This is a genomic window from Butyrivibrio hungatei DSM 14810, assembly GCF_900143205.1.
Taxonomy (GTDB): domain Bacteria; phylum Bacillota; class Clostridia; order Lachnospirales; family Lachnospiraceae; genus Butyrivibrio; species Butyrivibrio hungatei.
Window position 1 is genome coordinate 1 of sequence record NZ_FRDH01000012.1, and the last position, 57,671, is coordinate 57,671.

At 39.1% G+C, this 57,671-nt stretch carries 58 protein-coding genes (1 of these 58 running past the window's edge); all 58 read left to right on the top strand.

Translation table 11 applies throughout. The features are described from left to right. Positions 1 to 200 (top strand): hypothetical protein (locus BUA02_RS16025; protein WP_207647721.1); only part of this gene is annotated, 200 nt, incomplete at its 5' end. 174 nt (positions 201 to 374) lie between these two features. Next, positions 375 to 899, top strand: a complete 525-nt coding sequence (locus tag BUA02_RS12980; protein ID WP_072704893.1) for an adenine phosphoribosyltransferase — start codon at positions 375 to 377, stop codon at positions 897 to 899. A 6-nt stretch (positions 900 to 905) separates the two neighbouring features. Next, entirely contained in the window at positions 906 to 3,185 is a 2,280-nt protein-coding gene (locus BUA02_RS12985) for a RelA/SpoT family protein (protein ID WP_072704896.1), read from the top strand. Further along, a complete protein-coding gene (locus tag BUA02_RS12990) occupies positions 3,185 to 3,847 on the top strand; it encodes an MBL fold metallo-hydrolase (RefSeq protein WP_072704899.1) in 663 nt (220 codons plus the stop codon). The genes BUA02_RS12985 and BUA02_RS12990 overlap by 1 nt, the downstream gene beginning before the upstream one ends. Before the next feature lie 19 nt (positions 3,848 to 3,866). Further along, positions 3,867 to 5,282 carry a coproporphyrinogen dehydrogenase HemZ gene (gene hemZ, locus BUA02_RS12995; RefSeq protein WP_072704902.1) on the top strand — a complete coding sequence of 472 codons (1,416 nt, stop codon included), beginning with the start codon at positions 3,867 to 3,869 and terminating at the stop codon, positions 5,280 to 5,282. A gap of 173 nt (positions 5,283 to 5,455) precedes the next feature. Further along, positions 5,456 to 6,577 (top strand): DUF5692 family protein, encoded by a 1,122-nt coding sequence (locus BUA02_RS13000; RefSeq protein ID WP_072704905.1) that lies wholly within the window; start codon positions 5,456 to 5,458, stop codon positions 6,575 to 6,577. Continuing rightward, positions 6,577 to 7,245 carry a hydrogenase nickel incorporation protein HypB gene (gene hypB / locus BUA02_RS13005; RefSeq protein WP_071176170.1) on the top strand — a complete coding sequence of 223 codons (669 nt, stop codon included), beginning with the start codon at positions 6,577 to 6,579 and terminating at the stop codon, positions 7,243 to 7,245. Before BUA02_RS13000 ends, hypB begins: the two co-directional genes overlap by 1 nt. 119 nt (positions 7,246 to 7,364) lie before the next feature. After that, complete coding sequence (locus BUA02_RS13010; RefSeq protein ID WP_071176169.1) at positions 7,365 to 7,709, top strand: hydrogenase maturation nickel metallochaperone HypA; 345 nt, start codon at positions 7,365 to 7,367, stop codon at positions 7,707 to 7,709. Positions 7,710 to 7,845: 136 nt separating this feature from the next. Next, entirely contained in the window at positions 7,846 to 10,605 is a 2,760-nt protein-coding gene (locus tag BUA02_RS13015) for an FAD-dependent oxidoreductase (protein WP_072705147.1), read from the top strand. 132 nt (positions 10,606 to 10,737) lie between these two features. Continuing rightward, on the top strand, positions 10,738 to 12,852 hold the full coding sequence (topA, locus tag BUA02_RS13020; RefSeq protein WP_072704908.1) for a type I DNA topoisomerase: 2,115 nt from the start codon (positions 10,738 to 10,740) through the stop codon (positions 12,850 to 12,852). 135 nt (positions 12,853 to 12,987) lie between these two features. Further along, complete coding sequence (gene codY, locus BUA02_RS13025) at positions 12,988 to 13,767, top strand: GTP-sensing pleiotropic transcriptional regulator CodY (RefSeq protein WP_071176167.1); 780 nt, start codon at positions 12,988 to 12,990, stop codon at positions 13,765 to 13,767. 207 nt (positions 13,768 to 13,974) lie between these two features. Beyond that, positions 13,975 to 14,367, top strand: a complete 393-nt coding sequence (gene flgB, locus BUA02_RS13030) for a flagellar basal body rod protein FlgB (protein WP_071176166.1) — start codon at positions 13,975 to 13,977, stop codon at positions 14,365 to 14,367. A 15-nt stretch (positions 14,368 to 14,382) separates the two neighbouring features. Continuing rightward, on the top strand, positions 14,383 to 14,832 hold the full coding sequence (gene flgC, locus BUA02_RS13035; protein WP_071176165.1) for a flagellar basal body rod protein FlgC: 450 nt from the start codon (positions 14,383 to 14,385) through the stop codon (positions 14,830 to 14,832). A gap of 23 nt (positions 14,833 to 14,855) precedes the next feature. After that, complete coding sequence (locus BUA02_RS13040; protein ID WP_071176164.1) at positions 14,856 to 15,200, top strand: flagellar hook-basal body complex protein FliE; 345 nt, start codon at positions 14,856 to 14,858, stop codon at positions 15,198 to 15,200. Positions 15,201 to 15,231: 31 nt separating this feature from the next. Next, positions 15,232 to 16,851, top strand: coding sequence for a flagellar basal-body MS-ring/collar protein FliF (gene fliF, locus BUA02_RS13045; protein WP_072704911.1), 1,620 nt, complete (start codon positions 15,232 to 15,234; stop codon positions 16,849 to 16,851). 24 nt (positions 16,852 to 16,875) lie between these two features. Next, complete coding sequence (gene fliG / locus BUA02_RS13050) at positions 16,876 to 17,913, top strand: flagellar motor switch protein FliG (protein WP_071176162.1); 1,038 nt, start codon at positions 16,876 to 16,878, stop codon at positions 17,911 to 17,913. After that, a complete protein-coding gene (locus tag BUA02_RS13055; RefSeq protein ID WP_072704914.1) occupies positions 17,906 to 18,787 on the top strand; it encodes a FliH/SctL family protein in 882 nt (293 codons plus the stop codon). Before fliG ends, BUA02_RS13055 begins: the two co-directional genes overlap by 8 nt. Before the next feature lie 12 nt (positions 18,788 to 18,799). Continuing rightward, positions 18,800 to 20,158, top strand: coding sequence for a flagellar protein export ATPase FliI (gene fliI / locus BUA02_RS13060; RefSeq protein WP_072704917.1), 1,359 nt, complete (start codon positions 18,800 to 18,802; stop codon positions 20,156 to 20,158). 3 nt (positions 20,159 to 20,161) lie between these two features. After that, entirely contained in the window at positions 20,162 to 20,620 is a 459-nt protein-coding gene (locus BUA02_RS13065) for a flagellar export protein FliJ (protein ID WP_072704919.1), read from the top strand. 2 nt (positions 20,621 to 20,622) lie between these two features. Then, positions 20,623 to 21,561, top strand: a complete 939-nt coding sequence (locus BUA02_RS13070) for a MotE family protein (protein ID WP_083572768.1) — start codon at positions 20,623 to 20,625, stop codon at positions 21,559 to 21,561. 97 nt (positions 21,562 to 21,658) lie between these two features. After that, a complete protein-coding gene (locus BUA02_RS13075; RefSeq protein WP_072704922.1) occupies positions 21,659 to 23,149 on the top strand; it encodes a flagellar hook-length control protein FliK in 1,491 nt (496 codons plus the stop codon). Between the two features lie 22 nt (positions 23,150 to 23,171). After that, the gene (locus tag BUA02_RS13080; protein ID WP_072704924.1) at positions 23,172 to 23,882 is read left to right on the top strand and encodes a flagellar hook capping FlgD N-terminal domain-containing protein; all 711 of its coding nucleotides are present in this window, start codon (positions 23,172 to 23,174) and stop codon (positions 23,880 to 23,882) included. 67 nt (positions 23,883 to 23,949) lie between these two features. Beyond that, complete coding sequence (locus tag BUA02_RS13085) at positions 23,950 to 24,384, top strand: TIGR02530 family flagellar biosynthesis protein (RefSeq protein ID WP_071176156.1); 435 nt, start codon at positions 23,950 to 23,952, stop codon at positions 24,382 to 24,384. A 114-nt stretch (positions 24,385 to 24,498) separates the two neighbouring features. Next, entirely contained in the window at positions 24,499 to 27,843 is a 3,345-nt protein-coding gene (locus BUA02_RS16115; protein WP_072704927.1) for a flagellar hook-basal body complex protein, read from the top strand. Between the two features lie 436 nt (positions 27,844 to 28,279). Next, complete coding sequence (locus BUA02_RS13095) at positions 28,280 to 28,453, top strand: flagellar FlbD family protein (protein WP_083385831.1); 174 nt, start codon at positions 28,280 to 28,282, stop codon at positions 28,451 to 28,453. A gap of 65 nt (positions 28,454 to 28,518) precedes the next feature. Next, positions 28,519 to 29,322, top strand: coding sequence for a motility protein A (locus BUA02_RS13100; RefSeq protein WP_071176154.1), 804 nt, complete (start codon positions 28,519 to 28,521; stop codon positions 29,320 to 29,322). Then, the gene (locus tag BUA02_RS13105; protein WP_071176153.1) at positions 29,322 to 30,155 is read left to right on the top strand and encodes an OmpA/MotB family protein; all 834 of its coding nucleotides are present in this window, start codon (positions 29,322 to 29,324) and stop codon (positions 30,153 to 30,155) included. The genes BUA02_RS13100 and BUA02_RS13105 overlap by 1 nt, the downstream gene beginning before the upstream one ends. A gap of 19 nt (positions 30,156 to 30,174) precedes the next feature. Then, a complete protein-coding gene (locus tag BUA02_RS13110; RefSeq protein WP_072704930.1) occupies positions 30,175 to 30,711 on the top strand; it encodes a flagellar basal body-associated FliL family protein in 537 nt (178 codons plus the stop codon). Between the two features lie 48 nt (positions 30,712 to 30,759). Then, positions 30,760 to 31,743 (top strand): flagellar motor switch protein FliM, encoded by a 984-nt coding sequence (gene fliM, locus BUA02_RS13115; protein WP_072704933.1) that lies wholly within the window; start codon positions 30,760 to 30,762, stop codon positions 31,741 to 31,743. A gap of 3 nt (positions 31,744 to 31,746) precedes the next feature. Then, a complete protein-coding gene (gene fliY / locus BUA02_RS13120; protein WP_072704936.1) occupies positions 31,747 to 32,982 on the top strand; it encodes a flagellar motor switch phosphatase FliY in 1,236 nt (411 codons plus the stop codon). Positions 32,983 to 32,993: 11 nt separating this feature from the next. Continuing rightward, positions 32,994 to 33,332, top strand: a complete 339-nt coding sequence (locus BUA02_RS13125) for a flagellar biosynthetic protein FliO (protein WP_072704939.1) — start codon at positions 32,994 to 32,996, stop codon at positions 33,330 to 33,332. A 1-nt stretch (position 33,333) separates the two neighbouring features. Next, complete coding sequence (gene fliP, locus BUA02_RS13130) at positions 33,334 to 34,269, top strand: flagellar type III secretion system pore protein FliP (protein WP_072704943.1); 936 nt, start codon at positions 33,334 to 33,336, stop codon at positions 34,267 to 34,269. An 11-nt stretch (positions 34,270 to 34,280) separates the two neighbouring features. Beyond that, entirely contained in the window at positions 34,281 to 34,553 is a 273-nt protein-coding gene (fliQ, locus tag BUA02_RS13135; protein ID WP_071176147.1) for a flagellar biosynthesis protein FliQ, read from the top strand. 9 nt (positions 34,554 to 34,562) lie between these two features. Then, positions 34,563 to 35,348 (top strand): flagellar biosynthetic protein FliR, encoded by a 786-nt coding sequence (fliR, locus tag BUA02_RS13140; protein ID WP_071176146.1) that lies wholly within the window; start codon positions 34,563 to 34,565, stop codon positions 35,346 to 35,348. Then, the gene (flhB, locus tag BUA02_RS13145; RefSeq protein WP_072704946.1) at positions 35,317 to 36,477 is read left to right on the top strand and encodes a flagellar biosynthesis protein FlhB; all 1,161 of its coding nucleotides are present in this window, start codon (positions 35,317 to 35,319) and stop codon (positions 36,475 to 36,477) included. Before fliR ends, flhB begins: the two co-directional genes overlap by 32 nt. Positions 36,478 to 36,517: 40 nt before the next feature. Then, positions 36,518 to 38,575 (top strand): flagellar biosynthesis protein FlhA, encoded by a 2,058-nt coding sequence (gene flhA / locus BUA02_RS13150; protein ID WP_072704949.1) that lies wholly within the window; start codon positions 36,518 to 36,520, stop codon positions 38,573 to 38,575. Position 38,576: 1 nt separating this feature from the next. Beyond that, positions 38,577 to 39,836 carry a flagellar biosynthesis GTPase FlhF gene (gene flhF / locus BUA02_RS13155; RefSeq protein WP_072704952.1) on the top strand — a complete coding sequence of 420 codons (1,260 nt, stop codon included), beginning with the start codon at positions 38,577 to 38,579 and terminating at the stop codon, positions 39,834 to 39,836. A 24-nt stretch (positions 39,837 to 39,860) separates the two neighbouring features. After that, on the top strand, positions 39,861 to 40,793 hold the full coding sequence (locus tag BUA02_RS13160; RefSeq protein WP_072704955.1) for a MinD/ParA family protein: 933 nt from the start codon (positions 39,861 to 39,863) through the stop codon (positions 40,791 to 40,793). Between the two features lie 35 nt (positions 40,794 to 40,828). Continuing rightward, on the top strand, positions 40,829 to 41,551 hold the full coding sequence (locus BUA02_RS13165; RefSeq protein WP_072704958.1) for a flagellar brake protein: 723 nt from the start codon (positions 40,829 to 40,831) through the stop codon (positions 41,549 to 41,551). Positions 41,552 to 41,553: 2 nt separating this feature from the next. After that, positions 41,554 to 42,624, top strand: a complete 1,071-nt coding sequence (locus BUA02_RS13170; RefSeq protein WP_083572769.1) for a protein-glutamate methylesterase/protein-glutamine glutaminase — start codon at positions 41,554 to 41,556, stop codon at positions 42,622 to 42,624. A gap of 139 nt (positions 42,625 to 42,763) precedes the next feature. Further along, complete coding sequence (locus BUA02_RS13175; protein ID WP_072704961.1) at positions 42,764 to 44,866, top strand: chemotaxis protein CheA; 2,103 nt, start codon at positions 42,764 to 42,766, stop codon at positions 44,864 to 44,866. A gap of 36 nt (positions 44,867 to 44,902) precedes the next feature. Continuing rightward, on the top strand, positions 44,903 to 45,397 hold the full coding sequence (locus BUA02_RS13180) for a chemotaxis protein CheW (protein WP_072704964.1): 495 nt from the start codon (positions 44,903 to 44,905) through the stop codon (positions 45,395 to 45,397). Between the two features lie 14 nt (positions 45,398 to 45,411). Beyond that, a complete protein-coding gene (locus BUA02_RS13185; RefSeq protein WP_072704966.1) occupies positions 45,412 to 46,044 on the top strand; it encodes a chemotaxis protein CheC in 633 nt (210 codons plus the stop codon). A 14-nt stretch (positions 46,045 to 46,058) separates the two neighbouring features. Then, on the top strand, positions 46,059 to 46,544 hold the full coding sequence (locus BUA02_RS13190; protein WP_071176137.1) for a chemotaxis protein CheD: 486 nt from the start codon (positions 46,059 to 46,061) through the stop codon (positions 46,542 to 46,544). Next, entirely contained in the window at positions 46,541 to 46,876 is a 336-nt protein-coding gene (locus BUA02_RS13195; protein ID WP_071176136.1) for a hypothetical protein, read from the top strand. The genes BUA02_RS13190 and BUA02_RS13195 overlap by 4 nt, the downstream gene beginning before the upstream one ends. Before the next feature lie 26 nt (positions 46,877 to 46,902). Further along, complete coding sequence (locus BUA02_RS13200; RefSeq protein WP_071176135.1) at positions 46,903 to 47,676, top strand: FliA/WhiG family RNA polymerase sigma factor; 774 nt, start codon at positions 46,903 to 46,905, stop codon at positions 47,674 to 47,676. 33 nt (positions 47,677 to 47,709) lie between these two features. Next, positions 47,710 to 49,287 (top strand): DUF342 domain-containing protein, encoded by a 1,578-nt coding sequence (locus tag BUA02_RS13205; protein ID WP_072704969.1) that lies wholly within the window; start codon positions 47,710 to 47,712, stop codon positions 49,285 to 49,287. Between the two features lie 42 nt (positions 49,288 to 49,329). Further along, on the top strand, positions 49,330 to 49,719 hold the full coding sequence (locus BUA02_RS13210; protein WP_072704972.1) for a hypothetical protein: 390 nt from the start codon (positions 49,330 to 49,332) through the stop codon (positions 49,717 to 49,719). 72 nt (positions 49,720 to 49,791) lie between these two features. After that, positions 49,792 to 50,790: a DUF6115 domain-containing protein gene (locus tag BUA02_RS13215; protein ID WP_072704975.1), complete on the top strand. Its 999-nt coding sequence runs from the start codon at positions 49,792 to 49,794 to the stop codon at positions 50,788 to 50,790. A 15-nt stretch (positions 50,791 to 50,805) separates the two neighbouring features. Next, positions 50,806 to 51,561 (top strand): hypothetical protein, encoded by a 756-nt coding sequence (locus BUA02_RS13220; RefSeq protein WP_072704978.1) that lies wholly within the window; start codon positions 50,806 to 50,808, stop codon positions 51,559 to 51,561. 304 nt (positions 51,562 to 51,865) lie between these two features. Continuing rightward, a complete protein-coding gene (gene rpsB / locus BUA02_RS13225; protein WP_072704981.1) occupies positions 51,866 to 52,615 on the top strand; it encodes a 30S ribosomal protein S2 in 750 nt (249 codons plus the stop codon). Between the two features lie 76 nt (positions 52,616 to 52,691). Continuing rightward, on the top strand, positions 52,692 to 53,645 hold the full coding sequence (gene tsf, locus BUA02_RS13230) for a translation elongation factor Ts (protein WP_072704985.1): 954 nt from the start codon (positions 52,692 to 52,694) through the stop codon (positions 53,643 to 53,645). Positions 53,646 to 53,804: 159 nt separating this feature from the next. Continuing rightward, a complete protein-coding gene (gene minC, locus BUA02_RS13235; RefSeq protein WP_072704988.1) occupies positions 53,805 to 54,566 on the top strand; it encodes a septum site-determining protein MinC in 762 nt (253 codons plus the stop codon). Positions 54,567 to 54,578: 12 nt separating this feature from the next. Further along, complete coding sequence (minD, locus tag BUA02_RS13240; protein WP_071176127.1) at positions 54,579 to 55,358, top strand: septum site-determining protein MinD; 780 nt, start codon at positions 54,579 to 54,581, stop codon at positions 55,356 to 55,358. A 15-nt stretch (positions 55,359 to 55,373) separates the two neighbouring features. Beyond that, positions 55,374 to 55,652, top strand: a complete 279-nt coding sequence (minE, locus tag BUA02_RS13245) for a cell division topological specificity factor MinE (RefSeq protein ID WP_071176126.1) — start codon at positions 55,374 to 55,376, stop codon at positions 55,650 to 55,652. Between the two features lie 89 nt (positions 55,653 to 55,741). Beyond that, complete coding sequence (locus BUA02_RS13250; protein WP_072704991.1) at positions 55,742 to 56,185, top strand: MarR family winged helix-turn-helix transcriptional regulator; 444 nt, start codon at positions 55,742 to 55,744, stop codon at positions 56,183 to 56,185. Positions 56,186 to 56,319: 134 nt separating this feature from the next. Next, a complete protein-coding gene (locus BUA02_RS13255) occupies positions 56,320 to 56,616 on the top strand; it encodes a metal-sensing transcriptional repressor (RefSeq protein ID WP_072704994.1) in 297 nt (98 codons plus the stop codon). 134 nt (positions 56,617 to 56,750) lie between these two features. Next, on the top strand, positions 56,751 to 57,671 hold the 5' end (the start) of the coding sequence (locus BUA02_RS13260) for an NADH-quinone oxidoreductase subunit 5 family protein (RefSeq protein WP_242946512.1). 924 nt of this gene lie beyond the right edge of the window; only the first 921 of its 1,845 coding nucleotides appear in the window; it begins with the start codon at positions 56,751 to 56,753; its stop codon lies beyond the right edge, outside the window.

Genomic DNA, 57,671 nt, shown 5'->3' on the forward strand with positions numbered 1-57,671 from the left:
TAGCAAGAGCATGCGTATTAAAACAAAAGCTGCATGAGCACATAGAAAAGTATCGTTTTTTTGATGAGGGCAAAACAAAACTTTACAGCAAAAATGGCATCAAAGACTCAGACAGTGTTTCAAAAACAGAATTTAAAGTAAGAAATATAACGCTCATGAACATAGAAAAATCCTCAGAGATTCTCAAAAACAAACTTTAGGCTGGCGGCCCCACTTAGCTGAACTAGGCAGAGGCAGGGCGCGGCCCCAGTGAACCAGCCAGCGGCTACCCCAAAACTGTGAAAGGTAACAATTAATTCTGTTAAGAAATTGGGTCTTGTGCTATAATCTAAAGTTGAAGTTTTGTTTTTTATTTTAGAGAGGAAATTAAAACGATGAAAGATTTAAAAGATTACGTTAGAACTATACCTAACTTTCCAGAGAAAGGAATAATGTTTAGAGACATCACATCAGTTCTTCAGGATCCAGACGGATTCAAGCTTGCAATTGATGAGATGGCAAGACTTGTAAGTGACCTTGATTTTGATGTTGTTCTTGGCGCAGAGTCAAGAGGCTTCATCTTCAGTGCACCTATCGCTTATCAGAGAGGTAAGGCACTTGTACCTGTACGTAAGAAGGGTAAGCTTCCTTGCGAGACAATTCAGGTTGAGTATGACCTTGAATATGGTAAGGCAGTTCTTGAGATTCATAAGGACGCTATCAAGCCAGGACAGAAGGTACTTTTAGTAGATGACCTTATGGCTACAGGTGGTACAATAGAAGCTATGATCAAGCTTGTTGAGCAGCTTGGCGGTGAAGTTGCTGGAATCCTTGTTCTTATGGAACTTAAGGGACTTAAGGGAAGAGAGAGACTTAGCAAATATAGACTTGATGCTGCAATTAGCTACGAAGGGAAATAATATTTAATGCCTCAGAATTTCGACGACGGAAAAATTGAAGCTATTGAGGAGTTTCAGTCACCTGATAAGTTATATAAAGGACTCATTGAAAGAGTAAAGAAATATCATCCATCGGATGATATTTCTCTTATAGAAAAAGCTTATCAGCAAGCTGCTGAAGCCCACAAAGATCAGCTGCGCAAATCTGGTGAACCTTACATCATTCATCCTCTTTGCGTGGCTATTATCCTTGCTGATCTTGAAATGGATAAAGAGACCATTGCGGCAGGGCTTCTTCATGATGTCGTTGAAGATACTATCTTGACCAAAGAAGAAATAGAAAAAGAGTTTGGGGCTGATGTAGCTCTTTTGGTAGATGGTGTTACAAAACTCACCAATTTGCAGCTGTCTACTGATAATACCAATAAGACACAGGAACAGATCGACATGCAGGCTCAGAACCTGCGTAAGATGTTCCTTGCTATGGCAAAGGATATTAGGGTTATTCTGATAAAACTTGCCGATAGACTTCATAACATGAGAACTCTTTCTCATATGCCTCCAGAGAAACAGTCAAGGATAGCACAGGAAACACTTGATATTTATTCACCTATTGCTGGCAGGCTTGGTATCAGCAGGATCAAGGTTGAACTTGATGATCTGTCACTTAAGTACCTCAATCCTGATGTTTACTACGATCTTGTAGAAAAGGTTGCAGCCAGAAAGAGCGAGAGAGAAAAATACGTAGAAGATATCTGTGAAAATGTCAGAAAGGCTATTTCTGATGCAGGTATTGTTGGCGATGTTAATGGAAGGGTCAAGCATTTCTTTAGTATCTACAAGAAAATGCGCAATCAGAACAAGACCCTTGATCAGATATATGATCTTTTTGCTATCAGAATAATAGTTGGTACTGTTAAGGACTGCTATGCAGCTCTTGGTATCATCCATGAGATGTACAAACCTATTCCTGGCAGATTCAAGGATTATATCGCAATGCCAAAACCAAATATGTATCAGTCCCTTCATACAACACTGATAGGACATACAGGTCAGCCTTTTGAGATACAGATCAGAACCTATGACATGCATAGGGCTGCTGAATACGGTATTGCGGCCCATTGGAAGTATAAAGAAGCATCTGATGGCAAAAAGTCTGAAACCGGTGAAGAAGAAAAGCTTATCTGGCTCCGTCAGATCCTTGAATGGCAACAGGATATGTCTGACAACCAGGAGTTCATGAGTCTGCTAAAAAGCGACCTTAACCTGTTTTCTGAGGACGTTTATTGCTTTACACCAACAGGTGAAGTTAAAAATCTTCCTGCAGGTTCCACACCTATCGATTTTGCTTACAGTGTTCACAGTGCTGTAGGTAACAAGATGATCGGTGCCAAGGTAAATGGTAAGCTTGTTCCTATAGATTATAAGATTCAAAATGGTGACAGAATTGAAGTCGTTACCTCTCAGAATTCACGTGGACCTAGTAGAGACTGGCTTGCGATTGCCAAATCTACTTCCACCAAGAATAAGATAAATCAATGGTTTAGAAATGAGCTCAAAGAGGAGAATATCGCTAAGGGTAGAGATCTTCTTATTGAGTATTGTAAGAGTAAAGGCATAGATCTTTTCTCTATTTCCAAGCCGGAATTCCAGAATATTGTTATCAAGAAATATGGATTCCACGATTGGAATGCTGTTCTTGCTGCTGTTGGTCATGGCGGACTTAAGGAAGGCCAGATCATCAATAAGATGTTGGAACTTAGTGACAAAGAGCACAAGCGCAACATAACTGATGAAGAAGTCCTTGCGGCTGTTGCTGAATCTAACATAACACCTCAGGTTTCTGGATCAGACAATGCTATTATCGTAAAAGGTGTTCATGATGTAGCAGTTAGATTTTCCAAGTGCTGTAACCCTGTTCCAGGTGATGATATTTGCGGATTTGTTACCAGAGGAAGAGGCGTATCTATTCACCGAAGAGACTGCGTCAATGTAGTTAAGATGCAGGAAGAAGACAGGACCAGACTTATTGAAGCAAGATGGCAGTCTGATTCTAAGAGTGGCGGAAAGTATGCTGCAACAATCAAGATATTTGCTAACAACAGAAGTGGCCTTCTTGCTGATGTTTCAAGAGCGCTTACTGAAAAGAACATAGATATTATTTCTATGAATACCAGAACAAGTAAACAAGGTCTTGCTACAATGGAAACATCTTTCCAGGTATCTTCAAGAGATCAGCTTAGAGAGATTGTTGACAAGATCAGACAGATTGATAGCGTTATTGACATCGAAAGGACAACAGGCTGATGGAGAAGAATGTGCTTTCAGTTGGCAGTATGACTTTAGGTATGGTGGGGACAAACTGCTACTTTGTTTTTAAAGAAGAAGCAGACTGTAATAATGAAAAGACAAAGCATGTGATCTTATTTGATCCTGCAGATAGAGGAAGAAAGATCTACGATACCCTTACAGAAAATGGGCTTGTGGTAGATCTTATTCTTTTAACACATGGTCATTTTGATCATATTGGCGGAGTTGATGAGATAAAAAAATTAACAGGTGCTCCTGTTGGTTGTTATGAAAAGGAAATGGCTCTTTGTAATGATCCATATCTTAATCTTTCTAATGATTTTGGAATGCATTTAAAGGTAATGCCTGATAAACTCTACAAAGACGGAGATATTATAGAGGCTGCAGGTATGAGCTGCAAACTTATTTTTACACCTGGACATACTTCAGGAAGCTGCTGCTATTATTTTGAAGAAGGACATATCCTTATAAGTGGGGATACTCTTTTTGAGGAATCTGTTGGACGAACTGATTTTCCTACTAGTTCAACAAGCGATCTTGTTCGCTCAATAAATGATAAGCTCTTTATTCTTCCTGAAGAAACGATTGTTTATCCTGGACATGGAGATATTACAACCATTAAGCATGAAATGATGTATAATCCTTTTTGCAGATTTTGAGCATGATAAAGGTGATGAAATGCAGGTAATTTACACAGGTACTGATAAGTATTCATATGACATACATTCTTTGTATAAAGCTTTTTATCCTGAGGAAGAGATAAGAGTTTTTCCAGGAAATAAAGGCGATTTTCCAGAGAAAGAGAAGGATATTTCAGATAAAGATGAAATATCCTTTATTGATGTAGAAAAAACAAAGAATGAATTAAAAAAATCCATATATGAGGATCTTTCTAACAAGACTGGAAAGAAGCTTCCTTGGGGTAACCTTACTGGCATCAGACCTACAAGGATAGTTATGAATCTCATGGAAGAAGGAAAGAGTGATGAAGAAATAGTTGAGTACATGAAGAATGTGTACTGCGTTTCTGATGAGAAGATTGCTCTTAGCCTTTCTATTGCACATAGAGAAAAAGAAATCCTAAAAAATATAGATTACAAGAATGGATATAGTCTTTATATCGGAATTCCTTTTTGCCCTACAACTTGTCTTTATTGCTCTTTTACATCTTATCCAATAGGTGCCTTTTCGGGGATAGTAGACGATTATCTTGGCTGCATAGAAAAAGAGATTGATTATGTGGCTGAGAACTTTAAAGGTAAGACTTTAGATACTATCTATATTGGTGGAGGCACTCCAACTACGCTTGAGCCTCACCAGATAAGAAGGCTTCTTGGCTATGTTAAGGAAAAACTTGATACCTCCAAGGTAAAAGAGCTTACTGTTGAATCCGGAAGACCTGATTCCATCACCAGGGACAAACTTATAGCCATGAAAGAGATGGGAGTTACCAGAATATCAGTAAATCCTCAGACAATGAAGGATGAGACACTAAGACTTATTGGTAGAAGACATAACGTAGCGCAGCTTATAGATGCTTTCAAAATGGCAAGAGAAGAGGGCTTTGATAATATCAATATGGATATCATCCTTGGCCTTCCTGGCGAAGATGCTGGGGACGTGGCATATACAATGTCAGAAATAGAAAAGCTTTCTCCTGATGATCTTACTGTTCATTCCCTTGCTATTAAAAGAGGCTCAAAACTTGCAGAGATCATTCATGAAAAGGCCATGAGGGGAGAGATATCTGAAAATGTTCTTGATTCTATAAATAACACAGAAGAAATGATGAAGATTGCTTCTGATGGAGCTTTAAAGATGGGGCTTTCTCCATATTATCTCTATAGACAAAAGAACATAAGTGGTAACTTTGAAAATACCGGTTATGCAAGAGAGGGGAAGGCTGGAATATATAATATCCTCATAAATGAAGAGGTTCAGTCAATCGTTGCTCTTGGTGCAGGTACTGTTACAAAAAGAGTCTATGGTTATGGCGGCAGGATTGAGCGCTGCGATAATGTAAAAGATGTAAGGCTCTATATGGATCAGATTGATGAAATGATCGATCGTAAGAGAAAGCTCTTTTACGACTAAACGTTAAAAAGTAGACGCCATGCGGAATAAAGGAAACCGCTTCGAAAAAAGTGGTGCCCCACATTGCATTAGTGTAGACATAATTTATTGTTTGGTATTGTGCAATGTGCTATAATAGTGATGTATAAAAATTAAAACATGATATATTGATGGTATATCAAAGGAGGTCACTTATGTTATTCCAATTATATGGCAACTCTGCAGCTATGCAACTAGTTGGTTGGGTTCTTGTATTTGTTGGACTCATTCTTATGAATGAAATTGGTCGTAGGACCAAACTCGGTGGAATGATTGTTTTCGTAGTTATTCCATGTATCTTAACTATTTACTTTATTCTTGCTCATCTTGGTATGTTCGGAGGAAAGGCAAATCCTACCGTTGCATATATGGATGGTTGGTTCCATTATTTCAAGCTTTATGCTGCTGATATCGGTTGCGTAGGCTTTATGATGATCAAATATAAATGGGGCATTGGCAAAGAAAAATGGTTTGCCTGGTTCCCATGGGCTATCGTTGCTGCAAATATCATGATCGCGAATGTATCTGATATGGAGTCAGCTCTTGCTGCATTTAGCATTACTGGTAATTTAAGTGGTGCTTGGTGGGCATCTAACGAAGGTGTATTTATCTACGGTGGATGGTGGAACGTTGTTAACGCTATCGCTGGTATGATCAATATCTTCTGTATGACAGGTTGTGTACATCTTTATACATCAAAGGATAAGAATCATGCAGATATGCTTTGGCCAGATATGACAGTTTGGTTCATTCTTGCATATGATGTTTGGAATTTTGAGTATACATATTTAAATCTTCCTACACATTCATGGTATTGTGGTGTAGCTCTTTTACTTGCTCCTACATTTGCAAATGCATTCTGGAACAAGGGCGCTTGGATCCAGAACCGTGCTAATACACTTGCAATTTGGTGCATGTGGGCACAGGTTGTTCCATTCTTCCAGCTTGGTTCTAGATTTGCAGCAGCTCTTCCTTCAGTATATGGCGGTGCAACTCAGGCTGGTATTACAACAATGGACCTTTACGAAAAGGCAATTAACCTTTATAATTCAGGTGCAGGCAAAACAGCACAGGCTGGCGAGATCATTTCTTCAATGGGAATCACAGCAGACCCTAGAATGCAGGGATTTGTTGCTATTCTCTCTATCGCCATTAATGTGATCTGCATTGCTGAGATTATAAAGAGATCAGTCAAGCTTGGTAAGAGTCCATATTCTCATGAGGTATTCAAGGATACTAAGGACTTCCAGCTTGCAATGGAGCGCGCTGAACAGTAATGGATAATGTTAGAGTAATCGAAGTAAAAAGAAGTATCTTTGAAAGTAACGATCTTGATGCAGAGAAACTCAGAAAGGAACTTAAGGAGAGTAAGACATTTCTTTTGAACCTTATGTCTTCACCTGGATCAGGAAAAACAACAACACTTACGAGAACTATTGAACTTCTGAAGGACAAGTATAGGATTGGCGTAATGGAAGCTGATATTGATTCAGATGTTGACGCCAAGACTATTGCAGCTACAGGAGTCAAAGCTATTCAGCTTCATACAGGTGGTATGTGCCATCTTGATGCTGATATGACAAGACAGGGTATCAAAGAGCTTGATACAAGTGATGTCGATTTTGCTATATTGGAGAATGTTGGAAATCTTGTATGTCCTGCAGAATTTGATACTGGAAGTACCAAGAATGCAATGATTCTTTCTGTTCCAGAAGGACATGACAAACCACTTAAGTATCCTCTTATGTTCTCTATTTGCGATGTGGTTTTGATAAATAAGATTGATGTTATGCCTTATTTTGATTTTGATCTAGAGAAATGTAAGGAAAATATCTTATTCAGAAATCCTAAAGCAAAGATCATTCCTATCTGTGCTAAGACAGGAGAGGGAATGCAGGAATGGGCTGATTGGCTTTCAGCTCAAATTGAAGAGAACATTAGATAAATTGACTAATGATAAAGGCCAGGCGATTATATGCAAAAATTTAACCGTCCCGGCCTTTTTCTGACCTATATGGGAACTGAAAATTTAAAAACAGTTTTTTTACTTTAAAGGTTAAAGGTATGCATGAATTAGGTGTAGTATTTCGCATAATTGATGACCTTACAGAGGTTGGCAAGGAAAATGATATTCACAAGATACATTCAGTGACTTTGCAACTTGGTGAGGTTTCCGGGGTTGTTCCTTCTTTTTTGACAGATGCTTGGAAGTGGGCTGCGGCTAAGACAGAGCTCATGAAAGATTCAGAACTTATTATTGAGAATCTTCCAGCTGTTACTTATTGTGAGGATTGCAAGAAGGAATATAGCACGGTAGAACATGGCAAGATCTGCCCATATTGTGGCAGCGAGCATACATATCTCTTAAAAGGCAACGAGTTTTTGATAAAAGAGATAGCGGCAACATAACTAATTTTAGAAAGATGATGGTAGAGAGATGGATATGAACAAATTTGATATGAATGATCTTAGCACTCCATATTCCTTAGATCCTAACCGTAATAAACAGGATCCTAGAGCTGGTATCATTCCTGAGTGGGTGGATATGGATGCACCTTTCCGTGAGCCTCTTGCTAGATTTGCAAAGGCTGTTACGGATAGAAAAAACATTAAACTTGGCATTGAGAAGATCACAAAAGAAAGCCCTGAATATTGGGGACTTTATAATCTTATTACTGACGCTCAGTGTGAGATCGCTCTCAAGATGGAGAAGCGCAAACCTAAGACTTTTGAGGAGATTGCGGCTCTTTGCCCTGAGTATTCAAAGGAAGAACTTCAGAAAAACCTTGATGAGATGTCATACAACGGCGTAATTGAATGGAACTATGAAAATGACAAGCATGAGAAGCAGTATGTACTTCCTATGTATGTTCCTGGTTCTGCTGAGTTTGGTAACATGAATCATAATGTTATTGAAAAACATCCTGAAGTAGGACCATTCTTTGAGAGAATGAGCCGTATTCCTCTTGAGGGACTTACACATATGGTACCAATGGGTGGTGCTGGTGTAGGTATGCATGTAATCCCTGTTGAGAAGGCTATTGAGATGCAGGGTGAAGCAATCAACCTTGAGAAGATCTCTTACTGGCTTGATTACTATGAAGGAAAGTATGCAGCTTCTCCTTGTTCATGTAGAAGATCCAGAAAGACATTTGACCAGGGCTGCGCTGATGATCCAGAGGGATGGTGTATTGCTGTTGGTGATATGGCTGACTATGTCGTTGAGACTCAGAAAGATGGTCACTACATCACTAAGGAAGAAGCTCTTGAGATCTTTAAAAAGGCTGAAGATAACGGATTTGTGCATCAGATCACAAATATTGACGGACAGCGCAAGATCTTTGCTATCTGTAACTGCAACGTTAATGTATGTTATGCACTCCGTACTTCACAGCTTTTCAATACTCCTAACATGTCACGTTCAGCTTATGTTGCTCACGTTGATAAGGATAACTGTGTAGCATGTGGACGTTGCGTAGAGGTTTGCCCAGCTGGTGCGGCTACACTTGGTCAGAAGCTTTGTAAGAAAGATGGTAGTGAAGTAGTTTATCCTAAGATGCCTCTTCCAACACAGAAGAAGTGGTCACAGGATATGTGGACAGAAGATTATAGAGATATTAACAGGATCAACACTCACAAGACTGGTACAGCTCCTTGTAAGACGGCTTGTCCTGCACATATTCCTGTTCAGGGTTATCTTAAGATGGCTGCTCAGGGAAGATATGATGAAGCTCTTGCGCTTATCAAGAAATACAATCCACTTCCTGCAGTTTGCGGACATGTATGTAACAGAAGATGTGAGGATGCTTGTACAAGAGCAACTATCGATCAGGCAATTGCTATCGATGAAGTTAAGAAATTCGTAGCTATGCGTGATCTTAAGTCTGATACTCGCTATATTCCTGAAAAGGTTATTCCTAAGCTTGATGGCGGCTTTGATGAGAAGGTTGCTATCATTGGTGCAGGACCTGCTGGTATCTCTTGTGCATATTATCTTGCACTTAAGGGATACAAGCCAACACTTTTTGATAAGAACAAGAAACCAGGCGGAATGGTAACATACGGAATTCCTTCATTCGTTATGGAAAAAGATGTTGTAGAAGCTGAAGTTGATGTTCTCAGAGAACTTGGCGTAGACATTCGTCTTGGAGTAGAAGTAGGTAAGGATATTACCTTAAAACAGCTTCGTGAAGAAGGCTACAAGGCATTCTATATTGCTATCGGATGTCAGGGCGGCCGTGGAGTTAACGTTCCTGGTGAGGACGCTGAAGGCGTTATCAAGGGCGTAGATATTCTTCATGCTGTAATTGATGATGAGAGCTACAAGCTTTCTGGTGATACAGTTGTTATCGGCGGTGGTAACGTTGCTATTGACGTAAGCCGTACAGCCATCAGATGCGGATCACCAAAGATCACACAGGTATCACTTGAAACACGTGATATCATGCCAGCTCTTCCTGAAGAGATCGAAATTGCAGAGTCTGAAGGAATTGAGTTCAAGGGCGGATGGGGACCAAAAGAGATCCTCACAGAAAATGGCAAAGTTAAAGGAATTGTATTTAAGAAGTGCACTCAGGTTAAGAATGCTGAGGGAAGATTTGATCCTAAGTACGATGAGAATGAGACAATGGAAATTGCTTGTTCAAACGTAATCCTTTCAGTAGGACAGGCTACAATCTGGGGAGACCTCTTAAAGGATGAGAATGTAGAGTTTAGAGGTCCAGCACCAGTTGCTGACAAGATCACATTCCAGACAACAGTTCCTGATATCTTCGTTGGCGGAGATATGTTCTACGGACCAAGATTTGCTATTGACGCAATTGCATGTGGTAGAGAAGGAGCTGAGTCTATCCATAGATTTGTTCAGCCTCATTCTTCACTTACAATTGGTCGTGATCCTAACTTCTTTATTGAGCTTGATAAAGATGACATTTCCGTTAAGGATTATGATCATGTGGGTCGTCAGGTTGCTGGAAATACCAAGAAAGATGGCGAGAAGCTTTCATTCCGTGATACAAAGCTTGTATTTACAGAAGAACAGGTTAAGAAAGAGACTTCTCGTTGTCTTGGATGCGGTGCTTCAATCATCGATCCAAATAAGTGCGTAGGATGCGGACTTTGCACAACACGTTGTGAATTCGACGCAATCAAGCTTACAAGAGATAATCCAGATTGTTCAACAATGAGAACAGCTGAGGATAAGCTTAAATACATTCTTCCAAATGGTATCAAGCAGGCTATCAAGAGACCATTTGTTAAGAAGACACCTGAGGAAACAGCATGGCTTCCTAAGGACAAAAAGTAAAAATTTAAATATTTAAAATGTTAAGATTAAGTCAAGTGTTTAAAAGGGGCACTTGACTTAATCTTTAAAAATGTATATTAATATGAAATATGTTAACAACAAATTTTTATGAAGGGGAAATTTAGTTTTCGAATGGCAACTAAAACAACTAGTAACAAGAAAAATACACTCTTAATAGTTGAGTCTCCAACAAAGGTCAAAGCTATTAAGAAGTTTTTAGGATCAGGCTATGAGGTTGCAGCCAGCAACGGACACGTCAGAGATCTTCCTAGAAGTCAGATGGGAGTAGACGTGGAACATGATTTTGAGCCTAAATATATTACGATCCGTGGAAAGGGAGATATACTTGCTGAACTTCGTAAGCAGGTCAAAAAAGCAGATAAAGTGTATCTTGCAACCGACCCGGACCGTGAGGGAGAAGCTATTTCATGGCACCTTGTTTCAGCGCTCAAGCTAAAAGAGGCTGATGCTAAGGTTCAGAGAGTAACCTTTAATGAAATCACCAAGAATGCAGTAAAAGAAGCTATGAAGCATCCAAGAGAGATTGATATGAACCTTGTAGATGCTCAGCAGGCAAGACGTGTTCTTGATAGAATGGTTGGATATAGTATTTCTCCGCTTCTTTGGTCAAAGATCAAAAGAGGTCTTAGTGCAGGAAGAGTTCAATCAGTTGCACTCAGGATAATTGCAGATAGAGAAGAAGAGATTGATTCATTTATTCCAAAGGAATATTGGACTTTAGATGTTAATCTTTCTGCGGCCGGAGAAAAGAAGCCGCTTGTTGCTCATTATTATGGTGAAGGCAATGAGAAGAAAGAGATAAGTTCCAAGGAAGAACTTGACAGCATCTGCCTTTCACTTAAGGATGCTAAGTATGTTATCTCAGATGTGAAGAAGGGTGAAAGAACCAAGAAGGCTCCACTGCCATTTACTACTTCAACTCTTCAGCAGGAAGCGTCTAAGGCACTTAATTTCTCAACACAGAAGACAATGAGAGTTGCTCAGCAGCTCTATGAAGGAATAGATCTTGGAAGTCAGGGAACAGTAGGTCTTATTACATACCTTAGAACTGACTCTACAAGAGTGTCAGCTGAGGCTGTTGCTTCAGCAAATGATTATATCCAGCAGAATTTTGGCAAGGAGTATCTTGCAGGAGATGTATCTTCTAAAAAGTCAGATGCCAAGATTCAGGATGCACACGAAGCTATAAGACCAACATATATTGATAATACTCCAGTTAAAGTTAAAGATTTCCTTTCAAGAGATCAATTCAGACTTTATCAGCTTATCTGGAGAAGATTCATGGCTAGCAGAATGGCTGCTGCCAAGTATGAGACAACATCAGTCAAGATCGATGCAGGCAAGCATAGATTTACTGTATCTGCATCTAAGACTGTTTTTGATGGATTCCTTAATGTTTATACAGATGATGAGGACCAGATCGAAAAGAATGTTCTCATGAAGAATCTGGACACAAACACAAAGCTTTCCTTTGATTCTTTTGATAGTGCTCAGCATTTTACTCAGCCAGCTCCTCACTATACAGAAGCTTCACTGGTTCATGATCTTGAAGCTTTAGGAATTGGCAGACCAAGTACTTATGCTCCTACAATTTCTACAATTTTGGCAAGGCATTACATCACCAAGGAAAATAAGAGCATTTTTATCACTGAGCTTGGTCAGGCAGTCAACAAGATGATGGTGGAAGCATTCCCTCAGATCGTTGATGTTAACTTTACTTCTAACATGGAAGCTCTTCTTGATGGAATCGCTGATGGTAACGTTAAGTGGAAGACTGTTATAGAGAACTTCTATCCAGACCTTGATAAGGCTGTCAAAGAAGCTGAGAAGGACATGGAAAAGGTTGTTGTTCAGGATGAGGTTACAGATGAGATCTGCGAAAATTGTGGCAGAAATCTTGTGATCAAGTATGGACCTCATGGCAAATTCCTTGCTTGTCCTGGATTCCCTGAGTGTAAGAATACCAAGCCGTACTTTGAGAAGATCGGAGTAGAGTGTCCTAAGTGTGGTAAGGATATAGTTCTTAAGCGTACTAGAAAAGGACGTATATTCTATGGCTGTATCGATAATCCAGATTGTGATTACATGTCATGGGCTAGACCAACCAAGGAAAAATGTCCTAAGTGCGGATCTATAATGGTTGCTAAGGGCAATAAACTTGTTTGTTCAGATGAGCAGTGCGGATATATCTGTTCTAAGGAATCAAGTGATTCAAATAAGGACTGAACAATAAATCAGAATTTTTAGAAAATTTAAGCCTTTTTTCATAATTGTAGGCGCTTCAACGTTTGAAGCGCCTATTTTTTTATGTTATGATAACAATAGTTTAAATATGCAAAATAATCTTAAAGGAGAACAAAAATGAGTAGTGTTCAACTACTAGATAAGACCCGCAAGATTGGCAAACTATTACATAACAGTAACTCTGGAAAGGTTGTATTCAATGACATTTGCCGAGTGTTATGTGACATTTTATCTTCTAACATGTTCGTTATCAGTAAAAAAGGTAAAGTGCTCGGAATCGGTGAAAGTGCAAATGTGGAATCATTAAGTGATCTGCTTGTAGACAATGTAGGATCATTTATTGATCCAATGCTTAATGAGAGATTACTTACGATTTTGTCTACAAAAGAAAATGTTAATCTAGAAACTCTTGGTTTTGAAGGAATTGACAGTTCTAAATTTCAGGCAATCATTACTCCTATTGAGATTGCAGGTGAGAGATTAGGAACATTATTTATTTACAAGACCGATACTCCATATGACATTGATGACATAATTCTTTGTGAGTATGGAACAACAGTGGTTGGGCTTGAAATGCTAAGAGCAGTAAATGAAGAGAATGCAGAGGAGAGCAGAAAGCTTGCAGTTGTTAAATCTGCTATCAGTACACTTTCATTTTCTGAGATGCAGGCCATCATTCATATATTTGATGAGCTTGATGGAATGGAAGGAGTTCTGGTTGCCAGCAAGATCGCTGACAGAGTAGGAATTACCAGAAGCGTTATCGTAAATGCTCTTAGAAAGTTTGAGAGCGCAGGTGTAATTGAATCTAGATCCTCTGGCATGAAGGGAACTTACATCAAGGTTACTAATGACGTAGTCTTTAACGAGATCAAGAAGTTAAAGCAGGAATTATAACTAGAATGTATTATATTGCAGGATGGATGTTGATGAACGGATTTATCGTTTATGATAAATCCGTTCATTTTTTATACATGTTGTAGTTAATAAAATATAAAAACACAATATGAAGTATATTTTTCTTGTTTTTTTCAAATAAAAATCATATTATTATTAATAATAAGATAATAGGTCTTATTATGTTCTCATTTAAGGAGGATTTCTATGATCAACAGTAATGCTTTTGATTACATCAATGTTCTGGATAAGGCTGCAGATGCTTCTTGGACCAGAAATGAAGTTATTGCAAATAATATAGCCAATGTTGATACTCCTGGATACAAGAGACAGGATCTTAATTTTGAGGACGAACTGGAAAGAGCGCTTGGACATTCAAGATACAAGACCATGGATCAAAAGGTCGGGGATCTTAAGGATAAGCACTTGAAACCAAGGGTTATCAATGACTATTCTAATTTTTCATATAGAACAGACAAGAATAACGTAGACATCGATACTGAGAACGTAACACTTGCAGCTAACCAGCTCAAGTATCAGGGACTTATGTCAGGTCTTAACAATGAATTTAAGAACCTGCAGTCCGTTATGAAGTCTTAATGAAGGAGGGAGATTATGAGTATATTTGATTCTTTTAACATAAATTCATCTGGTATGACAGCTCAGAGATTCAGAATGGATATCATTTCTGAGAATATTGCCAATGCCAATACAACTCGCACTCAGGATGGAACTCCTTATGTCAGAAAGGTAGTTACATTTGCAGAAAAAGGTACACAGACTCCTTTTTCAAGGATCCTTAACGAAAGACTTGATCATTATTCAGGTAGAGGTGTTAAGGTTACTAAGGTTCAGGATGATACATGGACACAGATGAACGTTGTATATGATCCTTCACATCCTGATGCTGATGCTAACGGATATGTTACTTATCCTAACGTTAATACAGTCACAGAAATGACTAACCTTATAGATGCAAGCAGATCCTATGAAGCTAATGCTACAGCATTTAATGCCAGCAAGAATATTGCTTCAAGAGGACTCGAGCTTGGTCAGGGCGGCTGATAGTTTTTATGGAGGAATGATAAATGGCATCACTTGATATTTCACAACTTAGGAATGTTACATCAGGCGCGATCAAAAGTGCAGAAAAGACTAATAGCAGAGTTTACAATGTCCTTGGAGATGATCAAAAGGGAAATGACCAGGCGTTTTCTGTTATCTTTGGTCAGGCTGTAGAAAATATAAATACTACTAACGCATACTTGTCTGACGCTGAGAATGAAGAGATTAAATGGGCTCTTGGTCAGACAGATAATACTCATGATCTTTCTGTAGCAATACAGAAGGCTCAGACAGCACTTCAATATACAGTTGCTGTAAGAGACCGCGTTCTTTCTGCATATAGAGAACTTACTCAGATGCAGATTTAATATGTTTTAAGATTTTGGGGAGGGAGAGAGCATGGCTGATAAACTTAAAGCCTTGTGGCAAAAAGTTCTCGACTGGTGGAATCAGTTTACTGCTAAACAAAAGACTCTGATCATTGGAGCCGGTTCAGTAATACTGCTGACCATCATTATATTGGTTTCTATTTTGAACCAGCCTCAGTATGTTCTTTTGGCTACGGCCAATTCTACAAAGGAAGCTTCAGAGATAAAAGAGCTTCTTGATTCAAATTCAGTAAATTATAAAATGTCAGATGATGGTCTGGAATTCAGGGTCCTAAAAAAGGATCAGGGTGATGCCAGCCTTCTTTTGGGTGCAAATGATATACAGTCATATGCCTATAGTATTGATAATGTTACTGATGGCAGCTTTTCAACTACAGAATCTGATAAGCAAAAGAAATACGTCCTATATCTGGAAAGCAGACTGGAATCGGATTTTATTTCAAAGTTTGAAGCAATCAAGAGTGCTAATGTCCAGCTTAATATTCCTGACAATGATGGAACACTTATTGGTAATCAGGAAGAAGCATCAGCCTGGATCCTTTTGAATATAGCTGATGGTGCGAATTTTTCAGAAGATAATGCAGCCTTTCTTGCAAAGGCAGTTGCTGTAGCGATTGGTAATGAAAACACAGAGAATATCGTTATTCTTGACACTAACGGTAATATGCTTTTCTCTGGAAGTGAGGAGACTACAACTTCAGGACTTGCAAGTTCACAGCTATCATTAAAGGCTAAGGCAGAGCAGATTGTAAAAAGTGAAGTAAAAAAGGTACTTCTTGGAACGAAGCTTTATGATGATATTGAAGTAGCAAGTAACCTTGTTATGGATTTTTCTAAAGAAGAAAAGACAACTCATAACTATACTCCTGCACAGGATCAGACTCAGGGTGTTTTAAGCCATGAGGATACATATAATGCAGAAAATGTTAATGGTATAAGCGGTATTCCTGGTACTGATACAAACGCTGATGATGAAACAACTTATGTTACTCAGGACAATCAGAATTCAACATCAAGTATTACTGAGGAATCCCGTGATTATCTTCCTAACGAAGAGATTACAACTAAGACAAATCAGCCGGGGGCTATTCAATATGATCAGTCTTCTATATCTGTTACCGCTATCAACTATGTAGTTGTAAAAGAAGAAGATTATAAGAGCGCTGATAACAATAATATGACTTGGGATGAGTACAAAGTTGCAAATGCTCAGCCTGTTACATTGGAAGTTCCTGAAGAGATGATAAATGTTGTTTCTAAGGCAACCGGTATTAGTGCAGAGAATGTAGCAATGGCGGCATATACTGAATATGTCTTCTTTGACAGAACAGGCGCTGCTATAACACTTACAGATGTATTACAGATCTTGCTTATCCTTGTTATCCTTGGACTTCTTGCATTCATTATCATCAGGAGTATGTGGACCAAGAAGGTTCAGGAGGAAGAGGAAGAGCCAGAGCCTCTTTCAGTTGAATCATTGCTTGAGTCTCAGCCAGAAGAAGCTCTTGAAGATATTGAGATGGATACAGGTTCAGAAACCAAGCGTCTTATTGAAAAGTTTGTTGATGAAAATCCAGAAGCTGCAGCTACGCTACTACGCAACTGGCTTAACGAGGACTACGGTCTATAATTTAATGAGGGAGTTAGAAGTATTATGGATACTGAAGTTTCTGCAGGAGGAAATCCGTTAACAGCGGGTTTTACAGGCACTCAAAAAGCGGCAATTCTTCTGATCGCACTTGGACCAGAAAAATCATCCGCCATATTCAAGCATCTCAAGGATGAGGAAATTGAGGAGCTTACTTTAGAGATCGCCAACACTAGAAGTGTAACTTCTCAGATCAAAGAGGCGGTCTTAGAAGAGTTCTATGGTGTCTGCCTTGCACAGCAGTATATTGCTGAAGGTGGTATCAATTATGCCAAAGAACTTCTTGAGAAAGCTCTTGGAGAGGATAAGGCTCTTGATGTTATCAGTAAGCTTACTGCTTCACTTCAGGTTAAGCCTTTCGAGTTTATTCGTAAGACTGAGCCTTCGCAGCTCCTTACTTTCATTCAGGACGAGCATCCTCAGACTATTGCTCTTATATTGTCCTATATGTCACCTTCACAGAGTGCGCTCATTCTCTCGGCTATTCCACCTGACAGGCAGGCAGATGTTGCTAAGAGAATCGCTTCTATGGACCGTACAAGTCCGGATACAATAAAGGAAGTAGAGAAAGTATTGGAATCAAAGTTATCGTCTCTTGTAAATCAGGATTACACAATTGTTGGTGGTGTAGACGCAGTTGTAGAGATCCTCAATACTGTAGACCGTGCAACAGAGAAGCACATTATGGAAACTCTCGAGATCGAAGAGCCAGAGCTTGCAGACGAGATCAGAAAGAAGATGTTCGTATTCGAAGATGTTCTTCTTTTGGACGACAGATCTATTCAGAGAGTGCTGCGTGAAGTTGAAAATAGTGACCTTGGCCTTGCTCTTAAGGGCGCTACAGAGAACGTTCAGACAGCAATCTTCAACAACTTGTCAAAGCGTCTTGCTGCTATGATCAAGGAAGATATGGACTTCATGGGACCTGTTCGTATGAAGGATGTTGAAGAGGCTCAGCAGAAGATCGTTAACGTCATCAGAAAGCTTGAGGACGCTGGCGAGATCGTAATCTCCAGAGGTGGAGGTGATGAGTTAGTTGTCTAATCTTTTTAAAGCAGGTTTTGTGAGCTTTGATCAGGGTGAAACCAGGATCATTGATAGCAATGAACTTGCGAACAAAAAAATAGAAGCATTTCAGGAACAGGAGTTAAAGAGACAAAGAGCTCAGATGGCTTCTGAAGAAGGTTTTGAAGAAGGTGAAGAGCCGGTTGACTTTATTCCTGGGCTTGAGATGGAACAGCTTAATCAGCTTACAGAAGACCAGGGCGTGATCGAGCCTATGCAAAGTCCTGATCCTCAATTTGACATGGAAGCTATGCAGGCTGAAATAGATTTTAAGATTCAACAGGCTCAGGAACAGGCTGACGCTATCATTCAGGAAGCCAACGAACAAGCTGATACTATTCGTAACAACGCAATAGATCAGGGAAGAAGAGAAGGCTACGATGCTGGATATCAGGAAGGCGTTGCTGCAGCTGAAAGCTTAAAGGCTGAGATCGAGCAACAAAGAGAAGGACTTGAAAAAGAGTATCAGCAGCTTGTAGATGAGCTTGAGCCAGAAATGGTTGATATTCTTACTCAGATCTATGAGCATGTTTTTGGAATTGAACTTAGAGAGGATAAGGCTATTATCCTTCATCTTTTAAAGAGTACTTTATCAAGGATCGAACCGGGAAATAATCTTATTGTTCATGTTTCTTCCGATGACTATGATGAGGTGATAGATGAAAGAGATAGTCTTGATGCCTGCATCACTTCGCCTAACACCACAATGGAAATTATTGAAGATCCTCTTTTGAAAGAAAATGAATGCATGATCGAATCAGATAGTGGTGTATTTGATTGCAGTCTGGGAGTTGAACTTTCAGAGATCAGTAGAAAGCTAAAACTTCTTTCTTTTGATAGGAAGAAGAGATAAACAGGTGATGGAATGCTAGTTTCTTCAATTGATCTATCGAAATACAAAAAAATGAAGAGTGCTCCATTTTACCGAATGAGGGGTAAGGTTGTAAATGTTATCGGCTTAACTATCGAGTCAGCAGGACCAGATGCTAAGCTTGGTGACATTTGTCTTATTTATCCAAAAAAGAAAGACAGCGACTCAGTTTCTGACTTTAGCGCAAGGCCAGCTATGGCTGAGGTTGTTGGCTTTAAGGATAATCGTGTACAGCTGATGCCATATGAAAATACCAGTGGAATAGGTAATGGCTCAATTGTTGAGAATACTGATTCACCTCTTAGAGTAAACGTTGGTGAGGGACTTCTTGGTAAGACTCTGGATGGCCTTGGCAGGATCGATGGAACAAACTTTGGTAAAGGCGTTTCACTTGAAGGCGGCGTTGCATATTCTGTAGAGAATCAGCCACCAGATCCTATGACAAGAGATCCTATTTCAGATGTGTTATCCCTTGGAGTAAAGGCTGTTGATGGACTTCTTACAGTTGGTAAAGGTCAGAGAATTGGTATTTTTGCAGGTTCTGGTGTTGGTAAGTCAACGCTACTTGGAATGTTTGCCAGAAATACTCAGGCTGATATAAATGTCATTGCTCTTATTGGAGAGCGAGGCAGAGAGGTTAGAGAGTTTATTGAGAGAGACCTTGGCGAAGAAGGTATGCGAAGGTCTATTGTGGTTTGTGCTACTTCTGATAAGCCTGCACTTGAGAGGCTTAAGGCTGCAAAGACTGCAACTTCAATAGCTGAGTACTTTCGAGATAAGGGTAAAGATGTTCTTTTGATGATGGATTCTCTTACACGTTTTTCAATGGCTCAAAGAGAGATTGGACTTGCTAGTGGTGAGCCACCTGTTTCTAGAGGATATCCGCCATCAGTATATGCTGAGATGCCTAAACTCTTAGAAAGAGCTGGAAGATCAAGAAAGGGGTCTATCACAGGCTTATATACAGTTCTTGTTGATGGCGATGATATGAATGAGCCTATCACAGATACCGCCCGCGGTATTCTGGATGGTCATATTGTTCTTAATCGTAAGCTTGCTCAGAGAAATCATTATCCTGCGATTGACGTTCTTGCCAGCATCTCCAGGTGTATGTCGGCTATTACAGATCCAGAACATAAGAAGGCTGCAGGCAAACTTAAGAACGTGCTTGCAACATATAACGATGCTGAAGACCTTATTAATATAGGAGCATACCGTAGTGGTGCCAACAAGAACATTGACTATGCGGTATCCAAGATCGATGCTGTTAATGAGTTTTTGATGCAGGAAACTGATGAAAAATTTAGTTTCGAAGAGATCAGGCAGACCCTGATTGATATTTTTAGGGACTGATAAATGGCTAGATTTAATTATAGGATGCAAAACATTCTAAATATCAAGCAAAAAACTGAGGGACAGATCAAGATGGAATTTGCTGCTGCCCAGTCAGAGCTTAACAAACAGCTTGATATTTTGGATGAATATATCTACAGAAGAGCGAATTATCTAAAAGAAGCTGAAGAACTTAGAAATGAAGATAGCTTGAGGCTTCAGGATATATTGGATAATCAATACGCAACTGCTCAGATGGATGTTATGATAGCATCTCAGGCTAAAGTAGTTAAGAAACATGAAGCAGAAGTCGAAAAAGTAAGAGTAAAACTTGCACGTGCCATGCAGGAAAGAAAGATGCAGGAAACTCTACGAGACAGAGCTTATGCTGAATTTGTTGAAGAACAAAAGCAAGAAGAAGCTAAGGAAAACGATCAGCGAACTAGCTTTACTTATGGACAAAAAAGACAGGAGAATGGTTAATTATGGCTGATAACAGCATGATGACACCTATGGATGATCCTAAAGCTGCCAAGAAAAAGCTTGCGGATGAGAAAAAAGAATATAGAAAAAAGCTAAGGGAACAGCGTAAAGAGCAGAAAGAAAAAGAAGCTGAATTTGCTGAAAGAACTGCTGAGATCAATGGAGACGATGCTGGTGGTCTTGCAACTCTTATCATCACTTTCCTTATTATTCTGATATGGCTTGCTATCATGGCTCTTTTAGTAAAGCTTGATGTTGGACATTTTGGATCAGAGATCCTTGCTCCACTTCTTAGGGATATTCCTTATGTGAATATTATTCTTCCTGATGGAAGTATTTCAACGGATTCTTCTGAAACACCGGTTGATTTTAGTAATGCTGAGAGTTCTGCTTCAGGCATTAACTCCATGGAAGAAGCAAATGCCTATATCAAGAGACTTGAACAGGCTCTTCAGTCAGAGATGGAACTTAATAGCAGCTATGCTTCATCAATTGAAAAGCTTGAAACTGAAGTAGCAAGGCTTGAGCCTTTTGAAAAGCAGCAAAAAGAGTTTTATGAAGAAAAAGCTAATTTCTATAACAGTATAGTTTATGGCGATTATGCTCCGGATGCTTCTGCCTATGCTTCATATTATGAGATGATCGATCCTGATAATGCAGCTGAGATATACAGAAAGGTTGTGCAGGGCGAATATGATGATGCGGCCATCAAAGCTTTTGCAACAACATATTCTGGAATGAAAGCCAAGAAAGCTGCAGCAATCTTTGATGAGATGGTAGCAGAAAATCAGATTGAGCTTGTTTCGAGGATCCTGGCCCAGATGAGCGTTGAAAACAGAGGAGATATCCTTGCTGCTATGAAGGAAGATAATGCAGCTAAGCTTACACAACTTCTAGAGCCAACATCTCTCGAACAAAAATCCACAAAAGTTACTGGATAAATTTCAAAATAGATATAAATAAAATATAAAAAATACCGATATACAAGTTGGAAGTATATCGGTATTTTTATGCTTAAAAATAGAAAGGAGGATCTTGATGGGCAGTACAACCAATCAGGTTGGTACATTGTTACCAATCATGACGCAAAGTACTGCAGCGACTAATGTTTCATCTGTAGCAGAATCAAACAAAGGCATGTCGAAAGCATCTGCAAGCTTTGACAACATTCTGAACCAGTTTTCAGATACCGTGATGCAGACAAGAGCAAATGATGCAGGAAAAGACAATAAGGCGCTACCTAAGGATGCAGATCAGAAAAACATCTCTGATGATGCTACAAGGAAGACTGAAAAGGAAAATGGAAGTCCTAGTGATAAGGATATCAAAAAGTTTTCTGAAGCTTGTAATAATGCAGATAATGCAGAAAAAGCTAATGCTACAGGATTAAAAGAAACAGACAGCACGGAAGCAGATAAAAAGCTGCAGGAAGCCATTGAGGAAGATGGCAAAAAGCTTGTATCTGAAATTGCAGAAGCCTTCGATGTATCAGAGGACGAGATACTTGGCATGATGCAGGCAATGGGACTAATGATGGCAGATCTTTTAGACCCGCAGAATTTACAGGAGCTCGTAACACGAGTTATCGGACAGGACAAGGCACTTGAACTTTTAACAGATTCAGATCTCTATACTTCATTGCAGGACCTCTTAGAGGGTGCGGAAGATATGAGAAGTCAACTTATGAATGAGTTTGACTTATCTGATGAAGAACTTCAGAACGTAATAAATGAGACTAAGGGCGATTTTACAGAGCATCTTGCAAAAGAAACTGAGAAGATGCCTGAGGTTATCATAAACGAAGCTGGAGATGAATTGTTTAAGGACAAGACCGCACTACAGTCTGATAAGACATCAGCAGAAAGACCTGAAGTTACGATCGAAAGAAGTATAGCAGAGGAAAACAGACCTGTAGAAACTTCTGAAAGATCACAAAATGACAGTAATAAAGGTTCTTTCCATCAGGAAGCTGGTGCTCCTAATCTTTTTAATCAGGTACTAAATAATATTACTGAAGCTGCTATGAATGAGCCAGCTCAAGAGATGCAGTACACTGACAGAGCTCAGATGGCAGATATCATCAGGCAGATCACAGAGAGAATTACTATTTCTTCTGGACAGGATGAGACTACGATGGAACTTCAGCTTCATCCAGCAAGCCTTGGAAATGTGAACATAATGCTTACAAGCAGCAAGGACGGAATAGTTGCTAAGTTCACAGCTCAAAATGAGATAGTAAAAGAAGCAGTAGAAAGCCAGATGATCCAGCTTCAGCAAAAATTCGAAGCACAGGGAATCAAGGTTACATCAATTGAAGTTACGATTGCAAGTCACGAGTTTGAAAGAAACTTAGACGAGCAGAATAAACGTCAGGGAAGCGACGAAGAGACTGGAAAAGGTAAGAAGAATACAAGACGTATCGATCTTTCATCTATTTCAGATCTTGAGGATGAAGCGCTTGATGATTCAGACAAGATAACAGCTCAAATGATGGCTGCAAATGGTAATACAGTTGATTATACCGCCTAATTGCTTATGAAAAGAGGTCAAAATGGCAGAAACTAATGCAGTAAATAATGCAGTAAATAACAATTCAGTAAGCGCTATCATAAAGGATGGACAGGTTCAGAATCTTGATAAGTCAAAAGAAAGCAAGAATATGAACACAGCATCTGGCTATGACAAAGATTCTTTTCTTAAGATCTTGGTAGCTCAGATGAAATATCAGGATCCTATGGAGCCTACGTCAAATACTGAATACATTTCACAGTATGCTACATTTACTCAGGTTGAACAGCTTAACAATATGGCTAATTCAATGTCTCTTTCCAGAGCATCTGAGATGGTAGGTAAGACAGTAACTGTTAATCAGGTAAATGCTGACACTGGTAAGACTTCAGAGGTACAGGGAGTTGTAGACTTTGTTACTTACAGCGGCAATAAAGCATACCTTAGCATCAATGGTACAAACTACAATATTGATGATGTAACAGAAGTTCTTTCAGCTGATTACACAGATGCCCTTGAAGTAGTTAAGGACTTTCAGGAAGCTATTGATAAGCTTCCTAACCTCAATCTTATTTCTGAGGAAGAGCACGGATCAACCATCGATACTATGTATGATTTCTACATGAACAAGATGGATGAAAAAGCTAAGAACCTTATGAATAAGGATTATGTGACATCACTTCTTCAGTTCGTTAACAGAATTGATGATATTAGAGGAAATGATCACAGAACACTTATTAAAGCAACAACTTAAAATATACGTGGCGCCCGGAAGGATCCGGGTGCTGCGGAAAATTTAGAAGAAAGGAGGAAAGACAGTCATGATAATGGATGATAGACAGTTTTTATCAATAGGCCAGATGCAGAATCAGATTAAGACAGGATCTGTAAATGCTGGAAGTGTGATCAACAAGCCTTCTGGAACTCTGCCTGTAGGTGAAAATTCTTTTGCTAACATCCTTAAAAAAGCTGAGGAATCTGTCGATAATAATATTGGTTCGGAAAGTCTTAAGTTTTCTAAGCATGCAGTTAACAGATTAAGCGATAGAAATATCGAACTTACTAAAGAGCAGATGGCTAGACTTGAGCATGGAAAGATTGAAGCTTCAGAAAAAGGTATCAAGGATTCCCTTATACTTATCGATCAGCTGGCTTTCATAGTTAATGTACCGAACAATACAGTAGTGACAGCAATGGATCAGACAGAAAATAAAAGTAATGTTTTTACAAATATTGACGGAGCAGTGATTGCGTGATTGGACCTATTGCAGGAAATCATTTGATCCCCGACCGATTGAAGGGATCATTCTTTATCACTCATCCGTCCAAAATCTCAAAAAAGCTAAATACAAGATGGAGGACTTTGCCTTATGATGAGATCACTTTATTCTGGTGTAGCAGGTCTTAAGACACACCAGACCAAGATGGATGTTATCGGTAACAATATTGCCAACGTTAACACCACATCTTTCAAATCACAGTCTATTACATTTTCAGATCTTATGTATCAGACAACACAGACAGCTTCAGGAGCTACAGAGACCAAGGGTGGTGTAAACGCTCGTCAGATCGGTCTTGGTGCTAAGTCTGGTGCTATAAATACAGCTATTACATCTCAGGGAGCAACACAGACAACAAATAACCCATTTGATATCATGATCACAGGTGAGTCTTTCTTTATCGTTAACAACGGTAATGAAAATCTCTACACAAGAGATGGTTCTTTCTATGTAGATGGTGCTGGTAACCTTGCAATGCAGTCAAATGGATATTTTGTTCAGGGCTGGGTTGCACAGGAAGATAAGGAAACTGGTGAGATCACAATTAACAAGAATGGCGGACTTTCAAGCCTTCAGATCATGAGTGCAGCAAACAGCACTTATTCACCAGCATCTACAACAGCAGCTCTTTACAGCGGTAACATCGATGACCATGACAAGAACCTCATTTCTGATGATGGTAAGACTGTAACACTTGAGTTCTATGACAACAAAGGTTATCTTTACACAGGTAAGTTCACATTAAAGGATACTGGTTATGATCATCAGTTCGCACTTACTCTTACAGATATCATCGATTCAGACGGAAAGAGTATTGGACCAGATCTGTTAAAAGAGATCACATTCGGTAATGTTGAGAGCCCAACAAGATCACAGTCATTTGAAAAAGGTACTAAGTATTCGATCGTACTTGATGCTTCTGGCGAAAATATCGCTATCAATGCAGAAGGCGGAGATGTTAAGTACAAACAGGTTCCTTTAAATGGTTATTTATCAGATCTTATGAGCACTAGTTCAAAGAGCTACTCAGGAATTCTCAATACTGTATACAATGTTACAGATACAGATGAAAAGAACTATCCTGCAGATGCAACATATAAGATTGATGACCAGACTGGTGAACTTACAATAAAGTACAACAAGGTTGACCTTGCTGCAGCTGATGGATGGTATGCAACAGCTAAGTACACTTATAAGACAAACTCATCAGAGAAGTACTTTGTAGATCCAGCAACACTTGAGGCTTATCATATTCCTGATTCCACAGCAAATTCAAGCGCAAGTGTTTTTGCTGATACAGATTTCCTTTCAAAGGTATTTGGAATCTCTGATCTTTATGGCTCAGCAGATTACGACTATACATATTATAATGCGACAACTCCACCTAAGATGGAGATCAAGAGACATGTATCAGTTCCACAGGCTACATCAACTAACCCAGGCGCATATAATAAGATTGCAACTGTTGGTCAGTACTATACACTTGATGGAACAACAACAGGTAAGACTGTACTTCAGGCAGCTCAGGATTGGGTAGCAGCAGCTCCAGCAGGCGAGACAAGAAGTCTTGATCAGGTATTTTATTCATTCAATTCAGCTGATGATAACATTACTTTATATGTAAAGAATTATGAAGATGTAACAAAGACTGAGACTACAGGCGGTTCTGCAGTACAGGCAGATGTTAATAATCTTACAACTGCATTTACAGATGGTAGTATTGATGTATCTACTGGAATTGAGACTCAGGATATAACAGATGTTCTTGCATATATTGATAATCAGATTGCTGCTCTTAACGCTGATAATCAGACACAGGAGCAGAATAAAATAGATGCAGAGGCAGATAAAACTGCCCAGGATACTATAATGGCTGAGCAGCAGCAGATTATTGATGAAAAACAAGCTATTATTGACAATCCGGCATCTGATCCTGCAGATGTTACACAGGCAGAGGCAGAAAGAGATGCTGCACAGGCTATTTATGATCAGGCTGTACTTGATAAAGCAGCTGCACAGACTGCATACGATAATGCTGTTGCTGCAATTACAGCTAATGATGATAAGATTGCAAACTACAACTCCGCTAAGAAGGCTGCTGGAGAAATTCAGAGCGCAATGACAGCTAAGAGTCTTTCAGTTGTTACTGATGTAAAGGAAACTTCAATTACAGGTACTACAGGTCTTATGTTCTCATATGAAGCTCAGGAACTTGGCGGGGCACAGGCTCTTAGAGATGGAACTGGAGCTGTGATCACTTATTCACATCAGATTGAAGCTGAAGGTGAACTTGATACTACAAAGTTTACTGATACACAGCCAGTACAGCCAAAGGGCGTATATGTTGGAGCTTCTACATTTGCTAAGGCTTATGGACTTACAAGTCTTACAGCAACAATTACAAGTGGAAATAATCCTTACGAGACACTTCTTGGTGATGCATTTGGAACAAATACAAATATTCCAAGCTTGGCTTCTGGTCAGGAATATACAATTACATTCTCAAACAATACTGAGACTTTAGGATATGTTTCAATTGCACACAGCGTAACCGAGACTGCAAAGGGAATGTCTACTGGATATTCAGTTTCTGATAATGGTGATGGAACACTTAACTATACATCAGAGACAGCTTATGAATCAGTACCTGTAAAGGGAAATATAGCAGATCTTCTTACAACAGCAGAAGGCGATAACAAAGGTCTTTTAAATAAGGTTTATGGAATCACTGATGAGCAGGCTGATGCATATGGTATTGATGGTACTTATGAGATCAATACTTCAACAGGTGCTATTAACCTTACAGTAGGTAAGCATTCTGTACAGCTTAAGTTTGATGCAGCTAATGGTTCTCTTGTTTCAGCTGATACAAGTGATGCAGGTCTTGTAACAATGAACTTCAACCAGTCAATTCCTGGTCTTGAAGCCTTTGGCTATCAGCAGACAGCAGGCGATACAACTCATAATCCTGGTGATGTACAGTTTGACTTCTCAACAGTTACAAACTACAACACAAACGGATCATCTACGATCAAGGCTGTTAAGGGCGACAAGAAGTCTCTTAACACAGGACGTGCAGTTGGTGAGATGAACGGTGTTTCAATCAGTACAGACGGTCAGATCTATGCAACATATTCAAATGGTCAGACCAAGCTCCTTGGACAGATCGCATCTGCGGAGTTTGCTAATGCATCAGGTCTTTCAAAGGAAGGTGATAACCTGTATGCATCAACACTTAACTCTGGTGAAGCTACAATTCAGGACATCACCACTGATGGTGGTTACATGAACACTGGTGTACTTGAAATGTCTAACGTAGACCTCTCTTCACAGTTTACTGAGATGATCACAACACAGCGTGGTTTCCAGGCTAACAGCCGTATCATCACAGTATCTGATACACTTCTTGAAGAGCTTACAAACCTTAAGAGATAATCTTTAGACAAAAACGAAAGCCCTGCCGATTACCGGCAGGGCTTTTTGCGTGCGTAAGAACTATAAGAGACTAAATAGCGTATCTATAAAAACATTATACCATGCAAACACTAACTGTATATTGGACAAAGATTATTCTTTTAGCAATTCTTTAAATAATCTGCTGTAATATATTGACTTGTTGTGGTAAAATAATTTTAATACCACAATATGTAGTACTATGTCCAAAAATAGATTTTGGACAATATAAATTCGAAAAAATATTACATAAATCACATTGCATTTGTGTAATAAAATTTAAAATATGTCTAAATTGTGAACGTGACATAGAGATTTTGAACAGAAAAAGTGGTAAAATAGTAGTAATTAGAAATAAAGTTTCATTTTAAAATGAAACTTTTTGAATGAGTGAAATTTTATATTAGGTGAGGGGTTAATGTCTAAGATTATTGAGCTGACCAAAATGGATACGCGTAAGATTCTTCTTAATATTTCTTCTATTGAGACTGTAGAAGCTAATCCAGATACCATCATTATCCTTAACTCGGGTAGGAAGTTATTAGTCAAAGAAAATCCTGATGAAATCTACAAGATGATTCAAGAAAATTAATTTTGAAACAAATTATCGAATAAGTAAATGATGTTCACTATAAATATGAGAAAGGGGAGTTTGTTGTGGATATTGCGTCTTTACTTGGTGTAGGTCTATGTTTTATATTCATGATCCTGAGTATTGTGTTCTCAGCTGGTATCACGGGTGTTAAATACTTCCTTGATGCGCCTTCAGCTATGATCACCTTTGGAGGAGCCTTCATGGCCGTTTTGGGATCAAGAAGTATGCCGAGTTTCATGAGCGGTCTTAAGTCATATACTTTGATCTTTAAGATGCCAACTGATGACACCAAATCTGTTATCAAAAAAATCATCGATCTTTCAAATACAGCCAGAAAAGAAGGCCTTCTTGCATTGGAAGAAGCTGCTGGTAGTTTGGAGGATGCTTTCATGAAGAAGGGCGTCATGCTTATCGTAGACGGTACTGAGCCTGAACTTGTAAAGAGCATTCTTGAAGCTGAAATTGATGCCATGGCGGAGCGTCATAAAGAGAACTATTCATTCTTTGGCGATGTTGCTGGTATGGGTCCTTCATGGGGTATGATCGGTACCCTCCTTGGACTGGTTCTTATGCTTCAGAACATGTCTGATCCTTCATCAATCGGACCATCCATGGCGGTTGCCCTCATTACTACATTCTACGGATCAGTTCTTGCTAACTGGTTCTGTTATCCTGCTGAAAATAAGTTAAAGGCCAGAAGTAATGCTGAGTACATGACAAAGAGCATTATCATTGAGGGTCTTTTGTCTATACAGGCTGGTGAAAACCCACGTGTTACAGAAGAGAAGCTTAAATCATTTCTTTCACCTGCTGATAGATCTGCTTATGAAGCTGAAAATGGAACTGGCGATGGAGGCGGAGAATAATGGCAAAGAGACAAGAGGAGATAAAACCTGGTCTGCCGGCCTGGCAGGGTACCTTTGGTGATCTGATGAATCTGCTTCTTTGTTTCTTCGTACTTCTTTTCTCAATGGCTAACATGGATGCGGCAAAGTTCGAGGAAGTAGCAGCATCATTTAGTAATGCTTTCGGTATCTTCTCCGGTGGAGAAATGGCTATAGGACAGGGAGCACTTATTGGTGATGGCGTTTCTCAGCTTAGTGCTTTATCTAGTTATATTACTTCAATGGGACTTGCTCAGAGCGGCGAGGATTCTGATTCAGAAGAGACAGCTATTGGAGAAATGGAGCAAAAGGAACTGTTAGAAGCTGCAGAAGAGGAACAGATGGAAGCATCAGAAGAGCTTGCTGAAAAGATTGAAGCAGCTCTTGAAGCTGGAGATGTAGATAATGAAGTATCTCTGAATTACACAAGCCAGTTTGTACAGCTCACTATTCAGGGTTCAATTCTTTTTGATTCTGGTAAGACAGATATTAAAGATGACGCTATACCTGTTATCGATAAGGTTGGTCAGATACTTGAAACCTATGCTGGAGGTACTATTGAGATTGAAGGACATACGGATAATGTTCCTATGTCTTCAGGTGGCAAATATGCCAACAACGATGAGCTTAGTTCAGGAAGAGCTCTTTCAATCTTTTATTACCTTTGTGAAAATACTAATCTTGATCCTGCAAACATTGTTCATACAGGTCGAGGTGAGTATTCTCCAATTGCTGACAATTCTACAGATGAGGGCAGAGCCCGCAACAGAAGAGTAGAAATAAAGATTTACAATCCACTTAGTTCATCTTATTAAAGAGGGGAGATAGTCCTAAATGAAAAAGAATCTTTTATCAATCATCATCTTGGCACTTTTAGTCATTAACCTTGCTATGAATGGATTCATGCTTCTTAGCGTATTGACAACAAATTCTCAGACTGCAAAGCTTATCTCTGATATTGCTGCTGCGCTTGAGCTTGAAGCTAGCGGCGGAGCAGGCGGAGGTTTTTCAAATTCAAATTCAGGAACTGTTGGTGTAGCAAACATAGCTACATTTGGTTATACAGGTGATAACAACCTTACTATCAGTCTTAAGCCTGGCGCAGATGGCAAGACTCATTACATGCTTGCTGACGTTGTATTTTCAATGAATACAGCTGCTCAGGATTATGCAACCTATGGTTCTTCTGAATCACTTGCTAGTATGAGTGATCTTGTTAAGGCTAAAGTTATTGATGTCCTTTCAAGTTACACAATGGAAGAACTTCAGGCTGATATGCAGACAGCAAAAGACCAGGTTCTTGAAGCTGTTCAGGAACTTTACGGTTCAAACTTTATTTACGACGTAAGTATTAGTGCAATCTATTCATAATGATCATGAATAGATCGGTATTTAATAAATACAGAAAGGAGATCCATTTTGAGTGAAGTACTGTCACAAAGCGAAATAGATGGTCTGTTGGCAGCGCTAAGTAGCGGTGAACTTGATGTGGATCAGATGCAGGCAGCTGACGAAAAGAAAGTCAAAGATTATGACTTCAAACGTCCTGCTAAATTCTCCAAAGAGCATCTTCGAACTTTGGAGATGATCTACGAACATTATGGACGACTTTTATCCACAACTTTGCCACTATATCTCAGAAAGAACGTAACTGTATCTGTAGCTAACTCAGAAACTGTTACATATTCTGAATTTAGTAATGCTCTTTCCAATCCTGTTATTTTGGGAGTAATAAGTTTCCTTCCTTTGCAGGGTAATATTATTTTGGAATTGCAGGCAAATATAGGATTCTCTTTTATTGACAGAATGCTTGGAGGTGAAGGGGGAACCTTGGATAAACCAAGACCATTCACCGACATTGAGATGCCACTTATAGAGAAGCTTGTAACAATCTGTATGCAGCTTATGGTAGAACCTTGGCAGAACGTTGTTTCTATCAATCCTGTTATGGAGAGGATCGAGACAAATCCACAGTTTGCTCAGGTTATCTCACCAACAGACATGATCGCTATCGTTACGCTGAATATCAAGATTGGAGATACAGAAGGTCTTATGAATGTATGCTTGCCATATTTCACCTTAGAGAGTGTTATGGATAAGCTCAATACAAAGTTCTGGTTCTCAACGATGCAAAAGAACAATGATGAGGACTATGAGGATACTCTTGAGACCATGGTCAGACATGTTGCTGTACCAGTTAAAGCTATACTTGGTAAATGCAATGTTTCTGTTAATGATTTTGTACATCTTCAGGCTGGAGATATCATAAGGCTTGATAATAGAGTAAATACTGATATGCAGGTATATGTGGGTAATCTGTTTAAGTTTACTGCATTACCTGGAACTGCCAAAGAGAAATATGCCGTAAGAATTACATCGGTTGTGAGAGAGGAGGAAGAGTAGAGCATGGATGGAATGTTGTCACAGGACGAAATTAATGCTTTGCTTGCCGGAATGGATACGTCTGCTGGCGGAGATGCACCAGCTGATGCACCTGCTGACGGAGGCGGTGATGCTGCTCCAGCAGAGGCTGCTGTATCTACACCACCAGTTGGAGGTGGAGCAATAGATGAATCACTACTTACTGATTCAGAAAAAGATGCTATCGGTGAAGTAGCTAATATCAGCATGGGATCTTCAGCTACAACGCTGTATTCCCTTGTAAATCAGAAGGTTAATATTACAACACCTCAAGTAGAACTAGCTAATTGGGAGAATGTAATAAATAACTATGAGAGACCATGCGTATTTATCCAGATCAAATACACTGTTGGTCTTGATGGAACAAATATTCTGATCTTAAAAGAACATGACGTTATGGTAATCACCGACCTCATGATGGGTGGTGATGGTACTAATACAGATGGAGAGATAGGCGAATTACAGCTTTCTGCTATTTCAGAAGCTATGAACCAGATGATGGGTGCTGCTGCCACATCTCTTTCTACAATGATCAATCAGAAGGTTGATATCAGCCCGCCACAGGCTACTGTTCTTGATATGATCAACGATGATCCATCAGATATTGCTGAGTTCCTTACTGGAACATTTGTTAAGATCTCTTTCAAGATGCAGGTTGGAGAGCTTGTAGATTCAACGCTTATGCAGCTTTATCCAATTGATTTTGCTAAGACTCTTAAAGATACAGTTATTGCTGCTGATGAAGGTTCACAGGAAGCTGCACCAGCTGCTGCGCCTGCTCCAGAACCAGCACCAGCACCAGCTCCACAGCCACAGATGGCTCCTCAGATGGATCCTTCTATGATGCAGGGGCAGCCAATGCCTCAGATGGCAATGCCTCAGATGCAGATGGGAATGCCTCAGATGATGGCTCCTCAGATGATGAATATGAATATTCAGCCTGCTCAGTTTCAGAATTTTTCTGGTGGTACAACTATCATGGCAGGTGGAGAGAATATCGGAATCATCAAGGATGTTCCTCTTGAAGTAACTGTTGAGCTTGGTAGAACAGCAAAACCTATTTCAGATATCCTTGATTTTGCTCCTGGAACTATCATTGAGCTTGACAAGGTTGCAGGTGAACCTGTAGACGTTCTTGTTAATGGTAAGTTCGTAGCAAAGGGAGAAGTTGTAGTTATCGAAGAAAGTTTTGGTGTAAGAGTTACTGAGATAGTTCAGTAAAGGAAGTTTAGATGACAGCTGATTCATATTTACAGTTTATTTCTATATTGATCATTTTCATTGGTGTTCTTGCAGCTACTTACTATGTAACTAAATTTCTTGCGGGATACCAAAAAGAGAAAACTTCCTCAGGTAATATTGAGATCATTGAGACCAGTAGAATATCTGTCAACAAGTATATTCAGATTGTTCGTGTAGGAGATAAGTACATGGCTATTGCTGTTGGCAAGGATGAGATCACTGCTCTTGGTGAGATCGATAAGGACTCTCTAATTACCAAAGAGGATGGTTCTACAACACTTAGTTTTAAAGAAGTATTTGAAAAGTTTAAGGGCGAGATAAAAAAGTAACATGAAGATTATGCGGGGAGAATCAAAACTGAATAAGAAAACTGCAATCAAGAGATTTGTTCTGGCCGTTGTTTCTGTGTTACTTATCTCTACTTTTGCTTTTTCAGTTCCACTTTCAGTACACGCTACTGAAAACGTTGTTGAGGATACAACGCCAACTGATCCTACAACGGATAGAGATAGCCACCTAACTGGCTCTCAGGATGAAAGGACAAATATCAATGCTCCAGGTTCTTCGGAAGACCCGGATGATCTTAAGGAGCTGAATATTGCCAATACTGTGACTGTTACATATGATAACGGCAACGGTTCGGTAAATGGTGCTCTTAGAATACTTATTACACTTACGCTTATTTCTTTGGCACCAACTCTTCTTGTGATGATGACCTCTTTTACCAGGATCATCGTTGCGCTACACTTTACGAGAACTGCTATTGGAACCCAAACATCGCCACCTAATCTGGTGATGATTGGGATTGCTTTGTTTATGACACTTTTTATTATGCAGCCTACTTTGACAGCTGCATATAATGATGCTGTTGTTCCTTTTGAGAACGGTGAGATCGACCAGAAAGAGTTCATAGATACAGCAATGAAGCCGTTTAGGCAGTTTATGTATGGCCAGACTCAGAAAAAAGATGTTATTTTGTTTATGGAAATCGACGGAATAGAGTGGGATGGTGAGCTTGACAGCATCCCTAATGTCGTTCTGATTCCAAGCTTTATTATAAGTGAGCTTAGAACAGCGTTTATTATTGGATTCCTTATTTATGTTCCGTTTATTGTTATAGACATGGTAGTAGCTTCGGTACTTATGAGTATGGGTATGATGATGCTGCCGCCAACTACAATTTCAATGCCGTTTAAGATTTTATTATTTGTTCTGGCTGATGGTTGGAGTTTAATAATAGGCAACCTTGTTAAGTCGTTCTATTAAGGGGGCATTTTATGATCACATTATCAGACATCAACACAATAATAAATAGTGCGTTATTCTTAGTTATCAAGATGTCACTGCCTGTACTTTTGACATCAATGATCATCGGACTTATCATCTCAATTTTTCAGACTGTTACATCTATTCAGGAGCAGACCCTTACCTTTGTTCCTAAGGTAATAGGCGTTTTTATAATGATAATGCTGATAGGTAACTGGATGCTTACAGAATTATCTGGTTATATCAATCAGCTTTGGTCTGATTTTTCACAGTATGTCAGATAGAGGTATCACATGATCGATTACACGTTTAGATATGGGGATCTTGAGATATTTCTTTTGATTCTTGTAAGAATAACAAGCTTCATATTTGTTTGTCCGTTTTTTGGTGGCAGACAAACCCCTAATCAGGTCAAGATTGGCTTTAGCTTACTGCTTTCAATACTTATCTACGGTGCTGTTCCTTATGAAGCGCCAAATTATAACACGATCATTGGTTATACAGTTATCGTGTTAAAAGAGGTTATGGCAGGATTCCTGATTGGTTATGCTGTTCAGCTTAGTACTCTTATAGTTAACTTTGCAGGTACTATTATTGATATGCAGATAGGTCTTTCTATGGTAAGCCTGTTTGATCCTAATACAAATGAGCAGACATCTATTACTGGTACATTGTATTCACAGACTCTTACTGTGATGCTTATCTTATCAGGAATGTATCACTATATTCTTAAGGCTTTGGCTGACTCATTTGTGTTGATCCCTATAAATACTGTAACTATTCATTCAGACAGAATGCTTGATGCTATAGTTTCATTTTTAAGAGATTACGTTGTAATAGGTTTTAGAATAGCCCTTCCGATCTTTATCATTACTTTCATTACAAACGTTGTTCTTGGCGTTCTAGCAAAGGTTTCACCGCAGATGAACATGTTCTCTGTCGGTATTCAGATCAAGATCATTATTGGTCTAATGGTTATGTTTATTACAGTTTCTATGCTGGGAAGTGCATCGAACTTTGTTTATATCAATATCAAGGAGTTAATGCATGATTTTGTCTACAGCATGCAAGCTGGCTAAACTTGATGATAGCCAGCTACTAATTTCATATAATCTTCAGTTTTTTGCTGAAGATGCTAATGGTGCTGAGAAGACTGAAGAGCCAACAGCTAAAAAGCTTGATGATGCCAGAAAAGAAGGACAGGTGGCTAAGAGCCAGGAAATAGCGACGGCTTTTAGTTTGCTTGCACTTTTTGTCATATTAAAATTTTTTTATTCCTTTATGGGAAGTATATTTAAGAGTACATTTGAAAGGGTATATAACTCTATTCCAAATGTGGCAAGAACCTATGATGGATATCTGCCCATAGCGTATCTTAGGAGCATTGTAAATAATTCAATGCTTACGTTGTTACTTCTTTGTGCTCCGTTTTTTATCATTGGTTTTGCCGTAGTTTTTATCTGCGATTTTGTTCAGGTTGGATATAAGCCCACAACTAAGCCTTTGCAGCCAAAACTTTCTAAGCTTAATCCTGTTTCTGGTATGAAGAAGATTTTTTCAACTAGAAAGCTCTTTGAACTTTTAAAATCTATACTTAAGCTTTCAATCATGGCTGTGGTTATCTATACATTTTTTATTGGCAGAAAAGAGTCTTTGTTTCTGCTATATGACATGCCACTTAATCAGGCAATTGGCCTGATGGGTAATCTTGTCATTAGCCTAGGCATCAGGATTGCAATTGCTTATATGTTTATTGCCTTTGCAGACCTCATCTATCAGAGACGTAAATTCAGAAAAGATATGATGATGACCAAGCAAGAAGTAAAGGATGAGTACAAGAATTCTGAAGGAAATCCTGAAGTTAAGAACGCTCAGAAGAGAAGAATGATGCAGGCTTCACAGCGCAGAATGATGCAGCAGCTTCCTCAGGCAGATGTTGTTATTACGAACCCTACTCACTTTGCTGTTGCTATCAAATATGATGCTGAGTCAGCAGAAGCTCCTATGGTCATTGCAAAGGGTGCTGATTTTCTTGCTCAAAAGATCAAAGAGATAGCAAGGGAAAACAATGTTGAAATAGTTGAAAATAAGCCACTTGCCAGAATGCTTTATGCTAACGTTGAAGTTGGAGAACTGGTTCCTCCAGAACTATATAAAGCGGTGGCAGAAGTACTTGCTTATGTATATCATCTGCAAGGAAAGATATGATGAATTGTATTTACTATAACGAGAGAAAGGAGAGGAAAATATGGATGTAAAAAAACTACGAGACCGTGTATTTGACTACGGACTTGCTCTTTATATTGTTGCAGCTATCGTAATGCTTATTATTCCTCTGCCGGACTTTCTTTTGGATATTCTTTTGGCCTTTGATATGTCACTTTCATTCGTGATCATGTTCACAGCCATGTTTGCTCAGGATGTTCTGGATATGTCGTTTTTTCCAACAATTCTTTTGTTTACGACTATCTTTAGAATTTCATTAAACGTATCATCTACAAGACTGATACTTACACAGGGAAGTGCTGGTCAGGTTATTACTGTATTTGGATCTTTCGTTGGCGGTGGTGATCTTATTGTTGGAGCTATCGTATATGTAATCCTGATTATCGTTCAGCTGATGGTAATCAACAAAGGTTCTGAACGTGTAGCTGAAGTATCTGCAAGATTTACTCTTGATGCTATGCCAGGAAAACAAATGGCTATTGATGCTGATCTTAACACTGGTGCCATTACCGATCAGGAAGCAAAAGAAAGAAGACAAAAGATACAGGATGAAGCTAGCTTTTTCGGAGCTATGGATGGTGCTACCAAGTATGTAAAAGGAGATGCGACTGCGGGCCTTATCATTACAGCAGTCAACCTTCTTGGTGGTATTGCTATGGGTATGTTCAGAATGGGGATGGATGTCAACACAGCTATTAATACATATTCAATCCTTACAATGGGTGATGGACTTGTAAGTTCAATTCCTTCACTTATGATTTCAATGTCAACTGGTATTCTGGTTACAAAGGGATCAAAAGAGGCAGATTTTGGCCATGTTCTTATTGGACAGCTTTTTGGAATGCCAAAGACCTTGTACCTGGTTGGCGGAGTTGTGGCTGGACTTGGTATTTTGTCACCTCTTCCTACAGTTTTATATGTTTCATTTGGCGCAGGATTCATTCTTCTTGGAAGGATAGCAAGCCAGACCATTGAAGAGGTTAATGTCGAGAGCGAGGTTGCTTCTCCAGAGGAACAGCAGGCTGAAGAGATCAGGCAGCCTGAGAATGTCACGAGTCTTTTGACTGTTGATCCTATCGAGCTTGAGTTTGGCTATGGAATCATTCCTCTTGCTGACGTAAATCAAGGAGGAGACCTCCTTGACCGAGTTGTTATGATCAGAAGACAGGTTGCGCTTGAACTTGGTACTGTTGTGCCTATCATTCGACTTCGAGATAATATTCAGTTGAATCCTAATCAATATATCATTAAAATTAAAGGTATACAGGTAAGCGATGGTGAGATTTTGTTCGACCATTATATGGCAATGAATCCAGGTCATGTAGAGGAAGAAATCACAGGTATTCCTACATTTGAACCTTCATTCCATCTGCCTGCTATATGGATTACTGAAGGACAGAGAGAAAGAGCTGAAAGCTTTGGCTATACAGTTGTTGATCCGCCTTCTATCATTGCTACACATCTTACTGAGATCATCAGAGAACATATTGCTGAACTTATGACCAGACAGGATGTTCAGAATCTTGTTGATAATCTTAAGGAGAACAATCCAGCCCTTGTTGATGAGCTTGTACCTAAGCTTATGAGCCTTGGTGAGATTGAAAAGGTGCTTCAGAATCTCTTGAAGGAAGGTATTTCTATACGAGACCTTGTTACAATTTTTGAGACTCTTGCTGATTTTGCTCCTTCAACCCATGACCCTGATATCCTTACTGAGTATGTAAGGCAGAGTCTTAAGAGAGCTATTTCAAGTAAGTACTTTATGCCCGGTGAGACAACAAGCGTTGTAACGCTAGATCCTAAGATTGAGCAGGAGATCATGAACAGCGTCAAGCAGACTGAGACTGGCGCTTACTTAACACTTGATCCTGCCAGAACGAAAGCTATTTTGAATGCAGTTGGAGAGCAGGTCAGAAAGCTTGAAGAAGCTGGAAGACAGGCAATTATCATGGCTTCTCCGATTGTCAGAATGTATTTTAAGAAAATGACTGAAGATTACTACAAAGATTTAGTAGTAATTTCATATAATGAGGTGGAGGCTAACATCGAATTACAATCTGTGGGGATGGTAACTGCATAATATGATTATCAAAAAGTATGTTGGAAAAACTGAAAGTGAAGCTACTGAAGAGGCAAGAAGAGAACTTGGCCAAAACATCGTTGTAATGAATGTCAGGCCAACCAAGAAAACTGGATTTTTCTCTTTGTTTCAGTCTCAAAAAATTGAGGTAACTGTTGCTCTCGAAGAAGAGTCGGAAAGACCTGTTAAAACCTATTCTCAGCCAAAGGAAAACCGGCCTCAGATCGTGACCCCTTCAAAGGATAGTTCTCAGAGAGATACTATCGTTTCGGCTACTCAGAATGCTACAAAAGTCAGAGAGAGTAAAGATTATAGAGAAGATAACAGTGCAATAGAAGAAAAACTTGATAATCTCAGTAATCTTCTTGAAAAGAACTTTATTAAAAATGAAAAAGACAGTTCTTCTGATAACGCACCTTCTGATACTGGCGTTAAAGCTCCTGAAAAGGATGAGATTTCAGAAGAGACAATGTCTTTTATCAAGCTTTTATACAATACTCTTATTGAGAATGAGGTTGATGAGATATATGTAAATCAGCTTACTGATGAGGTTGAAAAGATAAGTAAACCAGGGCTTCCATTTGATTTTGCCCTTGCAAATGTATACCAGAAGATGGTCCTTAAGTTTGGAAAATCTGAGCCTATAGTTATGGATAAACCAGGACCAAGGGCAGAGATTTTTATCGGACCTACTGGTGTTGGTAAGACAACAACCATTGCTAAGCTTGCATCAGAACTTTCTGTAACTCAGAAAAAGAAAGTGGCTCTTTTAACGGTTGATACCTATAGAATCGCAGCTGCAGAACAGCTTCGTACATACGCATCTATTTTGGAGATTCCATTTAGAGTTATCTATTCTGTTGAAGAGATGAAGCAGGCTGCTGAAGATTTCAAGGATTACGACTTCATCATGGTAGATACTGCTGGACATTCACTTCATAATGAAGAGTTAAAGCAGGGTGTTGAGAGCTTTATCAGAACATTGGAAGATATAATGGAATGTGAGAATTTCCTTGTTCTTTCTGCAACTACAAAGTACAGAGATCTCATCGAAATCGCAGATGCTTATTCTGAGATGGTTGCTTATAGACTTATCTTTACCAAGATGGATGAGACCGGTGCAAAAGGAAATCTTTACAACGTTAGAATGCACACAGGTGCTCCTGTTGCATATATCACTAATGGGCAAAACGTTCCTGATGATATTGCTGTGTTTGATGCACAGCGCATCGTTAAGAATCTTTTGGGTGGAAAAAGTTAATTAATAAATTTTTTGGGGAAATTTATGGATCAGGCACAACAACTTAGAAATATAATCAAGAATTCAAATAAGCCTCAAAGGCCACTTGCCAGGATCATTACTGTTACAAGTGGTAAGGGCGGCGTTGGTAAGTCAAACGTAGCCATAAACCTTGCTATTCAATTTCGCAAGATGGGAAAAAGAGTAATCATCCTTGATGCGGACTTTGGACTTGCTAATATTGAGATCATGTTCGGAACTGTACCAAAGCATAATCTCTGCGACCTAATTTATCAAGGCAAAAATATTAAAGATATCATAACCTGGGGACCTGAAGGTGTTGGATTTATTTCCGGAGGCTCAGGTATTTCGGGCATGTACAATCTTTCAAGAGATTATTTAGTATATATTATTGTAAATCTTGCCGAATTGGACGCAATTGCTGATATAATAATAATAGATACCGGTGCAGGTATATCAAGTGCGGTTATGGAATTCCTTGTAGCAAGTGGCGAGATAATGCTTGTTACTACTCCTGAACCTACGTCTATTACGGATTCGTATTCTCTTTTAAAAGCACTTAATCAGTCACCTAGGTTCTCAAGGGAGAATACTAAGGTTAAGGTAGTGTCAAACAGGGTTTCTAGTGATGAAGAAGGACAACAGCTCTTTAACAAGCTTAATGCTGTGGTTGCTAGATATCTGAAACTTCCACTTACATATATGGGAGCAATTCCGCAGGACCAGATGCTTGCCAGAAGCGTTATGCAGCAGTCACCTGTTTCTATACAATATCCAAATGCCAAGGCAACGAAGGCTTTTGAATCTATTGCAAACAATTTGATGAATCCGGGATATACAGAGGAGGTAAAACAACGCGGTATGGCAGCTTTCTTTTCCCATATCATTACTGGCAGGAAGCTTAGCAGTACCGGGAACGTTCCAAATATAATAGGCAATGCGCCAAATACACAATAGTACTTCATTAAGTACGTGAATGGAGACAAAAATAGATGCTTTCTGATTACATTTCACCAGGAAATCGAGTAGAGTTAAAGGCTACTGGAAAAATCTGGATGGATGAGGATGCTAGAACGAAGCATATTTACATGAGTAAGGTCATGGATGTAACTTCGGATGACAGAATCGAGATCCTGATGCCCTTTGAGAAAGGTAAGGTGGTACTTTTACCAGTCGATGGGGAGTACAGCCTGTGTTTTTACAGCACACGAGGACTTTTTCAGTGCTATGCCAGAATAATAGACAGATACCGAAGTGACAATATGTACATTTTGGTTCTGGACCTTATAAGTGAATTGCAAAAACTCCAACGCAGGGAATATTACAGGTTTAGTTGTGCACTAGAACTTAAATCCAGGTTATGTTCCAAAGAAGAACTTGAAGCATTTGAAAGAAACAGGAAATACCTAGTAGATGCTGATTTTGGTCTTCAAAGAAGCGTTGTTGTTGATATAAGCGGCGGCGGACTTAGGTTTGTAGCGAATTTTAAATACGAAGAAGGTAGTACTATCTATTGTTCCTATCGTTTACCTGGGAATGCCAATGACAAAGAGTATGAAATGATATGTACAGTGCTAAAAGTGAGTGAGCTTGAGAGTAGACCAGGACTGTATGAGCACAGAATCCAGTATGTTTACATTGACGAAACTTCCAGAGAAGATATTATCCATTTCATCTTTGAGGAAGAGCGCAAAATAAGAAAGAAGCAAACTTGATTATGAAAAATATTTTGATAATTGATGACTCTGCACTTATGAGAACCGTACTCAGTGATATTATTAATTCAGATTCAAGATTCCACGTGGTTGAAACCGCAAAAGACGGAGTCGAAGGTCTCGAACTGCTTAAAAAGAACACATATGATGCCGTCGTTCTTGATATTAATATGCCAAGGATGGATGGCATTACGTTACTTAAAGAGCTTCAAAAAAATAATATAAGAGCAAAGATTATGATGGCGAGTACAGACACGAAGGAAGGCGCAAAGGTCACCATGGATGCTCTTGATCTAGGAGCTCTGGATTTTGTTCATAAGCCAGATCGAGCTTCTGAATGCAGAGGTGAGGATTTCACAGCTCATTTCATCGATACCCTTGCTGCTGTAGCTAACAGTAAAGCTCCAGTTCATGCGAAAACTTTTTCTATTGAAGATGTGAAGGAGTCGAAAAAAGTTGTTGAACTAGTAAGCAAATCCGCCAGTAAGATCACTGGCAACAGGATTGTTGCGATCGCAAGTTCGACAGGGGGTCCAAGAGCACTACAATCAGTTATTCCAAAATTACCAAAAAATCTAAAAACGCCAGTTGTTCTGGTTCAGCATATGCCGGAAGGCTTCACAGCTTCTCTTGCTGAAAGACTTGATTCACTTAGTGAAGTCAGTGTAAAAGAAGCAGCAGAAGGAGATGTACTTCAGCCGGGTACTGTATACATTTCCAAAGGAGGCAAGCATATGCATATCATAAAGAGCGGTGGAAAGAGCACAATCCATTATGTGGATGGCCCCACAAGAGAAGGCGTAAGGCCTTGTGCGAACTTTATGTATGAATCACTTATGGAGTCGGATTACGACGAAGTTTGCTGTGTAGTTCTAACAGGAATGGGAGCTGACGGAACCGAAGGAATAAAGAATCTTAAATCTAAGAAAAAAGTTCATGTGATCGGGCAGGATGAAAGTACCTGTACCGTTTACGGAATGCCGAAAGCAGTAGCAGTAGCTGGTCTCGTTGATCAGGTTGTAAAACTAGAGGACGTAGCCCAGGAAATTATAATGAATGTCGGCGTGAATTGAGGTTTTATCTTTTTTAATAGTTCTTTTATCCAAATTTTCTAATTCCTCCATTCAAATGCCGATATTTTGAACAAAAGTATGCGATAATAAGACTATACTTTTGAAAATCTATCACATTTCAAATGGAGGTAAATTGGTTATGGATGTTTCTCAGTATCTAAGTGTCTTTCTTGATGAGGCAAAGGAGCACCTTCAATCGCTCAATGACAACATTATGACTTTGGAACAGGACCCTGAGAATGAAGATTGTATTAACGAGATCTTCAGATCAGCCCATTCCATGAAAGGTATGGCTGGTACTATGGGCTATACCAGAATGCAGAATCTTACACACGATATGGAAGATGTTTTCTCAGACGTTCGTGCTGGCAAGATTAAGATCAAATCTGCTGATATCGACGTTCTGCTTCAGTGTCTTGATGCTATTCAGGGATATGTTGATAATATCACTGAGAATCAGGATGAAGGTACTGATGAGCATAAAGATATAATTAAGTCTCTCGCTGATATCAGATCAGGCGAAGTTGGTGGTGGTGACGCTGCACCTGCTGAAGCAGCAGCGCCTACAGATGCAGCGCCAGCAGATGATGCGCCAGCAGAGGGAGCTGATGGTGCGTCGGACTATAGGGCAATTCGTCTTGATCCATCTGTTAAATCCACATTAGAAGAAGCAAAGAGCCAGGGTAAGAAGATCTATGGCGTTACTGTTCATATTCAGGAGTCTTGTATCCTTAAGGCTGCAAGAGGTTTCCTTGTATTCAAGGGATTGGAAGAGATCGGTGAAATTGCAGTTTCTGATCCTAATACACAGGATATTGAAGATGAAAAATTCGATTTCTCTTTTAGTTTGATCCTCATTACTGATGAATCAAAAGAAAAGGTTGAAGAGATAGTTAAGGCTGTTTCTGAAGTTGAAGGTTGCGATTGTGGTGAATTCGATCCTAGCGGAGCAAAGGCTCCAGAAGAAAAGGATGAAGCACCAGCAGCAGCTCCTGCTGACAATAAACCTGCACCTGTAGCAGCACCTGCAGCAAAAACTCCTGCACCAGCAGCTGGCGGAGCAGCTGGAGGCAAGAAACCTGCTGGTAAGCCTGTTGTTAACAGAACAGTCCGTGTTGATATTGAAAAACTTGATGTGCTCATGAATCTTGTAAGTGAGCTTATTATTGCAAAGAACTCACTTATTTCTGCTGCAAATACAACAGGTGTATCAAATGTAAATGAGCAGATCGAATATCTTGAGAGCGTTACAACAAACCTTCACGAATCTGTTATGAAGGTTCGAATGGTTCCTATTGAGAGCGTTCTTCAGAAATTCCCTCGTATGATCAGAGATCTTAACAAGACTCTGAATAAGAAGATGGAACTTACAATGACTGGTGAAGATACTGAAATGGATCGTACCGTTGTTGATGAGATTGGTGATCCTTTGATGCATCTTATCAGAAACAGCGCTGACCACGGTATTGAGAGTGCCGAGCTTCGAGCTCAGAGAGGTAAGCCTGAAGTTGGACAGATCTTCCTTCATGCTTTCCAGGATGGTAACAGTGTTGTTATCGAAGTAGGCGATGATGGTAACGGTATTGATGCTGAAGTCGTTAAGAATAAGGCTATTGAAAAAGGAGTTGTTACTCCTGAACAGGCAGCTCTTTTAACAGAAAAGCAGTGCGTAGAGCTCTTGTTCCATCCAGGTTTCTCAACTGCTAAACAGGTTTCAGAAATTTCTGGTAGAGGTGTAGGACTTGACGTTGTTAAGTCAAAGGTTGAATCACTTTCAGGTGAAGTAACAGTTAAGACTAAGCTTGGTGAAGGTTCAACATGGATTATCAGACTTCCTCTTACACTTGCTATTATTCAGGCTCTGATGGTTATCATTGGTGAAGAAAAATATGCTATTCCTCTTGATTCTATTCAGAGTATTGAGGATGTATCTCCATCAGAAGTTAAATTTGTTGAAAATAAGGAAGTTATCAATCTTCGTGGAAGCGTTCTTCCTCTTATCAGACTTAATCAGGTTCTTGATACTGAGTCTACAAAGTCGCCAGATGAAGATATGGTTGTTGTTATTGCCAGAAAGGGCGATCAGCTTGCAGGTCTTGTAATTGATGAACTTATGGGACAGCAGGAAATCGTTATCAAGCCTCTTGGTAGATACACTAATAAGTGCAAGCTTATAAGTGGTGCTACTATCCTTGGTGATGGTGAGATTGCTCTTATTCTTGACACTAATTCAATTTTCTAATGACGGTTGATTATTAAGAAGAAAGGATGAACCATTATGAACGAACTTAGAGATAATTCTGAAGTAGGTGAGCTTATTCAGTTTATTGTTATCAAGATCGATGACGAGCAGTATGGCATCAACATCAAATATATTGATAATATTGTAAGAATGCAGCAGATCACCAGAGTTCCAAAGGTTGATGACTATATTAAGGGAGTTATCAATATTCGTGGTGAGATTGTTCCTGTTATGAGTGTTAGGATGAAAATGGGACTTGAAGAGGATAAGTTTACTAATAAGTCCAGAATCATTATCTTAAAGACAGAGACAGGTGATCTTGTTGGAATTATTGTAGATCAGGTTAATCAAGTGCTTACACTTGATGTCAATAGCATTGAAAAGATGCGTTACGACGACAAGAAGGGAACAACTGGAGCACAGTTTGTTGGTGGCGTTGGCCATTATGAGGGAGGACTTGTCTCTATCCTTGATCTTGAGGCTGTTGTTTCTGAGAAGGAAGTAAAAGAAAAAGCATCAAATGCTAGCTGATTGGAGGATTGAATATGGGTGAAATGAGTTTGGACAATTTGTCCAGCCAGTACTTTGATGTTCTAAAAGAACTGGGAAATATCGGTGCAGGAAATGCTACGACAGCTCTTGCACAGATGATTGGAACAAAGGTTGATATGAATGTTCCTCAGGTTAGACTCCTTGATTTTAAGGATGTTGGTGATCTGATGGGTGGAGCTGAAAAGATAATGGCTGGTATCTACCTTGCAGTAGAAGGTGATATTGATGGAAGTATCATGTTCCTTCTTGGTAAGCAGGCAGCCAGACATCTTGTAGATAAGCTTATGGGAACAGGTGCTAAATCTGAAGATGAGGATTTTGACGAAGTAGAGATGTCAGCTCTTAAGGAGGTAGGAAACATCATTACCGGATCATACCTTAATTCTCTTTCAATGATGACAAATTTAAAGCTTATTCCTTCAATACCATATGTAGCAATTGATATGGCGGCAGCTATTCTTAGTGTACCTGCTATTCAGTTCGGTATGATGGGTGACAAGATTCTTTTGATCGAGACTCAATTCTTTGATGAGCTTAAGTTAAGTGGCTATTTTATTCTATTACCTGATATGGATGGTTACAGTAAAATTCTCTCTTCACTTGGCATGGGAGACGTTTCTCTTTAACAAAGGGGCAATTTATGAGTCAAATTATTAAGGTTGGAATGGCCGATCTAAATATTTGTGTAAGCCCCGATGGAATAACCACTTTGGGGTTAGGCTCGTGCGTTGGAATAGCTATTAGAGATCCGGTTACCAAGATTGGTGGCCTGGCTCATGTTATGCTTCCGGATTCTACTGAGATCAAGAATAATTCAAATATTCCTAAGTTTGCTGACACAGGAATTGAGGAATTGGTCAAGCAGATCGTGGCAAAGGGAGCAAACAGATCAAGACTAGTTGCTAAGATAGCTGGCGGAGCTCAGATGTTTGCGTTTCAGACAAATAATGCTACTATGAGAGTAGGTGACAGAAATGTACAGGCTTCTTTAAAAAAATTAAAAGAGCTTAACATACCTGTACTTGCGCAAGACACTGGCGATTCTTATGGACGAACGGTCATTTTTTATCCAGAAAATGGAGATTATATTATCAGAGCGGTAGGGAAACCAGAGAAGGTCATATGAATACTGATGAAATTAAACAGATCAATACAAAGCTTATCACTCCGCTAGTAGTGCTTTCCGCTACTGCGGTCATAGCTATATTTACTTACTTCAAACGCTACCCAGCGGGTGATTTCTTTGTTATAGTATTTACATCAGTTGTCGTTTTTTTGGTTATAGGTCTTATCGTTGAAAAAATGATAACTAGGTTTTTAGAGATTAATTATGAGAAAGCCATGGCTGAAAAAATGGAGGCTGAGCGTCTTGAAGAAGAGGCTCGAGCTGCCATGGAGGCCGAAGGCGAAAATGGGGAGAATGTTGAACCTTTGGATGTTCATGATATCCCGGAATAAAATAACAGGATTTGGGGACTATTTACATGGATGACGCAGGCAGAAATAAGTTATGGACGGAATATAATAAATCTAAATCCCAGGAGATAAGAGAGCAGCTCATTTTAGAGTATGCTCCTTTAGTCAAGCTTGTAGCTGGAAGACTCAGCATGTATCTTGGTTTTAACGTCGAATATGACGATCTTGTGGGATATGGTATCTTTGGTCTTATCGATGCCATAGACAAGTTTGATCTACTTAAGGATGTTAAGTTTGAAACTTACGCAAGCCTTCGCATACGTGGTGCCATACTTGACCAGATCAGAAAGATGGACTGGATTCCCAGAACTATTAGACAGAGACAGAAAAAGATTGAAACGGCAATCAGAGAAATTGAAAGAGATACAGGACATGTGGCTACAGATGCTGAGATAGCTGCCAAAATGGAGATTTCAGAGGATGAATATCTTTCATGGCAGAATCAGATGAAGGTTACAGGTGTTGTATCATTAAATGAGTTCATGGATCAGGGCTCAGATATTACGGAGGATGTTAATAATCACAGCGCTGGTTTTGTTAAACCTGAAGAAGCTGTTGAAAAAGAAGAACTAAAGAAGATGCTTGCAGAATCTCTGGAACTTCTAACTGATAAAGAAAAGAAAGTCATACTTTTATATTATTATGAAGACCTTACATTAAAAGAGATCAGTGAGGTATTGGAGGTTTCTGAATCCAGAATATCTCAGCTTCACACTAAAGCTCTTCAGAAAATGAGAACTAAGCTTGGTAATTACCTGGGTCTAGTTACAAACTCCAGATAGTGATTTTAACTTAATTGAAAAGGGGACTATAGTATGCATGGTTATTTTCAACTGGTTATAACACCCAAAGGCACTGGCATAAAAGTATATCCTCCAACAGATGGGGATGAGCCTTTAAACGTCAATGATGTCAGAGACTATTTGGAAGATAGAAAAATTCAATATGATGTAGTAGTTATTAATGACGCTGTGACAAAGGCTGACGATGAAGTGGTTATTTTTACAGAGGCGCAGATCTTACCTGAAAGAGAAGGGGTAAAATTTGACGTTTCAAAGGATCGTATGACTGTCACAGCTATTTTTTATCCTCCTACAGAAGGTGCTGAGCTTCTGACAGAAAAAGAGATCATGGATACCATTGCTTATAGGAAATATACCTATGGTATTCAGACTGAAAATATTCATAAGTTCTTTGAGCATAGAGAATATTGTAAGGAAATAGTAATATGTCAGGGAAAAGAGGTTAAGCAGGGCAAGAACGCTATGGTTGAATATCATTTTAACCGTAACCTTCGTCCAAAGCCAACCTTAAGAGAAGACGGAAGTGTAGATTATTTCCACTTAAATCTTATAAACAATGTAAATGAAGGAGACCTTTTGGCAACGCTTCATCCCGAAGTTCCTGGTGAAGCCGGCATAAATATCTATGGCGAAACCATTAAGCCAGCAGCTGTTAAATCAACTTTTATCAAATTTGGTAAAAATACGACTTTATCAGAAGATAAGATGACTTTAACTGCAGCAAAATCAGGTCATGTAACTATCAAAGAAGGAAAAGTTACTGTTTCCGATGTGTTAACTCTTGAAAATGTAGATGTTTCAACTGGAAACATCGATTATGAAGGTAGCGTTCAGGTGAAAGGTGTTGTAGCCTCTAACTTTTCTGTTAAAGCAGGCGGCAATATCGTTGTAAAGGGCATTGTTGAAGGTGCTACACTTGAAGCTGGCTCAGATATAATTTTGGAATGTGGAGCTAAAGCTGGCGGTAATATCAAAGCTGACGGAAATATAGTTACAAAATTTATAGAAAATGCTACAATTACTGCAAAAGGAAGTATTACAAGTGAATGTATACTGCATTCAAATGTTGCTTCTGGCACAGAAGTGATCGTAACTGGAAAAAGAGGATTTATTGCTGGAGGCAAGGTTATTGCTGCTGAGAAGATACAGGCAAAGATCCTTGGATCTGAGATGGGGGCCAATACAATTGTTGAGGTTGGCGCAGATCCTCAGTTAAAGCTTAGGCTTAAAGAATTACAAAAGAATATGACAACTAACCAAAAGACAATTGAGAGCATTAAACCTACTATTGAAGGTTTCACCAAGATGCTCAAGGCAGGAGCTAAGTTTTCTCCTGATCAGGTTGCTAATGCTAAAAAGCTCATTGATATGAATAAGTCTTTAACAGAGGCTATTGCGAATGATTCAGAAGAATATAGCGAACTTATGGAAAAACTTTCAGAATCCAAAGAAGCCTATGTAGTTGTCGAAGGAACAGCATATCCTGGAACTACCGTGAACATTGGGGAATTGTCCATGATAGTGAAAAAACCAGTGCAATATAGTAAATTTGTAGTGAAAGAAGGCGATGTAAGGCTTGCACCGATTTGACGAACATTTTTGGAGTGCTCGCCTGAAACGGAGGAGCAGAATATGTCAATTAACAGAATCGATTTCGGGGTAATTGCTGCATCCAATGAAGTATCAAACGTCAAGGCTGCTGAAGATGCCAGACCTATGATGGACAGAGAAATCTTTCAGACTCAGTTTAATGAAGAAGTCGATAATCAAAAGAACTCTGTAAATCAAAAGGATGATGTCGGCCAGGGAGAGTTACAATCTGACGCTCAGGGTAAGGGTAGTAACGAGTACATGGGCGATGGCGGACGTAACAGAAAGCAAAAAGAAAAGGATGATAAGAATCCTTTATTGGAAAGACAGCTTTCTACCGACAAAATGGAAAAAATGGCAAGTAATATGCTCGACAGACATGGTAAACCTATTGATCTTCAGATTTCGTCGGGTTTTGATTTGAAGATTTGATATTTCTATATTATAATAAAGTATTGCAATAGTATTGTAATTAGATTTAATATGGGGTGCTTGGGCGGAGAAATGATAAGTATTACTGAGATTGTGCTCATTGTTGCAGGATTTGCAGCAATCATATTGGGTTATCTTCTTCCTGCTGGAAAAGATATCGACGAAGAGGATAAATTGCTTATGGAAAGAGAAATCCGTGAGCTTGTTCGTCGTGAAGTAGAAGACCAGAAGGAAACCATTGAGAACATGGTAGATGACACCGTCGATAATTCCCTTGATAGAACTGAACGCGCAATGGAGCGTATTTCTAACGAAAAACTTTCTGCAATTGGTGAATATTCTGACACCGTCATAAATGATATTCATAAAAATCATGATGAAGTAATGTTTATGTACGATATGCTTAATGATAAGCATAAGAATCTTACTGATGTAGTTTCTGAAGTTACAAGAAAGGCTGATGAAGCAAAAAAAACTGTTATGGATGCGGAAGCTACTGCCAATGAGGCAAGGCAGGCAACTGATTCACTTAAGACTATTTCAGGTGCTTCTTTTGCTGAGAGTAATGTCAGAGCTATTCTTCTTGATGAAGAAGAGGATAAACCAAGCGGTATCAGGATTCCTTACAAAGAAAAATATAACGTTTCTCCAGTTTCTCCTGTAGTTGAGAATGAGCAGGATCTAGCTGGACCTGAACCAATAGGCAATGTGTCCAGTGGATACGTTGAAGAAAAGAATATTAAGGAATTAAAAGAGCTTGATGCAATTCCTGCTGAAGTCATCAAGGAAGAACAAGCTTTGAATCTTCACGTGATTGGCAATAAGATCAGTGCCGAGCCAAAAGAGACGACAAGTGCAAAGGTTGTTTCAATAAATGATGTTAAACCTTCTAACCCAGATAGGAATATGAAAGAACTTACAGCTAATGATCCTATTTCTCAGAATAGACAGATCATTGAGATGCATAAGGCTGGAAAGTCTAATATGGTCATAGCAAGAGAGCTAGGACTTGGTATTGGTGAAGTTAAGCTTGTTATAGATCTTTCTAATAAACATAGAAAAGTTAAGTAAGGAAATTACAGAGGAATGAAATTAAAGTATTATCTTAGGGGTATTGGCATAGGAGTCATTTTAACTGCTATTGTCATGGGATTTGCTCTAGGCGGACGTAAGACAACAATGAGTGATGCTGAAGTAATTGAGAGAGCCAAAGAGCTTGGAATGACTGATGGTGGTGTTTTATCTGACTCGGTGAATGAAGGTGATGAAGTTGAAGAATCGAATACATCTTCATCCGATCAGGCATTGGATGAAGCAGGAAAAGAAATATCTAAAGAAGTCGACGAAGAATTCGCTTCGGCAAGTGAATCTGCTTCTTTACTGGCTTCAAAAGAGGAAGAAGGAAAAGATAAGGAAGCAAAAGAAGGAACAGCTGTTACAGAAGCTTCAATTGAAACATCAAAAGAATTAAGTACTGAGAAAACAGAAACTAAAATAGAAGATAAAAAAGAAGAACCTAAAGAAGAGCCTAAAAATGAAGTAGTAGAAGCTCAAACCGATGAAAAGGCTCAGGAAATTGCTAAATCAGAAGAAAAACCAGCTGAGGTGACCAACAATACTCAGGCTTCAACTTCGGGAACAACTAAGACAGTTACAATTCCCGGAGGAAAGAGCTCAGATGCTGTAGCACAGATACTTTTCGAGGCAGGAGTAATTGATAACGCTGTTTCTTTTAACAGATATCTTATTGATAAAGGTTTAGATAGAATCATCAGATCCGGAACCAGAACATTTCCGGCTGGATCTACATATGAAGATGTTGCATATATTATTACTCACTAAAAACTTTCTATTTAGAAAATAGAAAGTTTTTTCTTTTATAGAATACTTTTTGGATATTTGTTCTGAAAAAAGTGTTGAAATATGAATATAGCTGTGTTAGTATAAAAAAGCTGTGGACTAATAGGTGAATTATGCCTATTAACACGGACTGTCTTAGGACAGTAACAAAATATGCACGTATATCTGATTCTCATTATGGTGTCAGCTTGCTGATCAGAATGGGAGCCGCCACTTTAGAAGACGCGCTTTTGTGGATCAATGGCCAAGGATATGCGGAAGATTTTAACCAAATGGAGGTATTAAAATGAGCGTTGTATCAATGAAACAGTTACTTGAGGCAGGTGTACACTTTGGACACCAGACAAGAAGATGGAACCCTAAAATGGCTCCTTACATCTTCACAGAGAGAAACGGAATCCACATCATCGACCTTCAGAAGTCAGTTGTAAAGGTTGACGAGGCTTACAAGGCAGTATTTGAGATTGCACAGCAGGGTGGAACAATCCTTTTCGTTGGAACAAAGAAGCAGGCTCAGGACGCAGTTAAGTCTGAGGCAGAGCGTTGCGGAATGTACTATGTAAATGAGAGATGGCTTGGTGGTATGCTCACAAACTTCAAGACAATCCAGAGCAGAATCGCTAGAATGAAGTCTATCGAGAAGATGCAGGAAGATGGAACATTTGATGTTCTTCCTAAGAAGGAAGTAGCTCAGCTTAAGAAAGAACTTTCTAAGCTTCAGGCTAACCTTGGCGGAATCAGAGATATGAAGAGAATCCCAGATGCTATTTTTGTTGTAGATCCTAAGAAGGAAAGAATCTGCATCCAGGAAGCTGAGTCTCTTGGAATCACACTTATCGGTATCGGTGATACAAACTGTGATCCAGAAGAGCTTGATTTCATCATTCCTGGTAATGATGATGCTATCAGAGCAGTTAAGCTTATCGTTGGTAAGATGGCTGATGCTGTTATCGAGGCTAATCAGGGTGCTGAGTCAGATGCAGCTGCTAACTACGAAGTAGAGGAAGAAGTTGCTACTGAGGAAGTTGCAGAGTAATTCATATTGAATTTTTTACGCAGTCTGCCTGTATGGTGGGCTGCGAATTTAAATAAAATAACGGAGGATAATACAGATGGCTATCACAGCAGCTATGGTTAAAGAGTTACGTGAGTCTACTGGCGCAGGTATGATGGAGTGCAAGAAGGCTCTTACAGAGACTAATGGAGATATGGACGCAGCAGTTGAATACCTTAGAAAGAATGGTATCATGAAGGCTGAGAAGAAGGCTAGCAGAATCGCAGCTGAAGGTCTTACAAGAATTGCTGTTAAGGATGATACAACAGCTGCAGTTGTTGAGGTCAACTCAGAGACTGACTTCGTTGCTCAGAACGAGAAGTTCCAGGCATTTGTTGAGGCAGTTGCTCAGCAGGCTGTAAATTCAGATTCTAAGGATATGGATGCATTCATGGCAGAGAAGTGGAACCAGGATACATCTAAGACTGTAAATGATGCTCTTGTAGAGATCACAGCAGTTATCAGTGAGAAACTTTCAATCAGACGTTTTGAGAAGGTTGTTGCTTCTAACGGTATCGTTGTTCCTTACGTTCACGGTAATGGAAGAATTTCTGTTTTAGTTGAGGCTGAGACAGATGTTGTTAACGACGATATCAAGGATGCTGTTAAGAATGTAGCTATGCAGGTTGCAGCTCTTAATCCTAGGTATGTTGCTTCTGAAGATGTTTCAGAAGAGTACAGAAATCACGAGAAGGAAATTCTTCTTGCTCAGGCAATGAAGGAGAACGAGGAACTTCCAGAAGGCAAGAGAAAGCCACAGGAGATCATCGAGAAGATGCTTATCGGTCGTCTTAACAAGGAGCTCAAGGAAATCTGCCTTAACGAGCAGGTTTATGTAAGAGCTGAGGATGGTAAGCAGACAGTTGGTCAGTACATTGCACAGGTTGCAAAGAACAACAACGCTAAGCTTTCAATCAAGAGATTCGTTCGTTTCGAGACTGGCGAAGGAATCGAGAAAAAGAACGAGAACTTTGCTGAGGAAGTTGCTAAGCAGGCAGCTGGACTTAACTAATTAAGTGTATATATTTCCCACTTTCAGCTTTGTTTGAACTGAAAGTGGGATTTTTTTGTTTTAACATTTGTTCAAAAAGAGTTCATTAAAAAGACTTCAAATTTCAGAACAAATGTTTTATACTGTATTGGTATGATTTTTTAAGGTTGGTGAGGACATTTGAACGATACAGTTACAATTAAGGGGACTAAATCTGGTATTATTTTAGTTCTTGATGGCGATACACCTTTTGAGAAATTAAAGGGTGAGATCGCAGCTAAGTTCCAAGAGGCTTCCGGCTTTTTAGGAAGCAGTAATATGGGACTGATCGTTAGGGGACGTAAGCTTTCTGAATCAGAAGAGCGTCAGGTTATAGATATTATCAACGATAATTCCAGTTTGAAAATTGTATGTATTATTGATGAGGAAGCTGATATTGAGAAACGTTTTGCCTATGCAGTTTCCAATGCTACTCAGGAAGATAAGAGTGAGGCTACTCAAGTAGAGGGAGCCGACATTGAACAGCCCGTTCTTTCTAGCAACAATAATGCATTGATCTATAAAGGTAATCTTCGTTCTGGTCAGGATATTTCCTGTGAACAGAATGTTGTTATATTAGGCGATGTTAAGCCTGGTGCAAATGTTGTATCCTATGGCAGTATTTTTATTCTTGGAGAACTTAGGGGCAATGCTTTTGCTGGCGCAGGTGGAGACAGAAATGCAGTGATCATGTCACTTAAACTTGATCCTTTACAGGTTAGGATTGCTGATGCTATTGCCATTTCACAGGATGCAGATGCAGACAAGGGACCTAAGCTTAGGATCAGAAGAAAGAAATCTGGTATGTCTGTGGATGAACCAGAAGTAGCATACATTTGTGATGGACATATTGTAAAAACATCCTATGGACCTGGTTTTTTACGCCAGTACAATAATAAGTAATTGGAGGATAGTATGGGAGAAGTAATAGTTGTTACATCAGGTAAAGGTGGTGTTGGTAAGACAACCACAACAGCTAATATCGGTACCGGTCTAGCTAAATTAAATAAAAAAGTAGTTCTTATTGATACAGATATAGGTCTTCGTAACCTTGATGTTGTAATGGGACTAGAGAATAGGATCGTATATAATCTTGTTGACGTTATTGAAGGTAACTGCAAGATCAAGCAGGCTCTTATCAGAGATAAGAGGTATGAGACTTTATTCCTGTTACCAGCTGCTCAGACAAAGGACAAGACAAGCGTTACTCCTGAACAGATGAAGAAGCTCACAGAAGAACTTAAGCAGGATTATGATTACATTATTCTTGATTGTCCAGCTGGTATCGAGCAGGGATTCAAGAACGCTATTGCTGGCGCAGACAGAGCGTTAGTAGTAACTACACCTGAAGTTTCTGCAGTACGTGATGCAGATAGGATCATTGGCCTTTTAGAAGCAAATGAGATCAAGAAGACTCAGCTTATTGTTAACAGACTTCGTGCTGATATGGTTAAGAGACATGAGATGATGTCTGCTGACGACGTTATCGATATTCTGGCTGTTGAACTCATCGGTCAGGTACCAGATGACGAGAATATCGTTATTGCTACTAATAATGGTGAACCTCTTGTTGGCGACAACTCACTTGCTGGTCAGGCATATATGAACATTTGCCGTAGAGTAACTGGTGAGCAGGTGCCATTTCTTGACCTTGATGCCAAGAAAGGTATTTTTGGCTGGTTTAAGAAAAAATAATAGGAGGAGATTGGTATGAAGATATCTGATTTATTTAAGAAAAAATCTTCTAGCGATGTTGCTAAGGACAGGTTGAAGCTTGTACTTGTTTCAGATCGTGCCACATGCTCTCCTGAAATAATGCAAAAGATTCGTAGTGATATTATAGAAGTTCTTTCAAAATACGCTGAAATTGATATGGATGGAATTGACATCAACTTCACACATATTGATGCTGAAGAAAATGATGGGAAAACAGTTCCTGCATTATATGCAAATATTCCTATCAAGAATATGAATCACAACGTAAAATAAGTTGATTGGACGGAAGGTCATTTCTAAGTGACTTTCCGTTCTTTTTGTTGTATAATTAAATAGCATAAAATTATATTTGGGAGAATGATATGAGCGAAAACGAAGAAAAATATGAAACACTAAAGTTAGGTAACCAGCTTTGCTTTCCTTTATATGCTTGTTCCAAGGAAATTATCAGAAGATATAAGCCTTATTTAGATCAGATCGATCTTACTTATACTCAGTATATTACTATGATGGTAATGTGGGAGATGAAGAGTGTTAACGTTAAGACTCTTGGTGAGAATCTTTATCTTGATTCCGGAACTCTTACTCCTGTACTCAAAAAACTTGAGTCAAAAGGCTATATAAAGAGAGAGAGATCAAATCAGGATGAGCGTAATCTGGTAGTTACTATTACCAAAGAAGGTGAGGCTTTGAGAGATAAAGCCATTAAGATTCCGTCTGAAATGGGAGCTTGCGTTAAGCTTACCAAGGAAGAAGCAGCTGTGCTCTATAAACTTTTATATAAGATTATCGGAAATGTAAGATAATATTTATTGATTTTTTTTTACAATAGAAATATAATAAATTTCGGTCAAATGTGCGGTTTTGTTGGGTATTGAATTTTTTTGATCTTAAAAGTCAAAAAATTAACGAAAACGCACTTTGTTTTTTGGAGGTTTTTATGAGTTCTCATACCCATAATCATCACCATGATCCTGAGAAGATGAAAGCTATCGTCAATAGATTGTCTAAGGCAATAGGGCATCTAGAATCTGTAAAGAGGATGGTAGAGGATGACAGAGATTGTTCTGAGGTTTTGGTTCAACTGGCAGCTGTAAGGTCGGCAATCAACAACTGTGGCAAGGAGATCCTTAAAGAACATATCAGTCATTGTATTGTTCATGCAGCTCAGGATGGAGATGAAGAAGCTATCGTTGAACTTAACGAAGCTATCGACAAATTTATGAAGACTTCATGAGGTTCTCTCATGAAAATTGTATGTGAAAGGGGCGAAACACCTTGGCTATTCCAATTTTAAACGTAGTAAACTTTCTTATCTTATTTCCCTTTATCATGGCAATTATTATAGGATGTCTCAAAAAGGCTAGTGTTTTGAGAAGTGCGGTTATCATAATTGGTGGATTTACTATTATGATATCTGCTATTTATGTTGCTGTAAGTGTATTAAGATCTGGTGATACATCACAGTTTGTTTTTTTACAGCATACTGAACTTCCTGATAAATTCGTTATTGCCGGCGAAATATTCCTGATGGGACTTGTTTGCTTCCTTAGCATCAAGTATAAAAAATACTATGCTATCATCTTTTCACTTGTAGGAACTATTCCAGTTCTTTGGATGGATCTTACAGGTAGAGCAGTAGAAGGAAATATGCATCTTCGCATTGATACTTTTGCTGCAGTTATGTACCTTATTGTTGGTATTGTAGGTATTCTTATCTGTATCTATGCATCTGGATATATGAAGGATTATCATCATCATCACACAGATGTACAGGATCGTTCAAACTATTTCCTTGCACTCATGTTTGTTTTCCTTGGTGCTATGTTTGGACTTATTTCTTCTGATAATCTTGGATGGATCTATTTCTTCTGGGAGATTACCAGTGTTTGTTCATTCCTTATGATCGGTTATACAAGAACTCAGGAGGCAGTAGACAATTCATTCAGAGCTCTTTGGATGAACCTTCTTGGAGGTTGCGGATTCGCAGCTGGTCTCTTGTATTGTAGTTTAAATCCTGAACTTGGTTTTTCAAATCTTAGCCAGGTTACACAGACAGGAGCATCTGAGCTTGTTATTGTTCCTGTAACATTATTTGCATTTGCTGCACTTACAAAGAGTGCACAGTTCCCATTTTCAAGATGGCTTCTTGGTGCCATGGTTGCACCTACTCCATCTAGTGCACTTCTTCACTCAGCAACAATGGTTAAGATCGGTGTGTACATGCTCATCAGAGTATCTCCAGTGATGTATGGAACACTTACCGGTGTTATGATCACAGTTATTGGTGGC

What these genes read in the sequence shown, in the direction of transcription:
- BUA02_RS13255 (WP_072704994.1), top strand. Translation starts at nt 56,320, where the DNA reads ATGAGTTCTCATACCCATAATCATCACCATGATCCTGAGAAGATGAAA.
- fliY (WP_072704936.1), top strand. Translation starts at nt 31,747, where the DNA reads ATGGATGGAATGTTGTCACAGGACGAAATTAATGCTTTGCTTGCCGGA.
- BUA02_RS13125 (WP_072704939.1), top strand. Translation starts at nt 32,994, where the DNA reads ATGACAGCTGATTCATATTTACAGTTTATTTCTATATTGATCATTTTC.
- BUA02_RS12990 (WP_072704899.1), top strand. Translation starts at nt 3,185, where the DNA reads ATGGAGAAGAATGTGCTTTCAGTTGGCAGTATGACTTTAGGTATGGTG.
- BUA02_RS13075 (WP_072704922.1), top strand. Translation starts at nt 21,659, where the DNA reads ATGGGCAGTACAACCAATCAGGTTGGTACATTGTTACCAATCATGACG.
- BUA02_RS13065 (WP_072704919.1), top strand. Translation starts at nt 20,162, where the DNA reads ATGGCTAGATTTAATTATAGGATGCAAAACATTCTAAATATCAAGCAA.
- tsf (WP_072704985.1), top strand. Translation starts at nt 52,692, where the DNA reads ATGGCTATCACAGCAGCTATGGTTAAAGAGTTACGTGAGTCTACTGGC.
- fliG (WP_071176162.1), top strand. Translation starts at nt 16,876, where the DNA reads ATGGATACTGAAGTTTCTGCAGGAGGAAATCCGTTAACAGCGGGTTTT.
- codY (WP_071176167.1), top strand. Translation starts at nt 12,988, where the DNA reads ATGAGTAGTGTTCAACTACTAGATAAGACCCGCAAGATTGGCAAACTA.
- BUA02_RS13190 (WP_071176137.1), top strand. Translation starts at nt 46,059, where the DNA reads ATGAGTCAAATTATTAAGGTTGGAATGGCCGATCTAAATATTTGTGTA.
- BUA02_RS13015 (WP_072705147.1), top strand. Translation starts at nt 7,846, where the DNA reads ATGGATGCACCTTTCCGTGAGCCTCTTGCTAGATTTGCAAAGGCTGTT.
- flhB (WP_072704946.1), top strand. Translation starts at nt 35,317, where the DNA reads ATGATTTTGTCTACAGCATGCAAGCTGGCTAAACTTGATGATAGCCAG.
- BUA02_RS13200 (WP_071176135.1), top strand. Translation starts at nt 46,903, where the DNA reads ATGGATGACGCAGGCAGAAATAAGTTATGGACGGAATATAATAAATCT.
- flhF (WP_072704952.1), top strand. Translation starts at nt 38,577, where the DNA reads ATGATTATCAAAAAGTATGTTGGAAAAACTGAAAGTGAAGCTACTGAA.
- BUA02_RS13180 (WP_072704964.1), top strand. Translation starts at nt 44,903, where the DNA reads ATGAACGAACTTAGAGATAATTCTGAAGTAGGTGAGCTTATTCAGTTT.
- fliQ (WP_071176147.1), top strand. Translation starts at nt 34,281, where the DNA reads ATGATCACATTATCAGACATCAACACAATAATAAATAGTGCGTTATTC.
- BUA02_RS13095 (WP_083385831.1), top strand. Translation starts at nt 28,280, where the DNA reads ATGTCTAAGATTATTGAGCTGACCAAAATGGATACGCGTAAGATTCTT.
- rpsB (WP_072704981.1), top strand. Translation starts at nt 51,866, where the DNA reads ATGAGCGTTGTATCAATGAAACAGTTACTTGAGGCAGGTGTACACTTT.
- BUA02_RS13010 (WP_071176169.1), top strand. Translation starts at nt 7,365, where the DNA reads ATGCATGAATTAGGTGTAGTATTTCGCATAATTGATGACCTTACAGAG.
- BUA02_RS13000 (WP_072704905.1), top strand. Translation starts at nt 5,456, where the DNA reads ATGTTATTCCAATTATATGGCAACTCTGCAGCTATGCAACTAGTTGGT.
- BUA02_RS13170 (WP_083572769.1), top strand. Translation starts at nt 41,554, where the DNA reads ATGAAAAATATTTTGATAATTGATGACTCTGCACTTATGAGAACCGTA.
- fliP (WP_072704943.1), top strand. Translation starts at nt 33,334, where the DNA reads ATGAAGATTATGCGGGGAGAATCAAAACTGAATAAGAAAACTGCAATC.
- BUA02_RS13210 (WP_072704972.1), top strand. Translation starts at nt 49,330, where the DNA reads ATGTCAATTAACAGAATCGATTTCGGGGTAATTGCTGCATCCAATGAA.
- BUA02_RS13085 (WP_071176156.1), top strand. Translation starts at nt 23,950, where the DNA reads ATGATAATGGATGATAGACAGTTTTTATCAATAGGCCAGATGCAGAAT.
- BUA02_RS16115 (WP_072704927.1), top strand. Translation starts at nt 24,499, where the DNA reads ATGATGAGATCACTTTATTCTGGTGTAGCAGGTCTTAAGACACACCAG.
- BUA02_RS13215 (WP_072704975.1), top strand. Translation starts at nt 49,792, where the DNA reads ATGATAAGTATTACTGAGATTGTGCTCATTGTTGCAGGATTTGCAGCA.
- BUA02_RS13175 (WP_072704961.1), top strand. Translation starts at nt 42,764, where the DNA reads ATGGATGTTTCTCAGTATCTAAGTGTCTTTCTTGATGAGGCAAAGGAG.
- BUA02_RS13205 (WP_072704969.1), top strand. Translation starts at nt 47,710, where the DNA reads ATGCATGGTTATTTTCAACTGGTTATAACACCCAAAGGCACTGGCATA.
- BUA02_RS13250 (WP_072704991.1), top strand. Translation starts at nt 55,742, where the DNA reads ATGAGCGAAAACGAAGAAAAATATGAAACACTAAAGTTAGGTAACCAG.
- BUA02_RS13195 (WP_071176136.1), top strand. Translation starts at nt 46,541, where the DNA reads ATGAATACTGATGAAATTAAACAGATCAATACAAAGCTTATCACTCCG.
- BUA02_RS13165 (WP_072704958.1), top strand. Translation starts at nt 40,829, where the DNA reads ATGCTTTCTGATTACATTTCACCAGGAAATCGAGTAGAGTTAAAGGCT.
- BUA02_RS13080 (WP_072704924.1), top strand. Translation starts at nt 23,172, where the DNA reads ATGGCAGAAACTAATGCAGTAAATAATGCAGTAAATAACAATTCAGTA.
- fliI (WP_072704917.1), top strand. Translation starts at nt 18,800, where the DNA reads ATGCTAGTTTCTTCAATTGATCTATCGAAATACAAAAAAATGAAGAGT.
- BUA02_RS13160 (WP_072704955.1), top strand. Translation starts at nt 39,861, where the DNA reads ATGGATCAGGCACAACAACTTAGAAATATAATCAAGAATTCAAATAAG.
- flhA (WP_072704949.1), top strand. Translation starts at nt 36,518, where the DNA reads ATGGATGTAAAAAAACTACGAGACCGTGTATTTGACTACGGACTTGCT.
- flgB (WP_071176166.1), top strand. Translation starts at nt 13,975, where the DNA reads ATGATCAACAGTAATGCTTTTGATTACATCAATGTTCTGGATAAGGCT.
- hemZ (WP_072704902.1), top strand. Translation starts at nt 3,867, where the DNA reads ATGCAGGTAATTTACACAGGTACTGATAAGTATTCATATGACATACAT.
- BUA02_RS12980 (WP_072704893.1), top strand. Translation starts at nt 375, where the DNA reads ATGAAAGATTTAAAAGATTACGTTAGAACTATACCTAACTTTCCAGAG.
- BUA02_RS13070 (WP_083572768.1), top strand. Translation starts at nt 20,623, where the DNA reads ATGGCTGATAACAGCATGATGACACCTATGGATGATCCTAAAGCTGCC.
- minE (WP_071176126.1), top strand. Translation starts at nt 55,374, where the DNA reads ATGAAGATATCTGATTTATTTAAGAAAAAATCTTCTAGCGATGTTGCT.
- minD (WP_071176127.1), top strand. Translation starts at nt 54,579, where the DNA reads ATGGGAGAAGTAATAGTTGTTACATCAGGTAAAGGTGGTGTTGGTAAG.
- BUA02_RS13105 (WP_071176153.1), top strand. Translation starts at nt 29,322, where the DNA reads ATGGCAAAGAGACAAGAGGAGATAAAACCTGGTCTGCCGGCCTGGCAG.
- topA (WP_072704908.1), top strand. Translation starts at nt 10,738, where the DNA reads ATGGCAACTAAAACAACTAGTAACAAGAAAAATACACTCTTAATAGTT.
- fliF (WP_072704911.1), top strand. Translation starts at nt 15,232, where the DNA reads ATGGCTGATAAACTTAAAGCCTTGTGGCAAAAAGTTCTCGACTGGTGG.
- BUA02_RS13185 (WP_072704966.1), top strand. Translation starts at nt 45,412, where the DNA reads ATGGGTGAAATGAGTTTGGACAATTTGTCCAGCCAGTACTTTGATGTT.
- BUA02_RS13110 (WP_072704930.1), top strand. Translation starts at nt 30,175, where the DNA reads ATGAAAAAGAATCTTTTATCAATCATCATCTTGGCACTTTTAGTCATT.
- flgC (WP_071176165.1), top strand. Translation starts at nt 14,383, where the DNA reads ATGAGTATATTTGATTCTTTTAACATAAATTCATCTGGTATGACAGCT.
- BUA02_RS12985 (WP_072704896.1), top strand. Translation starts at nt 906, where the DNA reads ATGCCTCAGAATTTCGACGACGGAAAAATTGAAGCTATTGAGGAGTTT.
- BUA02_RS13040 (WP_071176164.1), top strand. Translation starts at nt 14,856, where the DNA reads ATGGCATCACTTGATATTTCACAACTTAGGAATGTTACATCAGGCGCG.
- BUA02_RS13220 (WP_072704978.1), top strand. Translation starts at nt 50,806, where the DNA reads ATGAAATTAAAGTATTATCTTAGGGGTATTGGCATAGGAGTCATTTTA.
- fliR (WP_071176146.1), top strand. Translation starts at nt 34,563, where the DNA reads ATGATCGATTACACGTTTAGATATGGGGATCTTGAGATATTTCTTTTG.
- hypB (WP_071176170.1), top strand. Translation starts at nt 6,577, where the DNA reads ATGGATAATGTTAGAGTAATCGAAGTAAAAAGAAGTATCTTTGAAAGT.